Here is a 57671-nt window from a genome sequence, read left to right as displayed (position 1 = left end):
ATAGGTTCATTAAAGCTTAGAAACCAATCCGTTATACCAAAAAAAGAAAAGGGAATTTCTATCATAAAGTGGCCTCCTTACTAGGATAGAAAAGAGGGATATCTTTAAAATTAAAAATAAGCTTAAACAATACATTAGGGAAAATATGTATTTCGGTATTATAGAGCGTGACAGATTGATTAAAAAATTCACGTCTATCTGCAATACACTCTTCTAATTCTTTCGCTTGTGTCTGTAATAAGCGTAAATTTTTCCCACTGATAAGTTCAGGATATTTTTCAGCAATAATGAGTGATTTTTTTATTTGAGGTAATAACTGATTAGCTAAATCAACTTTTTGGTCTAATACCTCTGCGCATAAATAGAGATCTCTATTTTCAGCTAACTTTTTAAATAAGGTTTTCTCATGATCCATCGCTTTTTGTGTTATTGCTATCAGCATTGGGATCAGATCAACTTGTTTTTTTAATAAAACATCAATATTTGCAAAGGCTTTATAGCAATTATTTTTTAGCATCACCATATTGTTATAAATCATCACTAATTGGCGTATTAAAAAATAAACCAAGGCGAGAATAAAAATGATGAAAATAAGCCATTCCATATAATCAATTACCAAAATGAAGAGGTGTTATTAAAATAAAGTGTTAGGATGCCGTCTTGATATTCCATTGGTATTGCTAGAATGGAAAAGATAACAAAAAGAGCAATAATAACGATGATAGTCGCGTTACGACGAAAAGGACGCGCTTTGTTCCAACGAACAACATAATCTTGTGGTGATAAACCTAATAGATAGTGAGGAGCACTGTGTGTGATCACAACTTTATCATTAATCGTTTCTGCACTACCTATTAATAAATAAGTAGCATCAGCTTCTAATATATACTCCTTAAAACGTTTATTGTTATATTCCAAATCTTGATGAGGCTCGATACCAAGATGTACTAACGGTTTATCAGCTGCGAGAACTTGAATTGAACCACTATCATCTGTCATCGTGAAATTATTGATCTTTTTTTCATAGAGTGTTTGGTGATAGCTTTTCTTGCCTTCTTTATTTGTGGATACGTTATATTCATAATAGATGTAGCCATAACACTCTTTTTTACCTAAGCGACTTATTAGTTTTTCACCCGCAGTTATTTTGCCTTCAATTTCAACAAGTCCAATGGCTAAAGAGCGGATTTTTGATGTTGCTAGAATTTTTTGAAAGCGTAAAAAACGTTTTTCAGGTGTTCTTTTGACGATTTGGTAAACAAACATTAAAACGAAACTTAAAAAGAACAATCTTTGGTCAATAAACAAACTGAAGCTTAAACTTAATAATAAGAGGCTAATAAATACGGTGTTGATAAGTGCCGAAAATTTAGAGGATCCTTCATTTTGTAATTGGTGGTAATTTTTTATCGCTTTTTCACCAATATTAGCAATATGGTTTGAAATACCGTATGCAAATAACAAAATAACAGCGAATGCAATACAGGAGATAAGATTAACAACAGAGTTTTCACCACTAGGATAAACGTCAGTTTCTCGTGAGAAAAAAAGGTAATTCCCTGCAGCAAAGGCGATCCCTAAAAAGGGAACAATACTCAAATTGTTCTTCTTTTTTTTCGAGCGTTTACTACGTAAAAAATAGATTAATACGCCCACAGTACAGCCGATAAAAAAATAAATTAACACTGCAATTTATCCTTAATGCGGTTATTTAACTTACTGTTACTTAAAATGAATCCCTTCAAATTTCATCTCTTCTTTTGGTATTTCTAGTAATTGCATACGTTCAAAGCGAAAAAGGCCGGCGATTAAGCTATCAGGAAACATCTCTATTGTGGTGTTGTAGTGAGTTGTTGCATCATTAAATCCTTCACGACGTTGAGCAATTTTATTTTCTACATCGCTAACACCTGTTTGAAGTAGTGCTAATTGTTCACCTGAAATTAATGTTGGATAATTTTCAGCAAGGGCAATCATACCCCGTAAAGCGGTATTCATTTCGTTTGATGCGCTGATTTTTTCATTAATATTCTGTGCTTTAAAATAGCGTTGTCTTGCGTCACTTAATGCAATAAATACACTTTTTTCGTGTTCCATTGCTTTTTCAGCTATCGTCATCAATTGAGGAATTTGGTCAGCTCTTTGTTTTAAAATAACGTCAATATTCGCAAATTGATTGCTTACTTGATTGCGCGCCGCAATAAGTCGATTGTAAGTTGAAATTCCCCAACCGATAAATAGAACGATAAGAACAAGTAAAATAATAGCCATTATTGTCATTGTGATCCCTTCCTTTAAATATTTAATAAATTAAATAATGATAGTTAAATTAAAAAGTGATTATGATTTTTTAATAAAATTGTGAGAATAAGTTAAAGAAAGATGGAAAAATATACAATCAGAAAGGGCGCAAAGATCCTACCCTTTTAAAAAAAGGTAGGATACTCGTTACACTTCAAGCTGAACTTTGAATTATTTAGCTTGTTTTTGTAAGAACTTAACGCCTAAATCAGGGAAGTCTGTAAAGACACCTTCAGCACCGGCTTGGTTATAAATAATGTCATATAGTTGATCACCATCTTTTGCATATTTAGGCAGTTTATCAATACGAACAGTAAATGGATGAATGGTGAGTTTGTTAGCGTGAGCATCAGCCGCCATACCAGTTAATGTGATTTTTTCTGGCGTCGAGTTCTCTTCGACTAACATGTGGTAATCAGGACCAATTCCATCAGCATAAGTGGCAATCTCTTTCATTGCACCTGGCTTAAACATCCACTCATAGCTGTAGTTTTTCCATGTACCGTCAGGCTGTTTCTCATAGGTCTCATTCCAGTCGGTATAAGCAATTAACTGAACGAGTTTTAAATCCATGCCCATTTTTGGCATCAATTCTGTTTTGATGCGTTTTAGGTCGTTAGCATCGAATGATTGTAGATAAACATTGTCGGTTTTTTTCGTATAACCGTACTGTTTAAGCACTTCCAGTACTTTGGTGGTAATGTCTTTGCCTTCTTGTTCATGGAACCAAGGTGCTTTAATTTCAGGGTAAATACCAATATCTTGGCCTGTTGATTTGTTTAGGCCTTGGATAAATTCAATTTCCTCTTGGAAAGTATGTACACGAAAATCCGATTTACCCATAGGGAAACGGTTTGGGTAACTTTGGACTTTTTTACCGTCAACAATGTCAAAACCTTCAGTAAATTTCAGCCCTTTAATTTCCTCAAGCGTAAAGTCGATAGCGTAGTAACGGCCATCTTTTCTTGCTCTATCAGGATAACGATCAGCCACATCTGTTACACGATCAAGATAGTGGTCATGTAAAACAACTAATTCGTTGTCTTTGGTCATCACTAAGTCTTGCTCAAGATAATCTGCGCCTTGGGCATAAGCTAATGCTTTGGCAGGAAGCGTATGTTCAGGCAAATAACCACTTGCACCACGGTGGGCGATAACGACCTTATCACTCGCCGCTTGTGCGATTGCACTTAAAGATAGAGTTAAAAGAACGCCTGCAACTAACGGTTTTATTCTAAAAGATGTACTCATAAAGCTGCTCCATTTTAATTCTACGTACAATAAAGTTATGTACAGTTGGCAATAAAAAAGCCACATCAAAACAGTTGATGTGGCTTGGTTTTTAGAGATGAGATTTAACTAATTTCATAAATAATCAGTTAACGATTATTCGTACTTCTGAAGCATTTCACGTTTGTGTTTGGTTTCAGTAACCATCACGATAAGTAATAATACAACAGACAGTGCACTACCGCCGATCATGACCATAAAGCCACCATCCCAGCCGAAGTAGTCAACGGTGTAACCCACGATAGCACTTGCCGCAACAGAACCACCTAAGTAACCGAATAGACCGGTAAAGCCTGCTGCTGTACCTGCTGCTTTTTTCGGTGCAAGCTCAAGAGCATGCAGACCAATCAACATAACAGGGCCGTAGATTAAGAAACCGATGATTAACATACACGCCATATCAACATTTGGGTTACCCGCTGGGTTCATCCAGAATACGATAGTTGCGATAGTAACTAAGGTCATGAAGAACACACCTGTTGCACCACGGTTACCTCGGAACACTTTATCCGACATCCAACCACACAGTAGTGTGCCCGGAATACCAGCGTATTCGTATAAGAAGTAAGCCCATGATGATTTATCCATTGCGAAGTCTTTTACTTCACGCAGATAAGTTGGTGACCAGTCCAGCACGCCGTAACGCAGTAAGTAAACGAACACGTTTGCAATTGCAATCATCCACAGAAGTTTGTTAGGGAACACATACTTCATAAAGATTTCTTTTGCAGTCAGTTCTTGTTCGTCAGTTTCTTTATAATCAGGTGGATAGTCGTTTTTGTATTCTTCAATTGGTGGAAGTCCACAAGATTGTGGGGTATCACGCATTAATGCAAACGCAATCATAGCCACTAAGATTGCTGCAAATGCTGGCATATATAACGCTGCTTTCCAGTCGTTAAACCACGCCATACCTAATAAGAACAGTAATGGAGGTAAGCCACCACCGACGTTATGCGCACAGTTCCAAATCGAAACGATACCGCCACGTTCTTTCTGTGACCACCAGTGCACCATAGTACGTCCACAAGGAGGCCAACCCATACCTTGGAACCAACCACAAAGGAACAACAGAACGAACATGACCATAATGCTCGAAGTTGCCCATGGTACAAAGCCCATAAATAGCATCACTGCGGATGCTAAAATAAGACCTGCAGGTAAGAAATAACGCGGGTTAGCTCGGTCAGAGAATGAGCCCATGATAAACTTAGAGAAACCGTAAGCAATCGAGATCCCGGATAAAGCAAAACCTAGGTCACCTTTAGAGAAACCTTCTTCTACAAGATAAGGCATTGCTAACGCAAAGTTTTTTCTTACTAAATAATAAGCAGCGTAACCAAAGAAAATCCCCATAAAGATCTGCCAACGCAGACGACGATAGACGGGATCTATCTGCTCTTTTGGCAAACGCGCTTTATGTGGCGCAGGTCTAAATAGACTTAACATATTAGCCTCCGATGGCTTTTATTTTAATATGTTGATATTAAATAATGACAAAACGAACAACGAAGTTATCAAGAAATTTTCTTTAACGAACTTAATAGTAAACTTATACAATCAAATTTACTGTGAAGTATTACTCAGTTGTCGAATAATTTTTCAAGATGTGCAATTTTGAGTGATATGTTAACTTTATCAAATACTTTTTGTTAAATAATTTGTGATTAGTATCACATATGTGGTTTTAATTTTTCACGCGTGAGCGTTTCTCTTTCGTTTTTGCTCATTATCAAACATTAACCACATTTTTTGTGTATCTTATACACTATAATTAACGCTAAAGAATAAATAAGCGTTTGCTGAATGTAATGTGAGAGGGCATCTCTATGATGAGCGGTTCACCAGTGACAGAAACTGATGTCATTATTATTGGCGGGGGAGCAACCGGTGCGGGCATGGCAAGAGACTGTGCACGCCGTGGATTACGTTGCGTCCTGCTGGAAAGACATGATATTGCAACCGGTGCAACCGGTCGAAATCATGGATTGTTACACAGTGGTGCGCGTTATGCAGTAACAGACCCAGAGTCAGCGCGTGAGTGTATTGAAGAAAACATGATTTTAAAACGGGTCGCTCGTCACTGTGTTGAAAAAACGGATGGCCTTTTTATTACCCTTCCTGACGATTCTTTAGAGTTTCAACAGACCTTTATTCAATCTTGCCAAGCAGCAGGTATTGATGCTCAAGCGATTTCACCCGAAGAAGCTATTCGCTTAGAGCCTTCTGTTAACCCGAATTTAATCGGTGCAGTTAAAGTACCAGATGGTACTGTCGATCCTTTCCGTTTAACCGCTGCAAATATGTTAGATGCTCGTGAACATGGTGCACAAGTCCTGACTTATCATGAGGTTGTTGGGCTTATTCGTGAAGGTGACCGTGTTAAAGGTGTCAAAGTTTACGATCATCAAGCGAAAAAACTGTATGAAATTCGCGCACAAATTGTGGCGAATGCGGGGGGGATTTGGGGACAAAAAATTGCTGAATACGGTGAATTAAAAGTTCGAATGTTCCCAGCAAAAGGGGCATTACTGATTTTGGGTCATCGCATTAACAATATGGTGATCAACCGTTGTCGTAAACCTGCAGATGCCGATATTTTAGTGCCTGGCGATACAATTTCATTAATTGGTACAACTTCAACACGTGTACCTTACGATGAAATCGACAATATGTATGTCACTCCTGAAGAAGTCGATATTCTTATTCGTGAAGGGTCAATGTTGGCGCCAAAACTGGCTCAAACTCGAATTCTACGTGCTTATGCTGGTGTACGTCCTTTAGTGGCAAGTGATGATGATCCATCTGGTCGTAATGTGAGCCGTGGTATTGTGTTACTCGATCATGCTCAACGTGATGGATTAGAAGGCTTTATTACCATTACTGGCGGTAAATTAATGACTTACCGTTTAATGGCCGAATGGGCAACAGATAAAATCTGTGAGAAATTAAATGTCTCTGCTAAATGTACCACTGCAGAAGAGGCATTACCTGGCTCCCGTCAATCCGCAGAGCAAGCATTACGTAGTGTTGTTTCATTACCTGCACCAATCCGTGGTTCTGCGGTTTATCGCCACGGTGATTTAGCCAATAAATTATTGAGTAATGAGCGTAGCGATAAGAGCTTAGTCTGTGAATGTGAAGCCGTTACCGCAGGAGAAGTTCGTTATGCTGTTAACTCTTTAACTGTCAATAACTTACTTGATTTACGTCGCCGTACTCGCGTGGGCATGGGAACATGCCAAGGTGAGCTTTGTGCTTGCCGTGCTGCAGGTTTATTAAACCGTTTACAAGTCACGACTCCTCACGAGTCAGAGCAACAGCTTGCCCATTTCTTAAATGAGCGTTGGAAAGGTATTCGACCAATTGCTTGGGGTAATGCGTTACGTGAGAGTGAATTCACCAGTTGGGTTTACCAAGGTTTATGTGGTTTAGATGCTGATATGATTGAAAAAGCAACTTCAGCGGAGGCAGATAATGAAATTTGACGTCATCATTATAGGTAGCGGACTTGCAGGTTTAACCGCAGGTATTCGTCTTGCTGAAGCAGGTAAGTCTTGCGCAATTATTAGTAATGGTCAAAGCGCACTACATTTTTCATCAGGTTCGCTAGATCTATTAACTCATCTTCCTGATGGTTCATTAGTGACCCAACCTAAAAAAGCGTTGGCTGCATTGGCTGAGCTTGCTCCGAAACATCCTTATAGCCGCATGGGTGAATCGCAAGTTTCAACCTTAATTGAACAGGCTCAAGCATTATTATCAACGACTAAAGATCTTGAATATCAAGGTAATGGTGATGAAAACCATTATCGTATTACACCAGTTGGGCGCTCACGTATGAGTTGGATGAGTCCAAAACGTGTACCAACTCATGGAATTGACCAAGCGTTGCCATGGAAAAAGTTAGCTGTTGTTGGAATTGAAGGCTTTTTAGATTTTCAGCCACAATTTGCAAGCAATACGTTGAATGAGCAAGATGTTGAAGCGATTCCTTATCATATCCACTTACCGTTATTAGATAGATTGCGTGATAATCCAAGTGAATTTAGAGCAGTCAATATTGCGCGCTATTTAGATAAGCCTGAAAACACTAAAGCGTTAGCAGAAGAGCTGAAAAAGCATATCGATAATAGTGTTGAAGCGATTATTTTACCTGCATGTATTGGTTTGGATGCTGAAGAGCCAGTGACGTTACTTGAACAACTGGTAGGTAAACCTATCTGTTTATTACCGACATTGCCACCATCACTATTAGGCATTCGTTTACATCAAGCATTAAAACTGCGCTTCCAAAAAGCGGGCGGTTTAATTATGCCGGGCGATCGTGCAGAACAAGTTGATTTAATTGGTAATAAAGTTACAGGTGTTCATACTCGAAACCACACTGATATTCCTATTCGTAGTGAACATGTTGTATTGGCAACGGGCAGTTTCTTCAATAATGGATTAATTGCGGAGTTTGACCGTGTCTATGAACCTTTGATGGAACTTGATTTGCTAGAGACATTACCACGCAATGAGTGGACACAAGTGAATGTCTTTGCAAAACAGCCTTATATGCGATTTGGTGTGGATACAGATAACCAATTAAGACCGATGAAATATGGTGAAGTCTTAGAGAATGTTTACGCTGTAGGTGCTGTATTAGGTGGGTTTGACCCTCTTAATGAAGGTTGTGGCGCAGGTGTTTCAATGATCAGCGCACTTTATGCAGCACAACAAATTTTACAGCACAATAAATCAGAACAGACCACATCTGCGGTTGTGGAGGCAGCACAATGAGTTTACATGATAACAGCTTTGAAGCGTGCATTAAGTGTACTGTTTGTACGACTTATTGCCCAGTTGCAAAAGTAAATCCACTTTATCCTGGTCCTAAACAAGCCGGCCCTGATGGTGAGCGTTTACGCCTGAAAGATCCAATGCTTTATGATGAAGCATTGAAATATTGCACTAACTGTAAGCGTTGTGAAGTTGCTTGTCCGTCAGATGTGAAGATTGGTGACATCATTTCACGTGCGAAATTGAACTACAATACAAAAACGCCAAAACTTCGTGATGCTATTTTAAGTCATACGGATTTAATGGGAACATTATCAACGCCAATGGCGCCGATAGTCAATACGATCACAGGGCTAAAACCTGTACGTAAGATCTTAGATAAAGCACTTAAAATTGACCATCGTCGCGAATTACCAAAATACTCTTTTGGTACATTTAGAACATGGATGAAAAAACAGGTTGAAGAGCAGGCGCGTTTTAAAGATCAAGTTGCTTTCTTCCATGGTTGTTACGCTAACTATAACCACCCCCAATTAGGGAAAGATTTAGTTAAGGTATTCAACAAAATGGAGATTGGTGTTCAGTTATTAAAACGCGAAAAATGCTGTGGTGTTGCATTAATTGCGAATGGCTTTGTTAAACAAGCCAAAAAACAAGCTGCTGTAAACCTTGAATCGCTAACAGAAAAAATTGTTGAAAACAATATTCCTGTTGTTGCAACATCATCAACCTGTACCTTCACTATTCGTGATGAGTATGAACATATCCTTGATATTGATACTTCAAAAGTACGTGAAAATATCGAATTAGCGACACGTTATATTTATCGTTTATTAGAAGACGGGCGTGAATTACCACTGAAACACACCCCACTAAAAGTGGTGTATCACACACCTTGTCATATGGAAAAAATGGGATGGACAGCATATTCCATTGATTTAATTAAACGTATCCCTGGTGTTGAGGTTATTGTTTTAGATTCTCAATGCTGTGGTATTGCTGGAACTTACGGTTTTAAATCTGAAAACTACGATGTTGCTCAAGGCATTGGTGCGGGCTTATTCCGCCAAATTGAAGAGAGTGGCTGTGATTTAGTGATCACGGATTGCGAAACCTGTAAATGGCAAATTGAGATGTCAACAACGAAAAAATGTGAACACCCCATTAGTTTATTGGCAAGAGCATTATAAGTATTGCCTATTAGATAATAAAAAAGTAATTGATTACTAAGATAACAAGCAGCTAGGGAGTAAAAGAGGATCTTTTATTCCCTTTTTTTATTCTTAAAAAACACGTAACTATAAGAAAATAAGGAAATTAAATAACCTGATATTGAGGAGTACAGGTTATTTAAATACTTTCATTTTTAATGAGAAATATAGGTGTTTTGATAAAGCCAAATATTTTGGACTTTTTTAAGTGTGATATTTTGCCCATTAGTTAGCGATAATGCCTGTTTTCCTGCCTCATTAATAATGGGGATATCTAATGCATTTGCTAATACAGTTGTGTTAGATAGTGGATTCCCATGACTTAATAAAATCCCCTTAATTTTATAAGGATCAAGTGTGATTAATGTTGATGGATGAAGTTGTTTTGTCACTAGAATAGCATTTGGATAAGGAGGTGGCGGTATTGGTGGTGCTGACGTCAAATAGCGTAGTAATCGAGATAAAATATCATCTAAATCACTTTCACCAGCACGCATATTATCATCATCCATTTGTGCGTAAGTATCTATTAAATCAATGAATGTTTGCTGTAAGGCAAATTCAGCATTACAGTGATATTTGTTTATCATACTGCATACAGTCAGTTGTAATTCGGTATTTTCTAATAAGAAGTGGTGACTAGAAAAAATATGGGCATATTGTTCACCAATTTTGTTATGCGTTTCTTCAGTTAACCAGTCTATATCTTTTTTGGATCGCTCAATTGCTTTCACGAGACGTTTTTGCTCTTCAAGTAATAAATTGGAGGATATTTTTTTACGGGGGATCACGAAACGATGATAAGGGTATAACCAAACAGGTGCGGTGATCGTTTTGACGGGTCCGTAATTTGTGTTTTTAGGGAGAATATTAAAATTAAGGGGATTTTCGCCTAATTGCAGTTTTTTAATTGTAATGGTTTTATGCGCCGCTTTTTCTGCCTCTTCAAGTGAATCTCCTCGCGCAATACTATTGGCAGCAGCCAAGGTGCCTTCAACAATTGGCGCCGAACTTAATATGACGTTAGTGGCAATGCTATGCTCAAGATCAGCAATGGCGAGAGCGGCATTTTTTGCTGAATGATAAGTATCAAGCAAAACCAGTACACCTTGTTTGCTATAACACTTTTCAATTGTGGAAAGTATAGTTTTTGGTGACACTTCATTAGCAAGATCAGAAGGTGTTTGATAGTTGCTCGCAATGGCAATTTTTACTTGGTGATTTACAGTCTGATTAACGAGCTCTTTAATACCATTGGCGAGTGTAAGGCTCTTTGAAACTAATACGATACTGACCATAAAGCCCTCTTTTTTTGTAAATATAAACAGGGAGATAAACACTCCCTGTTTACTCAGGCTTTAATAAAGCCATTCTCGTCCTAATTGGTCGGCAGTTAAAATTGCGGCATAAACTTTATCGGAATCGATATCAAATGGCATGTTGTAAATTGTCTCACCTTCAGCACAGCTTAATTCAGCAACTGCCATGATTTTTTCATTTAATTCATCACCTGTTGCATTGATACCCAGTTCTTCTAAAGTGACAGGTAATCCGACTAAAATACAGAAATCAAGGAACTCCTCTAATTCTTCTAATGGACTGTTTTCTAAAACTAATTGAACTAATGTACCAAAGGCAACTTTTTCACCATGATACATGTTGTGACACTCTTCTAATGCTGTAAATCCATTATGAATGGCATGGGCTGCCGCAAGACCCGCACTTTCAAAACCGATACCACTTAAGAAGGTATTAGCTTCAATAATATTTTCTACCGCAGTTGTACAAACACCACGGCTTACGGCGAGTTTTGCTTTATAACCATCTTCTAAAAGGGTGTTATAGCAAAGTTCAGCCAAAGCAAGCGCTGCTAGTGTTGATTTACCCCCTGCCATAGTCTGTTTTTGAGCCTGACTACAGGCTCTTGCTTCGAAGTAGGTTGCTAAAGCATCCCCCATTCCAGCCACTAATAAACGCGCTGGCGCAGAAGCGATGATATTTGTGTCCATCACGACCACGTCAGGGTTTGTTGGATAGAAAAGGTAACTATCAAATGCCCCTAATTCTGTATAAATCACAGAAAGTGCGCTTGTGGGGGCATCAGTAGAAGCAATGGTAGGGGAAATAACGACAGGAAGCTGGCATTTATAAGCAACCGCTTTGGCAGTATCTAATGTTTTCCCACCACCAACGCCAACGATCACAAGAGAGGCTTGTTCTTTTACAAGTTCAGATAGTCGATTGATTTCGTTATGTGTGCATTCACCATTAAACAGTTCAAAGTGCCCATTCACTTCATATTGAGACATACTGTCTTTGACGGTACTTCCGACGAGATCCATAACAAATTTATCAGCAATAATCAGTGCCCTATCGCCAAAAGGTTTTGCGTATTTACCAATATGGTATAGCGCATCTGGCCCTTGAATATATTTAGCGGGGGATTGAATAACTTTTAACATAATAGACTCCTACTATTCGCAAAAGAGAGTAAAAAATCCTTATGGTGGGGCTTGTCTTCCCAATTGACATTGAATTTTATGGAGATGAACTTAAACACATTAACAGTCTAATAGATGAATAAAATATTTCATTGCAAATAATTAATCATTTTTATATTAGCATGCAAAAAACATCCTAATACTGATATTTAAGTAATATTTTGTGAGTTATTTAACTAATCATGCTAATTAATTACGATACGAAATATTTATGTAAAATAATTAATTATTTCAATCAGAATAAAACTTCATAAAATTGACTTATGAAGCTTTATTATTTGAATTATGACATTAATATCATTATTTTTTTGCGAGGCGAGACAGATTATGAGCGAATATCAGCATAATCTTGTTTTTTATTTTCTTGGGCGAAAAAGTAACGCAAAATAAAATTCAATAAAACACCATAAGCAGGTAAGAAAAACAGCATACAAATGGTTAATTTAAACACATAGTCAACTAATGCAATTTCAATCCAATTCTCTGCCATAAATGCGTCAGTACTACGATAAAAAGCAATAAAGAAGAAGGCTAGAGTGTCGAGTAAATTACCAAAGAACATTGCTGCACTGGGTGCTACCCACCATTTTTGTTGTTGTCTTAAACGATTAAAGACAGATACATCCATGATTTGACCTAACACATAAGCCATAAAGCTTGCTGTCGCAATTCTTGCTACCATGATATTAAAATCAGCTAATGAGGCAACCCCTTGCCAACTTCCTTGGAAAAAGAGCGTTGAGATCAGGTAAGAAATTGCTAATGCAGGTAACATAACAGCGGTAATAATGCGTCTGGCAAGTGGTGCGCCATAAATACGAACCGTTAAATCTGTTGCTAGAAAAATAAACGGAAAAGTAAAGGCGCCCCAAGTGGTATGGAAACCAAAAATGGAGATAGGTAACTGCACAAGATAATTACTAGATGTAATTATTAGAATGTGGAACAAAGAAAGCCATAATAGCGCCACCGCTTTTTGGCGGGGAGTAAACGTATACATAAATTGTACCTTTTTTAGTGATTGGGGTGAGGGAACCCAATAAAACAGTGATTTTTCTCTTAAATGAGAGGATGCGCATAATACGCCTGTTGCGCAACAAAAGCAAAAATTAGGAAGAAATACCGTTGTGCTTAATGTGCCGTGATGTGAACACGAAAGCGCGATATAATGACACAATCTGTCAGTGCAATAAGAATGGTTAATAGAATGAATGCTCAATTTGATGATGCAACTAAGACATTAGATACGCTAGGACTACGTTGCCCTGAGCCTGTGATGTTAGTACGTAAAACGATAAGAAATATGGCATTGGGTGAGACATTATTAGTGATAGCTGATGATCCTGCTACAGTGCGTGATATTCCTGGCTTTTGCCGTTTTATGGAACATGATTTATTAAATCAAGAGACGCAATCTGCACCTTATCGTTATCTTATTCGTAAAAAAGAGAGCAATTTGTAATTTATGCTGTAAATATTGTTCATCTTCGCGCTAAAAAACCCAAACTCCAGATTAACTGAGGTTTGGGTTTTGTTATTTTAACGTGCTTACTCTTTATTTGAGGCGTTAATTTTTACTCTTAACAGCCTTACCGCATTGGCAGTAACCAGTGCTGTTGCGCCGGAATCAGCAAGAACCGCAACCCAAAGCCCAGTGATACCTAATAAGCTTGTTACTAAGAATATTGCTTTTAAGCCCAATGCTATCGTAATGTTTTCACGGATAATTTTACGTGTCGCACGAGATAATTTAATAATTTCAGGTAAGCCGGTTAAACGGTTATGTGTTAATGCTGCATCAGCTGTTTCAAGTGCAACGTCAGTACCGCTTCCCATCGCGACACCAATGGTGGCAGCCTTCATTGCTGGCGCATCATTGATACCATCGCCTACCATCATTGTGTTATGCGTTTTGCTGATTTCCATTACTGAAGTCACTTTATCTTCAGGCAGTAATCCTGCTCGGAAATCCATACCTAGTTTTTTCGCAATAGCCGCAGCTGCTCTTGGATTATCACCCGTTAGCATAACGGCATTGATGTTCATCTCTTTCAATAATTTCATTGATTCAACAGCATCACCGCGTAAGGTATCTTGCATAGCAATAACACCAATAAGCTGACTCTCTTTTAATACGACAACCACGGTTTTACCTTCATCTTCAAGGCGTGCAACTTCTTGTTGCCAATGAGAAGAGAGCGATGTGGCTTCTGATAATTGAGAAGGTGCACTGACTAGAATATGTTGGCTATTTAAATAACCTTCAATGCCTTTACCCGCTAGCGCTTTACGATCTTCCGCTTCAACAACAAGCACGCCTTCATCTTGTGCTTTATTGATAATGGCTTTTGCTAATGGGTGATGAGAGCCAATTTCTACGGATGAAGCAAAAGTCAGTACTTCTTTTTCATTAAAACCGCTTTCAGCTACGACATCAGTAACTTGAGGTTTTCCTTCAGTTAATGTACCCGTTTTATCTAATGCGATAGTATTAACAGTGCCTAATTGCTCTAATGCCGCTCCGCCTTTGATCAGCGCTCCACGTTTAGTGGCTGCTGCTAATGCTGAAGTGATTGCCGCGGGTGTTGAGATCACCAAAGCACAAGGACAACCAATCAGTAATAGGGTTAAACCGCGATAAATCCATGTTTCCCACGGCTGTGAAAACAACAGGGGTGGAACAATGATAACTAGCGCAGAGAACAGCATAATTGCAGGTGTATAGTAACGGCTAAAGCGGTCAATAAAGCGCTCTATAGGGGCTCTACGCTCTTCAGCTTCTTCAATCAATTGCAAAATACGGTCGATAGCATTTTGCCCTTGTTCAGAGACTACCTTCATTTGCACCGATCTATCTACAGATAAACAACCTGCTGCTACTTTTTCGCCTTGTAGACGCTCTACAGGTACGGATTCACCCGTTAATGCACTTTCATCAAAGCTTGCAAATGCACTAACTAATTCCGCATCTGTTGGCAAACGTGAACCTGGGGCAATTTCAATAATGTCGCCTGGACGTAATTGTGCAACAGGGACGGTTTGTTTTTTGCCGTCTTTGATTAATGTTGCTTCTTCTGGCACTAGTGCCATTAATGCACTTACACCACGACGAGCACGACCTGCGGCGTAAGACTCCAGCATTTCGCCAATCATAAACAGCAAAATAACCATTGCTGCTTCTTCGGTAGCATTAATAAATAGTGCACCAATTGCGGCAACACTCATCAATGTTTCTATGGCGAAAGGGGTACCACTACGAATAAGTTGTAAGGACTTTTTCGCAATGGGGAATAGACCAATCAACGTTGTTGCAATAAAGGCAGTACGACCTGCTTGAGGATCAATAAACTCTACGCCCCAGCTAATCGCCATTAAAAGTGCCAAGACAATAACAAATGAGCTCTCTTTTAAAAGACTCTGCTTTGTGACTTTTTTAGATTGAGGTGATGAGAGATCAAACAGTTCAAAACCAGCACTGTTAATTGCCGCAATCACATCAGCGCGTAGATCACTATCAGCATCAACGACCAATCTTTCGGTGGCAAAAAGCACTTTTGCTTGTTTTACGCCTGTGACTTTGAGCGCTGCTGTTTCGATCTTTTGAGCACAACTCGGGCAATCCATTCCTTGCACTTTCCAACTAAAGCGTTGCTGTGCTACTTTTTCTGGCTCAACGTTAGAAACAGCAGCGTTGATATCACAGCTTTCATGAGCATGTTCGTGGGAGTGTCCGTGGTGATGCTCATCCTCGCATTCAGGATCACTTTTATCTATTTTGGTGTGGGAATGTCCGCTTTTAGTATGTGAGTGCGTACTATTCTCTGTATGACCTGAACAACATTGAGAGCTTGAGCAGCAAGCATCGGTATGTTTATTGTGTTGATGAGCATGTTTAGTCATAACTGGCTCTCCTCGTTTAACAAAGTAAAGTCTAAATTCATTTATCTGATAAGTACTTTACAGCTTGGAGTAGAGTCCAGAGTCAAGATACCAAAGGGACATTCATTGGCAAAAAGTGCGAATTAGGTTAAAAAATTAACCCCTTATTCTATTTTGTAAAAACAAGGGGCTGATGGATACTAAAGGAATAACGCTCTAACGATGAAGAAATGCCCAATAAAATAACAGGCGCTGACAAGTCCTTTAGAAGCTGAAAATGAGAAGCGGAAGCGGTTGATTAGCCATATTGAGTAAGCGATTACTAACAATAATGAACCAATCATCACTGATAAGTTGTAATCATTGCTTAAGTAGAAGAATCTTTCGCCCGCAACCCAAAACATAGCAAAGGCGGCTAATAAAGTTAGAGAGGCAGGGATAGCTAATTTATCAAGCTTAGCCCAAACAATGACTAGAATGATAATGAAAGCAATAATAACGAATCCAAGTAAAGGAAGATAGAATGAGAGTTGGAGTGGCAGTAAAAAACTCACCATATAAAGTATGTAGCTTAAGAAAATCAAGGCAATGGATGGTAGTAAATACTTACCATCAAATATTCTTAAGATATCAGAAAGTAGTGTCGCTAATAATGCACCTACGATAAGGTAGCTATTAATATTGTGTTCGGGAACTTGCCATGCCCAAAGTAATAAAAGAAGTAGTGTGATAGGACGGAATAACCATCGTTGCCAATTAGGGCCTCGATATGCGGCATCGATATAAAGCCATCCGGAGAATAATACGGCGAGAAACGGCCAACTCATAATATCTTCCTTATATTCAGAACTGTTTTATTATTGATAGCAGAAAGTTTAATTTAAGAATAGCGGTTAATGACGAAACTGACGTACTTATTAAAATAATATCAGCACACAGTGTTGGGTCCATGTAACGATAGGAATTAGTGTAATGAATAAAGCGGCTATTTTAGGAATTGCAGTACTGATCATTATTATCGCATCAGCGACTTATCGTTTTTTTGAACAACGCAAACAGCGAATAAGTGATGATAATGCACCTGTAAAACTTTATATTGTTGAAGTGATTGATAAAAAAGAAATAGCGGCGAATGAACGACGTTCAAGAGAAAATGATGTCACTGGCCCAGAAATAACACATTATTATCAAGTCACCTTTCGTTTAACCACTGATGATCGTAAAGATTTGGTCTTGAATATTGATAAATCATCTTATCAAAATATCGAACCTGAAATGAAAGGGCGTTTATTTATGCAAGGCAGTCGTTTTGTACAGTTTGAAACAGATGTGCCAATCGATGAGCAAAATAATAAATAAGCGAAAGCGGTTATAAGATTGGCAACCTCTGGGGTAGGTGGGTAACCCCAGATAATTGCGAAGATATATGAAGATTACAGCTATTGTTTCGTTTTATTTTTCTGTTTTTCTTCGTATTCTTTTCGTAATTCTTTTTGTATTTTTAAAAGCTCAAAGATCCCAAAGAAAAAAATGCGAAATTGTAATGCCGTTGACGGTTTTTGATCTTTAGGTTGCCCTGCTTTATACATGACAATTTGTAATCCATGCATAATCACCATGAAAATTAATGCAATATCCATAAAGTATTTTAGAGGCTTAGGAAATGGAGAAATAATATTTAAAAGCAGAAAGCCCCAAACGCCGACCATTAAAAATCGGCCAAAAAAGATTAACATAACAACTCCATAAAAAATTAAGCAGATAAACTGCGAATATAAAGACGATACGCAACTTGTCCTGCGATCTTCTCTCTATGCAATGTCCAATGGATTGGCAGTGTATAAGTCTGTGCTTTAACTTCTTCCTCAATATAAATATAGCAATCTTGCGCTAACCAGCCGTTATTTTCTAATAATTGGACAGTGTCAGACAACATGCCTTTATGAAAAGGAGGATCTAAGAAAACGACATTATAAGGCGTGCCTTGCTTTGCGAGAAAGGATAATGCGCTGTCTTGAATAACCTGTCCATTATCAGCATTAAGTAAGGCTAAATTTGCACTAATTTGTTGAGCAACAGGACGTTCATATTCAATAAAGGTCGTTTCACGAGCATAGCGAGAAAGGGCTTCAATTCCTAAACCACCGCTTCCAGCAAAACAGTCGAGGCAACGGGCATCTTGGATAACAGGCATTAGCCAATTAAAGAGCGTTTCTTTCACTCTATCTGTTGTTGGTCGTAATCCTTGGCTATCAAGAACAGGAAGTTTACGACCACGCCATTTACCCCCAATTATTCTAATTTGTCCCATTGGGGCTTTTTGTGGTTTTTTGGCCATATTATTTTGATTTATATCGTTTAAACGTGATTTCTGGAGTGTTTTTTTGAATAAGGGATCAGTGTCTCTTGATATCTTGATGACTTCCCTTGATTTAATACGGAATAATTTACCATAAAATTCGTATAAAAGATGCGTTTATCCATGATCAAATGATAGACTTCATTATTATTTTCAATATCGTCAATGTAATCGCGCCATGATTTAGTGCGAGGAGTTTAGTAGCTAATGGCAAAAGAAAAAAAAGGTTTTTTCTCGTGGCTCGGTTTTGGGCGTAACAAAGAAGAAAATATTGAGCAAGAGAAAGAGCATCAACGCTTAGAAGAAGAGCGTTTAGAACAAGAACGTTTGGCAAAAGATGCCCAAGAAGAAGCTGCTTGCCAAGCACAGTTAGAAGCGGAACAAGAGCGCTTAGAAGCGCAACGTCAAGAAGCAGCACGTTTAGAGCAGGAACGTCTGGCACAAGAAGCTGAAGCTCAACGCCTTGCGCAAGAAGAGGCCCAGCGCCAAGCGGAACTTAAAGCAGAGCAGGAACGTTTAGAGCAGGAACGCGCAGAGCAGGAACGTCTGGCACAAGAAGCTGAAGCCCAACGCCTTGCGCAAGAAGAAGCCCAGCGCCAAGCGGAACTTAAAGCAGAGCAGGAACGTTTAGAAGCGCAACGCGCAGAGCAGGAACGTCTGGCACAAGAAGCTGAAGCCCAACGCCTTGCGCAAGAAGAAGCCCAGCGCCAAGCGGAACTTAAAGCAGAGCAGGAACGTTTAGAAGCGCAACGCGCAGAGCAGGAACGTCTGGCACAAGAAGCTGAAGCTCAACGCCTTGCGCAAGAAGAGGCCCAGCGCCAAGCGGAACTTAAAGCAGAGCAAGCACGTTTAGAAGCGCAACGCGCAGAGCAGGAACGTCTGGTACAAGAAGCTGAAGTCCAACGCCTTGCGCAAGAAGAAGCCCAGCGCCAAGCGGAACTTAAAGCAGAGCAGGAACGTTTAGAAGCGCAACGCGCAGAGCAGGAACGTCTGGCACAAGAAGCTGAAGCTCAACGCCTTGCGCAAGAAGAAGCCCAGCGCCAAGCGGAACTTAAAGCAGAGCAGGAACGTTTAGAAGCGCAACGCGCAGAGCAGGAACGTCTGGCACAAGAAGCCGAAGCTCAACGCCTTGCGCAAGAAGAGGAAAACGAACGTCTCGCTATTGCGCAAGCAGAAGCTGAAGATATTGAAGCTTTACGTGAAGAAGTGCTAGCAGATAAAGTTGTTGAACAAGAAAAACCTAAGAGAGAAGGTTTCTTTAGTCGACTGAAAAAAGGTTTACTGAAAACTCGCCAGAATTTAGGTTCAGGATTTATTGGCCTATTTCGTGGTAAGAAAATTGATGATGAGCTTTTTGAAGAGTTAGAAGAGCAACTCTTAATTGCTGATGTGGGAATGGAAACCACGACTAAAATCATCACCAGCCTGACCAAACACGCAACACATAAAGATCTTAAAGATGCTGAAGCCCTTTACGGCAAATTACGTGAAGAGATGGGCGAGATCTTAACGAAAGTTGATAAGCCATTAAATATTGAAGGTAAAAAACCTTTTGTTATTTTGATGGTCGGAGTTAATGGTGTGGGTAAAACAACTACAATCGGAAAATTAGCGCGACAATACCAAGCTGAGGGTAAATCGGTCATGTTAGCGGCAGGTGATACCTTCCGTGCTGCTGCTGTTGAGCAGTTACAAGTTTGGGGAGAGCGCAATAATATTCCTGTTGTCGCACAACATACAGGCGCTGATCCTGCATCTGTGATTTTTGATGCAATTCAATCAGCACAGGCAAAAGGTGTCGATGTTCTTATTGCTGATACCGCAGGACGATTGCAGAATAAATCCCATTTAATGGAAGAGCTGAAAAAAATCGTTCGTGTTATGAAGAAATTAGACGAAGAAGCGCCACATGAAGTGATGCTGACGTTAGATGCAAGTACCGGACAAAATGCAGTGAGCCAGGCTAAACTCTTTAATGAAACAGTTGGGCTAACTGGATTAACATTGACTAAACTCGATGGTACAGCAAAAGGGGGCGTTATCTTCTCCATTGCTGATCAGTTTAGTATTCCTATCCGTTATATCGGGGTAGGTGAAGGAATTGAAGATCTACGTCCGTTTAAGGCCGACGATTTTATTGAGGCTCTGTTTGCCCGCGAGGAGTAGTTTTAATGATCCGCTTCGAACACGTCAGCAAGGCTTATTTAGGTGGAAGACAAGCATTGCAGGGAGTTGATTTTCATCTTCGCCCTGGTGAAATGGCTTTTTTAACAGGTCACTCTGGTGCCGGTAAAAGTACATTGCTTAAATTAATTTGTGGAATAGAACGACCCAGTGATGGTGCTATTTGGTTTGCTGGCCATGATATCAGTAGACTAAAAAATAGTGAGATCCCTTTTCTGCGTCGTCAAATTGGGATGATCTTTCAAGATCACCACTTATTGATGGACAGAACGGTTTATGACAACGTTTCTCTTCCCCTGATTATTGCTGGCGCAAGTGAAGAAGATATTCGGCGCAGAGTTTCAGCTGCTTTAGATAAAGTAGGGCTTTTGGATAAAGCCAAAAATTATCCTATTCAACTCTCTGGTGGTGAACAACAACGTGTCGGTATTGCGCGCGCGGTTGTGAATAAACCGACTGTTTTACTCGCAGATGAACCAACAGGTAACCTTGATGGTGAGCTTTCAGAAGGCATTATGCGTCTTTTTGAAGAGTTCAATCGTGTTGGCGTAACCGTGTTAATGGCGACACACGATATGTCGCTGATAGAACGCAGAAATTATCGCATTCTTACATTAGGGCAAGGCAGAATGGTGGGAGGACAAAATGGCTAAAGCAAAAAGTTCCCGTAAATCAAAGCCAACGCCAAGTGCAAAAACCAAGGCGCTAAAAGGGGGAAGACGCGAACAGTGGCGTTATGCATGGCGTAACACGATGGCAGATTTTTTACGTCAGCCGCTCTCCTCTTTTTTAACGGTAATGGTTGTTGCTATTTCTCTCACCTTGCCTAGCATCTTTTATATTGTGTGGAAGAATGTTTCAACTGCGGCAGAACAATGGTATCCAACACCGCAGTTAACCGTTTATCTTGATAAATCTCTTGATGATTCATTAGCTGAAGCCACAATCAAGAAGATAGAAGCTTTAGATAAAGTTGAGAATGTTAACTATCTTTCACGACAAGATTCACTAGTGGAATTTCGTTCTTGGTCTGGTTTTAGTAGTGCGTTAGATATGTTAGAAGAGAATCCATTACCTGCGGTTGCGATTGTGACACCAGTTACGGAGCCTAGTGATAAACAATTGATGGTGAATTTGCGTGATACAGTAGCGAAAATACCCGGTGTTGATGAAGTAAGAATGGATGATAGCTGGTTTACTCGGCTTTCAACGTTAACTTCATTAGTTGGGCAAATTGCTTTGGTCATTGGTACATTGATGGTTGTTGCCCTGTTGCTGGTAATTGGTAACAGTGTGCGCCTCAATATTTTCAGTCGACGCGATACCATTAATGTGATGAAGCTAATTGGTGCAACCGACGGTTTTATTATGCGTCCTTTCCTTAATTGGGGATTGATCCTTGGTTTTATTGGTGCCGTATTCGCCCTAATTTTTTCAGCTTTACTGGTGTGGAAACTCTCAGATGTGGTGACTCAAGCGGCGACCGTGTTTGGAACGTCATTTTCCATCTCAGGATTAGGCTTTGATGAATCTATCATTCTTATTCTTGTTGCTATGATAATTGGCTGGCTGGCTGCATGGTTGACGACAATGCAACATTTGCGTCAATTCACACCCGAATAATATTTTATCATCTTTTTCCCTTTTTATTACGGCAGGTTGCATTATTATCGCAACCTTGCCATGTTATCACACCACTATCTTTGGCATAATAATGTTCTACACTTAATCTATACTAATTAAATTCTGTTTTTAATAGATGAATTTGTGGTTTGCTTGGTAAAGTACAAAGATATGTAAACATAGATGCGATATGAACCTTTAGTCTTTATGCTGGTCAAATTACGTTGTAAAACATAATATCTACCTCCGACTATGACCTGTTAAGTGCTATTATAAGGTTCTTCCTACTCGCCATACAGTATTAATATTAATTATCTATTTGATTTTCATGAGGATTTGAATGACAAAAGAAATGCAATCCTTAGCATTGGTTCCGCAAGGCAGCATTGAAGCGTATATACGTGCAGCCAATTCCTATCCGATGTTAACGGCAGAGGAAGAAAAGGAGCTCGCTGAACGGCTGCATTACGAGGGTGATTTGGATGCAGCAAGAACGCTTATCCTTTCACATCTGCGCTTCGTTATTCATGTTGCTCGCAGCTATTCTGGCTATGGCCTACCCCAAGCCGATCTTATCCAAGAAGGTAATATTGGTCTGATGAAAGCGGTTCGCCGTTTTAACCCAGAAGTGGGTGTTCGACTAGTCTCTTTTGCCGTACATTGGATCAAAGCAGAAATTCATGAATATGTGCTACGTAACTGGCGTATCGTGAAAGTCGCGACCACTAAATCTCAACGTAAACTGTTTTTTAATCTGCGAAAAAATAAAAAGCGTTTAGGTTGGTTTAATCAAGATGAAGTGGAATTAGTCGCAAGAGAATTGGGTGTGTCAGAAAGTGATGTCCGAGAAATGGAATCACGAATGTCAGCACAAGATATGGCATTTGATATGACTGCTGATGATAGTGATGATTCACATCCTATTGCTCCAGTACTTTTCTTAGAAGATAAGTCTTCAGACTTTGCCGACGGCATTGAGGAAGATAACTGGGATAATCATGCAGCAGATAAACTGACGTCAGCAATTGAAACTCTTGATGAACGTAGCCAAGATATTATTCGTGCCCGCTGGCTAGATGATGATAACAAATCGACATTGCAAGATTTGGCGACAAAATATGGTGTATCTGCTGAGCGTGTTCGCCAATTAGAAAAAAATGCGATGAAGAAATTGCGTTTAGCGATTGAAGATTAATCACATTTCAGACCATGTACACGCTCTCATAAAGTAGAGTATGTTATAAAAGCGATATGAAAATATCGCTTTTTTATTGCCCGGAGAATATAACGTGAAAATAGTTATCGCCCCTGATTCATTTAAAGAAAGCTTAAGTGCGAAAGAAGTTGCAACAGCGATAAAACAGGGGTTTTCACGCTATTTGCCAGATGCGCAATACTATTGCATTCCTATGGCTGATGGAGGAGAAGGTACAGTCACTTCATTGATTGATGCAACTCAAGGGCGATTAATTACTACACCAGTTTGCTCACCTTTAGGTAAACAAGTGACAGCAACGTGGGGTATCTTAGGCGATAACACCACTGCCGTGATTGAAATGGCACAAGCGTCTGGTCTTCATCTTATTCCAGCCTCTCAACGTGATCCCAATTTAACGACCAGCTATGGTACGGGTGAATTAATTAATGCCGCACTTGAGATGGGTGTTAAAAAAATCATTTTAGGATTAGGGGGAAGTGCCACCAATGACGCTGGTGCTGGCATGATGCAAGCACTTGGTCTTGGTCTTAAAGATAAATTAGGCTCCTCTTTGCCTTTTGGTGGGCAGGCATTAACACTGCTCCATTCTATTGATATCACAACGCTTAACCCTAAACTGAAGCAAGTCGAGATAGAAATTGCTTGTGATGTAACAAATCCGTTGTGTGGAGAAAAAGGGGCATCAGCTATTTTTGGTCCTCAAAAAGGCGCGACCAAAGATGATATTGCGCAACTTGATAAAGCCTTACGTCATTTTGGTACCTATCTTGAGAAAATGACGCAACGCAATCTTATTAATATTGCAGGAAGTGGTGCCGCGGGCGGGTTGGCGCTACCGTTACTTGCCTTTACGCAAGCAACGCTTTCGCCGGGAGTTGAACTGGTTGCTAAAGCGGTTGAACTAGAAAAATATTTTATTGATGCTGATTTAGTTATCACTGGAGAAGGCCGAATGGATAGCCAATCGGCGCAAGGTAAAACACCGACAGGCGTTGCTAAATTGGCAAAAAAATACCACCTTCCTGTTATTGCGTTGGTCGGTGGTTATTTACCTGACTATGATGTGGTTCATCAGCAGGGTATTGATGCCGTTTTCTCTATTGTACCGGGCGTTTCTACACTGGATGATGCACTTCATAATGCGCAAAAGAATCTTAGTGAAACGGCTTACAACGTGGCTAGACTTTATACTACTTGTCAAATATTGAGAACATAGAGATCAGATTGTGGCGATGGGCTAAATTGATGGTGTACTAAAAAAGCGTGTGCAACATCATATCCATTTTCTTCTGCGGATAAGCTTATTGCCTGCCAATGGCAAATATCAGGATAGGCAGATAAACATTGTGTCAGTAAATAATGCCCAACACCGCGACGACGAGTTACTTCTCTGACCATAAAATCAGTAATAACCGCTTTTTTATCTGATAATTTAACCCAGCAAGCCGCTAATAATCGCTCATTAAATCTCGCCACAAAGAGTACATTCTCGTTGTTTATCTCATTTGTTAGAGCTGATTGATAACGTGGATCTTGCCAAATTTTGCCTAAATCAATACGGTCTTGTTCAGAGAGCTGTGCCAGTTTTTCAATGGTTAATTTCATTAGATATCCTGTTAGTTTGCAGTTTGTTTTTTTTCTTTTAATGAAGACATTAAGGTCTTAATGGTGAAACACAATGCCAAACTCGTTAAGATCACACAAGAATAAAAGACATGCTCATAGTTATTGTCAGTCACAAAATAGACCGAAATTATAGGGCCAGCCGCCATTCCACAATAACGAATAAAGTTATAAATCCCCATTGCAGTTGCCCTCATTGAGCCAAACTGACTTGCTAATAATGTAGTGTGCGTTGGCATGGTTAAGCCTAAAGAAAGCCCGTATAACACAGTTAAGCCAAGCATGACAGGTAATGAGATTTGCCAAAAGAGTGCAAATAACGTCAACATAGTCAGGTTGATACAAGAGGTAATAATCACACCATATTCAGCGCTAAATAGATGGCAAATTCTACGGTAAAGATAGCTACCTAAGACAAGTGCTATCGACATAGGCATATATAATCCACCTATTTCAGTGCTGTTAAGTTGATAGAGATGAAAGGCAATTAAGGGTAAGAAAACCAGTAGACAAAAATAGTTATAAAACACCATAAAACTCATGACAAATACAGATTTACCCTCAGGTGCTATAAGCACTTGTTGCATCGCTGATAAGCTTTTAAAGGTTTCCTTTTGTTCCGGACGTGTTTCAGGTAAATAAAAGAGATGTGTGATCAGTAATAGGATACCGATAACAGCCAAGAAAATAAAAATACCTTGATATTGATAATGTTGTGCTAAATATCCACCTAATAAAGGGCCACAAGCTGGTGCTAGTGCTAATAGCATTTGATACGATCCCATTGCTTTTGCGCGATCGTTTCCTTGGTAAAGATCGCCAAGAATAGTTGCTGCAACTACGGGAATGGCTGCAATACCGATAGCTTGGATCACACGCCAAAAAATCAATAAGCCAATAGAGTCAGACCAAACACAACCCAATGCACCCACAATAGAAATGGCTAATCCACTGAGTAAAATTGGCTTTCTTCCCCATTTATCAATCAATGAACCATAAAATAGTTGCATAACAGCCATAGCAAAAGTAAATGCAGATACCGTCAGATTAACCAGTGATAACGTGGTATTAAATTGCTGCTGTATCAAGGGAAGTACAGGGGTATAAATATTTTGTGCTAAAGAGCCTAATAGTGCGCTAAAGCAAATGAGATAAAACAAACTGCGGATTGATAATTTCATGATATAGTCTCTCTTTATCTATTTTGTTTCCATGGAAACAAAATAGATAATAGCGACATTTTGATTGTTGTAAATACTTTTGGTACTATTTTTTAAAATATTTTTTCCAAGGAAACAAAATGACAAAAGAGAATGTAACAACACAAGACTTGTTAAAAGGGTTAAGTGATTTCTTGCATCTTAAAGATGAACATGTCAATGAGGAGCATAAAAAAGTATTAGAAGAGAAGGGGTTAGAGAATTATTCACTCACAGAATTGCATGTTATTCATTGTATTGGTGAGGAGAGCATGAGAAATCTAACGACTATCAGTGAATATATGACAATGACTCGAGGAGCGGTCTCAAAAATTTGTAGTCGATTACAAAAAAAAGGTGCGATTGAAAAAATAAAATTGGCAGACAATCAAAAAGAGATCTTTTTTATTTTAACCGATCAAGGAGAGCAGCTTTTTCATGCACATGGGGTACTACATCAACAATCTCAAGCAAAATGGTCTGCATTGTTTGAACAATATGATCAGCAGGAAAGGCAAGCAATTAAACGTTTTTTTGCCGATGTTGTGGATCGTTTTCGTCATTCATAACCGATAAGCCTGAAAAGAAAACCCCCATATCATGAGATATAGGGGCAAGGTCATTATTTTTTATCTGCAGCGATGCGATTACGGATATTATCAGCACGCTCTTTTGATGGTGGGTGAGAATCAAACATACTTGAATCACCACCCCCTAATTTAGCGAGCTTCTCAAAGCCTGTAACCAACCCTGCTGTATTAACGCCACGTTTTGTTAGCAGATCATAAGAGAAATTATCTGCTTCAGTTTCTTGATGTTGTGAGAATTGAGCATTAATTAATTTCTGACCCATTTCAGCTAATTGTGAGCTGCTTAATTGTGCTGCAACGCCACCCGCTGATGCTGCTGCCGTACGTGCAGCAACTGTTGCGTGAGCAACTTGAATTGCTTTACGGGTATGGCCTAAAGCAACATGACCCATTTCATGACCTAAAACGCCTTCAACTTCGTTATCTGTCATCATGTCCATTAAACCACTATAAACACGAACACAACCGTTAGCCATAGCCCATGCGTTCACATCTTTAGTCATGTATACTTTGTAATTTACCGGAGTGCCATTAACTTCATTACCTAACGCTTTAGCGATATTATTCAAACGTTTGGTGTAAGTGCTATTGGCTGGAGCGACTTTATTTTGGGCATCCATTTCTTTACATGCATCATTTGTTAGTGCTTTGATATCATCATCGCTTAATGTTGCAGCTTGGAAAAGTTGGGTTCCTGATTTAGTCAGCATATCGGTATTGAGGTTTTGACAACCTGAGAGTAGTGCTGCTGATACCATCACTGTAGCAAGTAATTTAATTTTCATTTTTTAATTAAGTCCTTTTCTGCTTGGCAGTTTATATAAGTGCAGATCAAATTCGAGCAGAAGAATAACAGTGCTTATCTATTGGCGCAATATAGGTATTTTATGAAAAAATATATCTCCATATATGTTTTTTTCTTTCCTCAGTAAAAATGTATTATTATTTCTTTCCTTAACATGAGGAAAAAACGGATTAATAAATTTAACTTGTTTAAAATTAAGATAATTAATTGGTAGGTTAAGTTTAAAAAGATAAGTTTTGTTGGTTAAATATTATATAAAACATTTAATTATACTTATTTTAAGTGTAAGTAATGTTATTTTTTATTTATTTGGAACAATATCAAAAGAACGCGGTATTTAGTACGGATTTTTATTTGTTTAATTCTGACAAAGTTTATATTTTTGATATTTATTGCTTTGTTTTAAATAAATAGCGATGCTCAACACATCGCTATTCAGATTAAACTGAAAATGAAAAAAACGATATCAATATCTTATGAAACCATTAATTCACTGATGATCATAAAAGGGCGATTAATACGTTTTCCTGTTTGCTCATCAAAGAAATGTAGGTTTTCCGGATGAATAGTAAGACCTATTTTGTGACCAATATTCACACCATGATCGTTCGGCGCGCGAATAACAACAGGTTGTTTTTGTTTATCACAGGTTGTGGCATAAATTAAAACATCAGCACCTAATGCTTCAATAAATTCAACATCAACATGGAACATAGGATGCTGGTGGCTAATGAGTAAATGCTCAGGGCGTAAACCTAATTTAATCGCTTGATAAGGAAGGTGCTGAGATGAAACAGCAATGTGCCCATCAGCGACTTCAATTACACCATGATTAATGGAAGTTTCTAAAATATTCATTGCAGGAGAACCCATAAAGGTAGCCACAAACACGGAAGCCGGGCTTTCATAAATATCTAACGGTGTGCCTACTTGTTCTATATTTCCTTGATTTAGCACCACCAACTTATCGGCTAATGTCATGGCTTCAACTTGATCGTGTGTAACGTAGATCGACGTTGTGGAGAGTTTTCGTTGTAGCTTTTTTATCTCAAGGCGCATTTGTACACGTAATTTTGCATCAAGGTTAGAGAGTGGCTCATCAAATAAAAAGACTTTAGGTTTACGGACAATGGCTCTGCCCATTGCCACACGTTGTCGTTGCCCACCTGATAGCTCTTTAGGTTTTCTATCAAGTAAGTGGCTGATTTCCAGCATTTGAGCTGCATTTGTGACAAGTTCTTCAATCTTTGCTTTTGGTGTTTTTCGATTACGCAAACCATATGCCATGTTGTTATAAACCGACATATGGGGATAAAGAGCGTAGTTTTGAAAAACCATGGCGATATCACGCTCACTGGGTTCGTGTTCATTAACACGCAAATTATCAATAAGTAAATCACCTTGTGTAATGGTTTCTAATCCCGCAATCATTCGCAGTAATGTCGATTTACCACAACCGCTAGGGCCGACTAATACCACCATTTCGCCTTGCTCAATAGAAAGATTTAATTTTGAAATGGCTTGATGACCATTTGGGTAACGCTTTTCTAAATCAGTGAGAGTGACGGTTGTCATGTTATTTCTCCGTATCAATAAAGCCTTTTACAAAGGCTCTTTGCATCAGAATGACGATAAAGACAGGAGGCAACATCGCAATTAATGTGGTTGCCATAATTTTATTCCATTCAATAACACCATCGGAAACCGCAACCATCTGTTTAATACCCATCACAATAGTGTAATAGTGGGTATCTGTCGTGATAAGCATTGGCCAAAGATATTGGTTCCAGCCATAAATAAATGTGATAACAAACAAGGCGGCTATATTGGTACGTGAAAGAGGAAGTAAGATGGTGAAAAAGAATCTTATCGGGCCTGCGCCATCAATTTTGGCTGCTTCAATAAGCTCCGGGGTAATAGTAAGAAAGAATTGTCGAAATAAAAAAGTAGCGGTAGCGCTGGCAATTAATGGAATGGTTAATCCTGCATAAGAGTTCAGCATATTAAGGTTAGTAACAACCTCAAATGTCGGCATAATACGAACTTCAACGGGCAGCATTAATGTAAAAAAGATGGTCCAAAAGGCAAGCATACGGCCTGGAAAGCGAAAGAATACAACCGCATAGGCTGATAAAATTGAAATGATTAATTTTCCGATAGTGATAACTATCGCCATGATTAATGAATTCAACAACATACTGTTAATTGAGATCGCACTATTTTGTGTTGTACCCACTTGTGACAATAGGGTTTTAAAAATAGTGAAACCTTCAGTGCCGAACCAAAGCGGCGATCCTGTGGCAAATTCGGTATTTTGATGTGTTGTAGCAACAAGCGCTATCCATACAGGAAATGCGACAGAAAGAATGCCAACAATGAGGATCAAGTGGCAAAAAGCGTGAAATAAAGGTCTGCGTTCAACCATCAGTAAGCCACCTTTTTCTCAACATAACGAAATTGAATAATGGTTAATATCGCGACGATAAACATTAAAATAACGGATTGTGCAGCAGAGGAGCCTAAATCTAATCCCACAAAACCATCGTTATAGACCTTATAAACCAGCGTTGATGTACTACTGCCTGGGCCACCTTGTGTCATGGCATGGATAATCGCGAATGTATCAAAAAAGGCATAAGCAAAATTCACGACCAGTAAGAAAAAAGTGGTCGGTGAAATAAGCGGAAAGCTTATTGTTATAAAGCGTTTAATAGGTCCACTGCCATCAATAGCGGCTGCTTCTAATAGTGATTTAGGTACAGATTGCAAGGCTGCGAGGAAAAACAGAAAGTTATAACTCACTTGTTTCCATGTCGCCGTTAGAATCACCATCCACATAGCATGATGGGTATTCAGTACCGGATCCCAATTAATGCCTATCTGTTTTAATAATTGGCTTAATACACCAATCGTAGGATCAAGCATAAATAACCAAAGAAAACCCGCGATAACTGGCGCAATGGCATAGGGTGAAATTAAGATTGTGCGATAAAACAGTTTGCCTCGTAAAATTTGCTCGGCAATGCCGGCCAAAACAAGTGCAGATAACATAGAGAGAAAGACAACACTGGTGCTAAAAATCAATGTGGTGATTAAACTGTCAAAATAGTAACTATTGCTAAATAAACGCTGAAAGTTTTCGAGACCAACAAACTCGCTACTCAGGCCAAACGCATCTTCTAATTGAAATGACTGAAAGAAAGCTTGCCCAGCAGGCCAAATAAAAAAGATAAGTGTGATAGCCAGTTGAGGAAAAATCAGCGCTAGAGGTAACCATTTTTGTTTAAAATAAATGGATTGAGAAGCCATACAGTATCCAGTAAATCGATAAAAACAGAAGGCGAGCACTTGGCTCGCCTAATATAAATGATTATTATTGAGTACGTTCAAAGCGGCGTAATTGCTCATTTCCACGTGTGACAGCATTATCCAATGCAGCTTGAGCACTCTGTTTTCCTGACCATACTTTTTCTAACTCTTCATCAACAATTTCGCGTGTTTGTAAGAAATTACCAAAGCGTAATCCTTTAGAGTTTGCAGTCGGTTCTGAGGTTGTCATTTGTAATATTGCGGTGTCAGCCCCTGGATTTTGCTGATAAAAGCCTTGTTGTTGCGTCAATGCGTAAGCGGCTTTAGTAACAGGAAGATAACCGGTAGCTTGGTGCCAATCAGCTTGTACTTCAGGGCTTGAAAGATAAGTGAAGAATTTCGCCACACCGTTATATTCCGCATCTGGACGCCCTGACATAACCCATAAAGACGCACCACCAATAATGGTGTTAGCGGGTTTTTGTACCAGCGTATCGTCATAAGGTAATTGGCTAACACCAATATCAATGCCTTTCATATTCTCTTTAATACCAGCAAAACCGGCGGATGATTCCATCACCATGGCGCACTCTTGAGTATAAAATAGAGGCATTGAATCGGATTGGCGCCCACCATATTTGAAAATACCTGATTTAGACCAATCTGCCATTTGTTGAATATGAGCCACGAAAGGGGCCTTATTAAATAGAAACGTCGTATCTAAGCCATCAAAACCATTATTGTTTGTCGCAATAGGTAAATTATTACGTGCCCCAAAGTTTTCTATTTGAGTCCATGATTGCCATGTGGTGGTAAATCCACATTTCACTCCAGAATCGAGCAGTTTCTGAGATACAGCTTCCATCTCTTTCCATGTTTTAGGCGGTTGCTCTATACCTGCTTTTTTAAATAGAACCTTGTTGTAATAAAGCACGGGGGTTGAGCTATTAAAGGGCAGTGACATCATTTTGCCATCGCTGGTGGTGTAATAGCCCGTCACGGTAGAGAGATAACTATTAGGATCAAAAGGCTCGTTAGTTTTTTCCATTAATTGATAAACCGGAAAAACGGCTTTTTTAGCGCCCATCATGCTGGCTGTACCGACTTCAAAGACTTGCACAATAGCAGGTTGGTTTTTAGCACGAAACGAGGCTACTGCACTGGTCATCGTTTCAGCATAAGTGCCTTTATAAACAGGCTTTATCTCATATTCAGATTGGCTTGCATTAAAATCAGAGGCGATTTGATTAACTTTCTGACCGAGCGCACCTCCCATTGCATGCCACCATTCAATTTGTGTTTTTGCGTGTGTAGGAGAAGTAAATAACGCCATTGCAACAGCAAGACCTGTTATTGATTTTATCGACATGCAGAATTTCCTTTTTAATCGAAAGTTAAAGGTGCAATCTAATCTGCGAATTACCCTAAATGTTGTTTATGACAAAGGGGTGACAATTAAATGAAGATATATTGATGGTATGACTGTCAAATTGCTGTCATAAATGGTTGTCATGATGTCGGCACAAATGAAAAGGAGAGAGAAATGAAGATAGCTGCTCACCGAGGTTTTTCTGGAAAAGCCCCTGAAAATACATTGGCTGCGTTTAAAATGGCAATTGATTTCGGGTGCGAATGGATTGAAACGGATGTGCAATTAACCGCGGATCATGTTCCTGTGCTTATTCATGATAAAACAGTTAATCGTTGCACAAATGGGCAAGGTGCTGTGCGTTTTCATACCTTAGATGATTTGCATCGTCTTGATGCGGGAAGTTGGTTTAGCTCACTCTATCAAGGTGAGAAAATTCCTTCTTTAAGACAAGGATTGCAGCTAATTAAGCGTTCAGGAACAAAGCTTAATATTGAGTTGAAGACATGGCCTGATGATGATGTTGAGCGTTTATGTTTAGCGGTTTCTGATATGATAAAAAGTGCAGATATTCCGAATGAGCAAATTTTATTTTCTTCTTTTGATACGCATGCACTTACTGTTATGAAACGATTCCTGCCTTTTATTCGCAGAGGCCAATTATGGGATGAGATCCCTGATAATGCGTTAGAAACACTAAAAGCGATTGATGGTTTTAGTGTGCATTGTAATTACAAGTATCTTACACAAGAACAAGCACAGTTGTTAAAACAGGCAGGCTATGAAATTTATTGTTATACCCCGAATAATCCTGAAGAAGTGAAAGATTTTGAGCAATGGGGTGTTGATATGCTAATTACCGATATGCCTGATGTTTATCAACCGGATATTTATGATGTAGCAAAATGAAAAAGAACTAACCATTCCGCTTATTGTATTGAATAAGGTGTTATCGATATGTTTGATGACGCCTTTCCTCCTTTTCCTTTCGTATTTTAAGAGAAACGTTGAGTAATAGATGTTTTATTTACATTCTCTGCTATCATCCTGCGCAATTAATGAATAGATATTGTTCAACACGATAATGTTTATCTCATTAAAAATAAAAATGGGGAAAATGGTTAGCGATATGGCGACCTTATTAACCCAACCTCTAAGAGTAGAGGTGAGTTATTTCTACTTTAATTGCCAATAATATCATTGAGAGTGAAACATGAAAGAACTCGTTGTTGTTGCCATTGGAGGCAACAGTATTATTAAAGACAATGCAAGCCAGTCTATCGCTCATCAAGAACAAGCAGTACAAGAGGTTGCAGCCCATATTAGTGACATGGTGGCTGAAGGGTATAATATTGTTTTAACTCATGGTAACGGGCCACAAGTAGGGCTTGATTTACGCCGTGCGGAAGTTGCACATGTACAAGAAGGTTTACCATTAACACCATTAGCCAACTGTGTCGCAGATACACAAGGGGGTATTGGTTATTTAATACAACAAGCGTTGACCAATAAGCTTCGTGTTCAACACAATAAACAAGCAATTACCCTTATTACACAAGTTGAAGTAGATAAAAACGATCCCAACTTTGTTTCCCCAACAAAACCTATTGGTGCATTTTTCTCTGAACAAGAGATGGCACAATTAAAGCAAGAAAACCCTCAATGGCATTTTGTTGAAGACGCTGGTCGTGGTTATCGTCGAGTTGTTGCCTCTCCTGTTCCACAGCATGTAATTGAATCTAATGCAATTAAATCATTGTCAGAATGTGGCTATGTTGTTATTGCTGTCGGAGGCGGTGGCATTCCGGTCATTAAAAATGAGCAAGGTAATTACCAAAGTGTTGATGCCGTTATTGATAAAGATCTGTCATCAACGTTACTGGCAAAAGAATTACATGCAGATATTCTGATTATTACAACAGGGGTTGAAAAAGTCTGTATTCATTTCGGCAAGCCAGAACAAAAAGCGTTAGGTGAAACCTCTGTGACAGAAATGACACAATATATGCATGAGGGGCATTTTCCTCCAGGCAGTATGCTTCCTAAAATCGAAGCGAGTTTGTCATTTTTAGCTGCGGGTGGAAAAAGAGTGATTATCACAACGCCAGAAAAACTGGCTTCAGCCTTAAAAGGTGAAACAGGAACACATATCGTTGCTTAATCATCTTCATAAGTAGTGTTCGATTATTATCATTGTTCAGCGCCTTATTTGTAAAAAGTAAGGCGCTTATTTTATGTGTATATTTTTATGATGATTAAATAGAATGATTGGCGGGATAGGCTTTTGCGTAATGGCGAGGGTTTAATCGTGCAAATAATCCTATCGTAATAATCACTAAAATGGCATGAAATGCCCATGCATAAGTAAAGCTTCCATCAGGTTGGCGTAATAGCACAGCAACTAATGGGCCAAAAGCGGCAATAATAAAGCCACCACCTTGCATTAAGGCTGACAGAGCACCCGCTTGCGCTGGATCTGGAATATGATCAAGCGCGACAATCATCATCATGGAAAAACATCCTCCTAAGCCACAGCCTAAGAAAATACTCCAAAGATAAGGCGCACTCATGGGGATTGTCATGATTGCGGCAAAACCGATAAATTGGCTTATTAATGTTATTGTAAGCCAAAAACGCCTGTCGTGATTTTTAGCCGCTAAGAAAGGAATAATCAACGCGGCAGAAGCTTGAAAAAGGGAAAGGATAGCGACTAGAGAGCCACTTTGGGCGCTTGGCATTCCTAACGATTGATAGAAAGGTGCTAGCCATGTTACCACTGAAGCATATCCTGCATTAACACAACCAAACCCTAAGATAAGTAACCCTGTTCTAGGACGCCAGATTAAGGTATTGAGTGATATTTTATTGGCAGAGGTGGCGCTATTTTTAATAGAAAAAAGAATAGCAACAAATGCAAAACCAGCAGGAAGCGCAAACCATGCTAAAGCATTTTGCCAATGACCATCAGGGGCGGTGAGAATAGGGGAAAGTTGAGCACCTAGTGCGCCTCCTCCCATTAACATGGCGGAATATAGCCCCATCATGATAGGCGTTCGGTTTCCAAACCATCCTTTAATAATGCCAGGAAATACCGCTTGAATATAAGCGACACTTAAACCGCAGAAGAGGGCGGTCAATAATAGCTGATTGCCATCAGAAACATAAGCTCGAGAAAATGAGCCAATAAGAAGCATCAACATTGCGACTAACAGTCCTTTACGTACTTGAATGTAAGACTGTAAGAAAGGAACGACTAATGCCCCTACTCCCATTAAAAGCATTGGTAATAGTGTGAGTAATGAGACTTGGCTATAACTCATTCCTGTTGAGGCAATAATATTGTCAATAACAGGGCCAGGGCCAGTTAAGAAGGGGCGTAAGTTTATCCCCACTAGAATAATAGTGAGGATAATCTGCCATGTTTTTTTTCGTGGTAAGGCAGTCATTGTCATTCCCTGATAAAAATAAATATTACCTACTTTATGGACAATGTTGATATAAACAGATGAGGGATTTTATATCAACATAAATATCATTAGGTATTTTAATTAATCATCACACTATTTAAGAGATGTATTTTAATTTCCACTGTTTAATCTGACTTTTGGGATTAATTAATACAAACTCATAATGTTCAAAATGAGAAAGTACCTTTTTAAATTCCAGAGTTGCTTTATCTAAATCCCACGATTTAGGGAAATAAAAGCCATCAAAAGAAATATTTTCTAATCTTGCAATAAATTGATGAATAAATTCATCAAATCCCCCATAAGTTAGTGCGATTTTACCAGTCCAATCAATATTAAAAGTATTATTGGATTGGCGTTGGAAAGTGATTTGATGATTTGTACATGCATCATGACCTAATAAGTAAATACTGAAAGCGGGGACTTCTGCTCTTTCTTCATCCTCATCGGTATCACTATCGATTTGAGGGGCAATATCAACATTAAATTGATGATTAATAAAGTTATCAAAATCAAACGGTGTATTTCCTGTACTGAGCAAAATACCTTGGTCGTCAGACCAATAAGTTGAGGAGAGTGTACAGCAGTGATAATTATCCCAAACGATTTGAGCTTGCCAGTGTGTAAGGCTGGTATATTCTTCCTCATCATCTAATTCATCTTCATCTATATCATCAAGATAATCCTCACCTTCACTTAAATAGTAACTGTTACTTCTAAGGTGCAGATCAAACCAAAGTTGACCGTGCTTATCTAATCGACCAGACCAGATAAACTCTTTGATTGCATGAGGTTTAGGATAAGCACTATCAATAAATGTAATGGTACGTACTGGTATGGTCATGGTTTATTTTCTTTTTAATATAGGTTTGTTTACTAGGGTAATAGATTGATAACTATCAGCATGATTATGATAAAAGTGATACTCACTCTAAAATACCATACATTACACGGTGTAATAGAACTCAAATAAGTGAGATAGTGATGTTAACGGCATTAAATCAGCAACTACCTATTCCTTCTGCAATACATGAAAATGGAAAAGAAGAGAAATGGCCATTAATTGATAACAAATATGCCTTTCCCAACGATTATATTGCGTTTATCACCCAATATGGATCAGGTCAGATAGCTGATTTTATAACGTTATTTAATCCCTTTAGCAAAAATGAGTACATTAATTTTTTTCAGCAAAAAGAGTGGATACTTGAAGATTTCGATTCATTAATCAATGAAGATCCTGATTACTATCCTTTTGTTCTATATCCAAAATGTAATGGGCTTTTACCCATTGGTGTTACTGATAATGGTGATACGCTTTTTTGGGTTGTTTTATCAGAAAATAGTGAGCTTTGGACAATGGCTATTATTCCATCTAGAGGATCAGAGATAGAATTTATTGCAGAAAATCTGACTGGATTTTTAGAGGGAGTATTATCAAAACGAATACGTTGCCAGTCATTTCCTGAGGGATTCCCATTAGAAAAATGATATTTAGCCCAGAAGTTTGATGAGTTATTTTCCTATGGGGAGTTGAGTCACAAAATAGGAAGTAGCAAGTCCTATAAAGATAGATATGCTAAAGCTAATCAGTGTACCTAACATGACATATTCTGTTAGCTTTTTATCTTGATCGTTTTGTAATTCACCAAATCTAAATATTGATTTAGCTGCTAATAGAAAGCCAATCGCTGTAAATTGATTTAAAAGAATAAAAGTTAAGATTAGAGTTCTTTCTAAATAACCAATTGATTTACCAGCTGAAATTAAAGTAGACCCCTCTTCTACAATAGGTGTCCATTTTTTCAGCAACATATAAATAAGAATGGAGACAGGTTTCCAAATAATGATATAGGAAAAAATAAATATCATATACTTGTAATTAATTTCTTTGAAACTTAACTTAACAAAAATCTGTGTATTTTCATTAATAAGAATTAACCATAAAAGTGTAATTATTAAGAAATGAAATACTTGATCGGTAATAAACCATTTTAGAGAATTATCAGTATAAGATTTTGCGAGATCGAATAAATAATGAGTGATAAATATAATAAGACTGTAAACCAAAATAGCATTGAAATTGACTTTTGCCATTAAGATCAGAACGATAAATGTGATCCCACCTTGTAGTAATGAATGAAAGTAAAGCTCTTTAGATTTGTAGTGAAGTGAATTCCGCGCTTCTATCCAGCTTTTAGGTTGCAAATAAAAATCAAAAATAATATGAGCAAGGTAAAGAGAAATAAGAAGCGTGAAATTGTACATATCAATAAGCCTTGTTAATTAAATAATTAAAGTATTGAATATATTCATCTATTAACTGATAGTGGCTAGCGTTTAATAATCTAGTAATATTACTTCTCGATTTTTTTAATTCATCAGCAATAGCATAGTGAGATTTATCTTCATTAACCATATATTTAAGTAAAACTTGCGCTTGTGCTCGAGTTATTTCTTTAAGTTGTATATCTAAGTATTTAGTCACTAAAGTAATGTTTTTTTGAAATTCTTTATCTGATGCGGATATTGTTAATATTTCACTTTTCATCTTATCTAATCCTTCACCCGATAAGATAAAGGCCTCACCCGTTGATGTTCTAATATCATTACGTAATGAATTAATTTGACCGATACCAATACTTTGACGAGCACAGATGTCTAGTTCGGACGTTTTCAATGCTAATTGAATGACAATAGCAACTTTAATGGCATCACAAGCGTGTAAGCAAACAAGTTGGAAGGAGTCACCGCGATATCTGTCATATTTAAGTGGTAGTTGTTCTGAGAGTAATTGAACCGTTTGCTCCAAGGTATAGAGCATAACATCATAGTTTTCAGGTGTGATGTTTCTAGAGTTTATGATATCACCTGTAATCACACTTACGATGTCTTTATTCATTAGCTTGCTCTTATCATTTTGTGAGAGAAATAGAATGAGTATAGTGATCTTTTATTCAGTTATTTAATTGAAATACCAAAGAGAATGTTACTATATTTGGTAACATGATCAAATGTTACCATATTTGGTAACTTAATAATTTATGTTATAGAGCAAGCGTGAAAAATAGGCAACAAAAAAGCCTTTTCTGGAAACCAGAAAAGGCTTTTTATAAAAATAGACCTAACTGACTAGGATCAGTTCATGCCGTATTTTTTCAGTTTCTTACGCAGTGTGCCGCGGTTAATGCCCATCATTTGCGCTGCACGCGTTTGGTTGCCACGGGTGTACTGCATTACCATGTCCAACAATGGCTGTTCAACTTCAGCCAATACTAGCTCATATAAGTCATTAACATCTTGACCGTTTAATTGAGCAAAATAGTTCTTCAGTGCTTGTTTAACTGAGTCACGTAAAGGTTTTTGGGTCACCTGATCTTGTGAATTTACGGTGGCAACTGTTAGTACGTCTGAATTTACGCGTTGTTCGAACATAGTTCTGTCAGCTCTTTTATTTATTTACGCAAAAAATTTTCGAAATATGCTTCCAACGCCTCCAGCTGTTCGCTGGCATCCTCTATGGCGTTGAAGGAGCGCCGAAACTGGTCATCAGGGGCATGTTCCTTGAGATACCAAGAGACATGCTTGCGTGCAATGCGAGTTCCTTTGCCTTGACCGTAAAAGTCGTGCAACTCACGCACATGCTTTTGCATTATTTGTTGTACCTCTGCAATCGGCAGAGGGGGCAACAGTTCACCTGTGTCCAGATAGTGCTGGATTTCCCGAAAGATCCAGGGTCTTCCCTGAGCAGCGCGACCGATCATTAAAGCATCGGCTCCAGTGTAGTCTAATACTGCTCTGGCTTTTAGCGGGTCTGTTATGTCTCCATTCGCAATAATGGGAATAGAAACATTCTGCTTAACTGTCCGAATGCTGTCGTATTCGGCTTCCCCTTTGAACAAACACTCGCGTGTACGTCCATGAATAGTAAGAGCCTGAATACCACAACGTTCAGCCAATTTGGCAATCTCTACACAGTTACGTTCATCAGGTGACCAGCCAGTACGGATCTTGAGAGTAACAGGTACATCTACCGCGTTAACCACTGCAGAGAGGATCTCTGCGACAAGGTCGGGATGACGAAGTAGTGCTGAACCCGCTAGCTTTTTATTCACCTTTTTTGCAGGGCAACCCATATTAATGTCGATAATTTGAGCGCCACTATCTGCGTTTATTTTCGCAGCTGCCGCCATATCAACGGGATCACTTCCTGCAATTTGTACGGAGCGGATCCCCAATTCATCACTATGTACCATTCGTAACCGAGACTTGTCAGTCTGCCAAACCTGAGGATTGGAAGAAAGCATTTCAGAAACTGTCATACCCGCACCCATATCATAGCAAAGCGACCGAAAAGGTCGGTCTGTAACGCCAGCCATGGGAGCCGCGATAAGGCAATTTTTTAACTGATACTGTCCGATTCGCATAGATGAAAAGAGGGCCAAACTGTGACTGCAAGGGCGCGTATATTACGCATTTTTTGCCAGATATGAAAGGACAAAGTTTAACCAAATTGCGAAAAAAAGTTACTTTTTTATACTTGATTTTTTATAAATTGATTATTTAATTAATAAAAACATAGTGTTATATGTTTTTAAAAAATTAAAATTTGATGATGTAGAATTGATAAACAAGTGGAACTAAGTGGAGTTTATCAGGCAAAAGTGTGATTAATGCCTGATAAACAATAATTAAGTAAAATTTTAACGTAATGAGATTATCTCATTTTGGTTAATATTTGTTCGGTGTTATTTTTTTACACCAGTAATACGGCACCACTCTTCTTTTTCGGCAACAGGATCTAAGTTAAATAGCCCTTCATAGGCAGCAGCTACACCTTCTGCTTGTGTCGCTAACACACCAGAAAGACCTAGATGTCCACCTTGACGAGGCAATGTACTGATAACAGGTGCAAGTTCACGCAATGGGCCGGCTAAAATATTCGCGACCACAACATCTGCAGTGAGGTTATCAGGCTGGTCTTTTGCAAGATATAATGTGAGGGCGTCAGAAACGCCATTACGTTGCGCGTTATCACGACTTGCTTGGATGGCTTGAGGATCAATATCAATACCAATTGCTTTAGCTGCACCTAATTTTAAGGCTGCAATGGCTAAAATTCCAGAACCACAACCGAAGTCGATAACCGTTTTACCCGCTAAATCTAAACCATCAAGCCACTGAAGGCATAATGAGGTAGTAGGGTGGGTACCTGTACCAAATGCCAGACCAGGGTCTAGCATGACGTTTACGGCGTTAGGATCGGGTACTTCACGCCAACTTGGGCAAATCCATAAACGCTCACCAAAACGCATCGGATGGAAGTTATCCATCCATTCACGTTCCCAATCTTTATCTTCGAGTTGTTCAATTTTGTGTAGGAAGCCCTGACCGAGTAATGGCGTGTTTTCTAACATCGCCACAACGATTTTCATGTCAGTTTCTGCATCATATAAACCGATAACGTCAGTATCACCCCAAAGACGAGTTTCACCCGGTAAAGGTTCAAAAATAGGCGTATCGTGACTATCTTGGAAAGTCACTGAAACGGCACCGCTTTCAACTAATTCATCACCAATAGCTTCTGCATTAGCGGCGGTTGCATTAAGTCTTAATTGTATCCAAGGCATAATTTGTCTCTTTAAAAACGAATTCACTGTAATGATGCTGATTGAGGCAGAGTATGCGCTCCAAATCGATTAGCCACAAGAAACGCGGCTAAGCTTAATAACAGTGATGGAATAATAGGATGGAATCCGGCTATTTGGATATTAAATGTTGCTAAGGTGGCATAGAGCGTGGCACCTGTGATCATGCCGGCAATAGCACCATAACGGTTAGCTTTCTCCCAATAAAGCCCAAGGACTAGAGGCCATAAGAAAACGGCTTGTAGGCCACCAAAAGCGAGTAAGTTAAGCCAAATAATCATTGATGGTGGGTTCCATGCGGCAAACAGCAGTAGTACACCTAAAATCAAGGTTGAAAGGCTCGATAAACGAGAGATTCGTTTTTCATTAGTGATCGCATGCGGAGCGATATTGAGATAGAGATCTTTGACCAACGTTGCTGACGATTGTAACAGTTGCGCATTTATCGTCGACATAATGGCAGCCATAGGTGCAGCAAGGAAAATACCAGCTGCAATTGGCGGTAATACCGCAACCATTAATGTTGGAATAACCTGATCTGGAACAGTCAGATCAGGAATGATTGCCCGACCTAATGCACCAGCAAAGTGCATACCAAACATTAATAATGACATCACGATTGTGCCAATAATGATCCCTTTATGCATGGCTTTACTGTCTTTGTAAGAGATACAACGTACCGCAGTATGTGGTAAGCCAATAACACCAAAACAGACCAGTACCCAGAATGATGCCATAAACGGGCCACTTAAAATCCCATCAGCCCCTTGAGGGGAGGTTAATGCAGGATCGATGGTATTGAGTTTTTGTATCGCAATATCTAATCCACCTGCTTTATAGATAATGGCAAACAGGAGAATAAATGTACCAAGCAGCATGACAAGGCCTTGTAAGGCATCGTTTAATACGCTAGCCCTAAATCCACCAATTGCGGTGTACAGCGCAATCGAGACCCCAAAAATAAGTAAGCCAAACTCATAAGGGATACCAGCTGCGGTTTCTAATAAACGTGCACCACCGATAAATTGCACTGTCATGGCACCGATAAAAGCGACTAACAGGCTTAAACTGGCAAACCAGACGAGAAAACGGCTTTTATAGCGCGCATAGAGCATGTCGTTTAAGGTAACGGCATTATAACGACGCGCTAAAATAGCAAATTTTTTCCCTAAGACCCCCAGAGAAAGCCAAATTGCAGGTAGTTGGATCATCGAAAGCAATACCCAACCAATACCATATTTATAGGCAGCACCCGGCCCACCGATAAAGGAGCTTGCACTAACATAAGTTGCAGTGATAGTCATGGCTAGCACGAAGCCACCCATTGAACGGTTACCCAAAAAATACTCGTTAAGAAACTCGCCTTTCTCGCGTTTGCGATAAGCATAAGCCGACAGCAGAAAGACCAGCAGAAGGTAGCCAATCAGTGGCACTATGACCTCAGTTTGCATCGTCATGCTCATCTCCTAACGGCATATCTTTGAAAAAATAGCGTACCATCAGATAGCACAGCAGAAAAAACAAAACAGGTAGGAATAAGCATGAAAGCTCAAACCAAAGCGGTAAACCAGTAATGCCTTGTGTGTTATCTGGTAAATAGGCGGTAATTAACCAACCCAACAAATATATAAAAGTTAAAATCAGGGCCCAAAGGGCTTCTTTGTGGGCCTGAACAAAACGTTTGTCCATCTGTTCTCCCAATCTTAATAGGGTTAAAAATGAATGGGAGGATTGTACGGGAAAGTGAGTATTGATTCAGTGAAAATTAATCACAAAGTTATAGGCTAGATTTGAGATGTGTTTATCTTATTGTTTTTAAACGCAAATAGGAATAAACGAGGTGCGGGTTTTTAATCAAAAGACGGATCATAGGCAATAAAAAAGGCATAGTGATTAAACTATGCCTTTTCTGGTTAAGTGAAGAAAATTACTTCTCAGCTAAACCTAAACGTTTTTCAAGGTAGTGAATATTTGTACCACCTTTTTGGAAATTCTCATCATTCATAATGAACTGGTGCAGTTCAATATTGGTTTTAATACCATCAATGATAAGTTCCGCCAACGCATTTTTCATACGAGAGATCGCGATTTCACGTGTTTCACCATAAGTGATCAATTTACCAATCATTGAATCATAATGAGGTGGAACAGTATAACCTGCGTAAATATGCGATTCCCAACGTACGCCAAATCCACCTGGTGAGTGGAAGCGGGTAATCGTACCTGGGCTTGGCATGAAGGTTTTTGGATCTTCTGCGTTGATACGACACTCAATTGCATGACCATGAACGTTAATTTGATCTTGCGTTACTGATAAAGGTAAGCCAGATGCAATGCGTAACTGTTCTTTGATTAAGTCGATGCCTGTGATCATCTCTGTTACTGGATGTTCAACCTGAATACGGGTGTTCATCTCAATAAAGTAGAATTCACCATTTTCATACAGGAATTCGAATGTACCTGCACCACGATAGCCGATTTCAATACATGCGTTCGCACAGCGTTCGCCGATATTTTTACGGATTTCTGGGGTAATACCCGGTGCTGGTGCCTCTTCAACCACTTTTTGGTGACGACGTTGCATGGAGCAATCACGTTCAGCCAAATAGATTGCATTACCTTGACCATCAGCCATAACTTGAATTTCAACATGGCGTGGATTTTCAAGGTATTTTTCCATGTATACCATGTCGTTGCTAAATGCCGCTTTTGCTTCCGCTCGCGTCATTGTGATGGATTGTTCCAGCTCTTTTTCAGAACGAACAACACGCATACCGCGTCCACCACCGCCACCAGAAGCTTTGATGATAACTGGGTAGCCAATACGTTTAGCAATTTCAATATTTTTTGCAGTGTCGTTACCTAAAGGACCGTCTGATCCTGGTACACAAGGAACACCTGCTTTTTTCATCGCTTCAATAGCAGAAACTTTATCACCCATTAGGCGGATGGTTTCAGCTTTGGGGCCGACAAAAATAAAGCCTGAGCGTTCAACTTGCTCTGCGAAATCAGCATTTTCAGACAGGAAACCGTATCCTGGATGAATGGCTTGTGCGCCACTGATCTCAGCCGCTGCAATAATTGCAGGGATATTTAGGTAACTTTTTGCTGAAGCAGCGGGACCAATACAGATAGTCTCGTCTGCCAGCAGAACGTGTTTTAAATCACGGTCTGCTGTGGAGTGAACGGCAACTGCTTTGATCCCAAGCTCTTTACATGCTCTTAGGATACGCAGTGCTATCTCACCACGGTTGGCAATGAGGATTTTTTCTAGCATGGACCTGCCTCGTTATTCGATAACAAAGAGTGGAGCGTCAAACTCAACGTTGTCGCCATCTTGGCAAAGGATAGATTTAACAACACCCGCTTTGTCAGATTCAATCTGGTTCATCATTTTCATTGCTTCAACGATGCACAGAGTATCGCCTACATTGACTTGCTGACCGACTTCAACAAATTTCTTAGCTTCAGGGCTTGGTGAGCGATAGAACGTTCCGACCATTGGTGAACGAACAACATGACCGCTGATTTCTTGCGTTGGTGTAGCCGCTGGTGTTTCTGGCGCTACGGGCGCAACTGCATTTGCTAATGCAGGTTGAGGAGCCGCTGGTGCCGCAAAATATTGCTGAGGAGCCATTTGACCCTGAATACCAGAGTTACGACTAATACGTACTGACTCTTCACCTTCAGAGATTTCCAGTTCAGAAATGCCAGACTCTTCGACTAGCTCGATCAGTTTTTTAATTTTACGAATATCCATGAGTTGATTCCGTACTCTTTTTGATGTTTTTTATTAAGACAAACGGCTGACCGCTGCCTGTAAAGCAAACCGATAACCTTCTGCACCTAATCCACAGATTACGCCTGTTGCGATATCAGAGAGATATGAATGGTGGCGGAAAGGTTCCCGACTGTAGACATTGGACAGGTGAATTTCAATAAATGGAATATTCACCCCTAATAATGCATCACGCAGTGCAACACTGGTATGCGTGAAAGCTGCAGGGTTGATTAATATATAATCGACATTACCCCGAGCTGCATGAATTTTATTTATCAGCTCAAATTCAGCGTTAGACTGAAAATGACTGAGTTTCACATTTAATGCCTGAGCATCTGCTGACAAACTTTGAACGATATCATCCAGAGTTAAGTGTCCGTAGGTTTCCGGCTCTCTTGTTCCAAGCAGGTTTAGATTCGGACCATTCAGGAGCAAAATATGAAAATTTTCCGACATTATGCTTCTATCTCCGTCAATTCGTCAACGAAATGACAAAATAACCTGTGCTTTTCGTTTTGTCATCTTTTATTGTATCCAATGCTACGATACATATCACAAAGTCCGACATTATAGACATTTCACAGAAGATAACAGCAAAATACTGGTCTAATCAGGGAATGAAGGGTTTATTTTGATGAAAAGTTAAAAGTTTTTACAATATTGTAAACGTGAGAAAGCAAAATAAATAGGTGACTAAAAAATAATCATAACATCACGTTATTTATTGATGTCACTGGAAATCTGAGCTTCTTTGATGCTAGTCATCAATATATGTCATAAATGTGATTCAGATCACAATTTAACATCAGTTCGACACACAAAAGCGCTTATTCTGGCACTAATTAATGCGAATTAATGCCAAAAATAAGCAGACAAAAACGGGAGAATTAGAGTTTTACTAAGGTGCGGCCTGTCACTTGATTATCCATAATCATCTGAGCATAACGTGGAACTTCATCAAGTGTAATCTCTGTCATTGCTTGTTGATAGAACGTTTCTGGTAGTAATTTTAATAAACGTTGCCAAACTTGAGCGCGTTTTTCTGCTGGGAAATAAACAGAATCAACACCTTGTAAACGAACATTACGTAAAATAAAAGGCATGACGGTTGTTGGCAAAGAAAAACCACTCGCTAATCCACAAGCTGCCACTGTGCCGTTATAGTTTGTCTGTGACAAAATATTAGCAAGAATTTGCCCACCTACGGTATCAATTGCACCCGCCCAGCGTTGTTTATCTAAAGCTTTGCCCGCGGATTCAAACTCTTCGCGAGTGATAATATTTTTGGCACCAAGTTTGCGTAAATAGTCATGGTTGCTGGCTCTGCCACTTAATGCAGTAACTTGATAGCCTAATGCTGTTAGCAAACTAATGGCAGTACTTCCTACACCACCACTGGCTCCAGTGACTAAAATATCACCGCTTTCAGGTGTGATACCGCCTTGTTCTAAGGCCATCACACAAAGCATGGCAGTAAAACCCGCAGTTCCAATGATCATGGCATTTTTTAAAGAGAGTCCTTCTGGTACGACGGTTAACCAATCACCTTTTACACCAGCCTTTTGTGCAAGACCTCCCCAGTGATTTTCACCTACTCCCCAGCCAGTTAATAAGACATGTTGACCAATGTGGAAACGAGGATCTTCGGTGTGATGAACAATACCTGAAAAATCGATACCTGGTATCATTGGGAATTGACGCAGAATTTTTCCTTTTCCGGTGATAGCAAGCCCATCTTTATAGTTAAGCGTTGAGTAATGAATATCGACAATAACTTCATGAATAAGCAGCGTTTTTTCATCAATGCTTTGTATGCTGGCACTGAGTTTTTTGTCATTTTGTTCTACTAATAATGCTTTCATTTTGACCCCTCACCGATTTCTATTTGTGTCATGATAGGTGATTTTTTAGATTTCGTCGTGATTGTGGACAATATCTATTGTAATAATGAGACAAATAATCCTTTTTTAGTGTATAAACGGGGAGTTCTACGTTTGTTGAAGCAGAGATTATTCTGAGTTTTATATCTTGGTAATTAGATAACATCGTTAATGGGTTACGATTGGATAAAAATTAGCATTTCTCTTTATTGTTCGAAACAAAGATAATGTGTTGCCTTAAAAGTATTCGAGGTGGGTACTTTGGTTGTTATCTCAGTCAACTTTGCCGATGAAACACCATTTAATATCAATAGAGTGATTGAGCTTATATAAATGAATAAATTTTATTTGAACTTGCAACGAGACTTTTGAGTCACAGTTTGGCAACGAAGTGAGATTTTTCTTTATTGATATGAACGTTGTTTGTATTGTTACATAAGTTAAATATGAACGGCGTAGGATCGAAATTATGCGTTAATCGTTCTAATTAGCCCCTTTTTATGCAGTTTTTTTCTGCTCCAATTGGGAAAAGTAACGTAGAATATTGTGCCTTTATGATTATTTACGTGTCCACTTTAATTTAAGTAGTGAATCGCGCCTTGTCGCTGCTTATTGTGGTTGATAGAGTAGACGGATTTTTCCGTCCCGGCTTGCAGGATTATCCTTTCGTATGTTTAAAAAATTTCGTGGCATGTTTTCCAACGATTTGTCTATTGACTTGGGTACCGCCAATACCCTTATTTATGTCAAAGGGCAGGGTATTGTTCTCGATGAACCCTCCGTTGTCGCTATTCGTCAAGATCGCGCTGGCACATCAAAAAGTGTTGCAGCTGTAGGGCATGAAGCGAAACAGATGTTAGGGCGTACACCCGGGAATATCGCTGCTATCCGTCCAATGAAAGACGGTGTGATTGCTGATTTTTATGTAACCGAAAAAATGCTTCAGCACTTCATAAAACAGGTTCATAACAATAGCTTTATGCGTCCAAGTCCTCGCGTATTAGTTTGTGTACCAGTAGGAGCCACTCAAGTAGAGCGCAGAGCTATTCGTGAATCTGCATTAAGTGCGGGGGCGCGTGAAGTGTTCTTAATTGAAGAACCTATGTCTGCGGCAATCGGTGCTGGTTTACCTGTTTCTGAAGCAACAGGTTCAATGGTTGTGGATATCGGTGGTGGTACAACAGAAGTTGCCGTAATTTCATTAAACGGTGTTGTTTACTCTTCTTCTGTTCGTATTGGTGGTGACCGTTTTGATGAAGCGATCATTAACTATGTGCGTCGTAACTACGGTTCACTGATTGGTGAAGCAACCGCAGAACGTATCAAACACGATATCGGTTCAGCTTATCCTTCTGACGAAGTCAATGAGATTGAAGTTCGTGGCCGTAACCTTGCAGAAGGTGTACCTCGTAGCTTTACATTAAACTCCAATGAAATCCTTGAAGCATTACAGGAGCCATTAACAGGTATCGTAAGTGCGGTCATGGTTGCATTAGAGCAATGTCCGCCAGAATTAGCCTCTGATATTTCAGAGCGCGGCATGGTGTTAACAGGCGGTGGTGCATTATTACGTAACTTAGACCGTTTATTAATGGAAGAAACAGGTATTCCTGTGATTGTTGCTGAAGATCCACTGACTTGTGTTGCTCGTGGTGGTGGTAAAGCATTAGAAATGATCGATATGCACGGTGGCGATCTGTTTAGCGAAGATTGAGACTAATTCTAACAAGGGAGAATGGATTCCCCCTTGGTGAGAATATTAACGCCTGTTCTTTTACTTCTCCGTGTGAGTGATCTTAGAGTTTATGAAGCCAATTTTTAGTCGGGGTCCTTCCCTGCAACTAAGATTAATAATCGCCGTGGTTGTCGCTATCTCTTTATTGATTGCTGATAACCGTATTGGTGCATTTTCTAAAGTCCGCCAGTATCTTGATACTGCTGTTAGTCCCTTCTATTTTCTTGCAAATGGCCCGCGTCGTTTCCTTGATCAAATTTCAGAAACATTTGCCACACGTGAGCGTTTACAATTTGAGAATCAAGCGTTAAGAAAAGAGTTATTAGTTCGTAGCGGAGAAAGCCAATTACTAGAGCAATTTAAGCAAGAGAACGCCCGTTTACGAGAATTACTTGGTTCACCACTGCGCCAAAATGAACAAATGACAGTAACACAAGTACTGTCTGGTAATAGTACGCCGTATCGAGACCAAGTGGTTATTGATAAAGGAACCAACAATGGCGTCTATGAAGGGCAACCTGTTATTAGTGATAAAGGTGTTGTAGGACAAGTCATTGCCGTAAGTGAGCTTACGAGTCGTGTGTTATTAATATGTGACACTTCTCATGCATTACCTGTACAAGTTTTGCGTAACGATATTCGTGTTATAGCTTCTGGTGCGGGCTGTGCCGATGATTTATTGTTAGAAGCATTACCTGCCAATATTGATATCCGTGTAGGCGATGTTTTAGTGACATCAGGATTGGGGGGGCGTTTCCCTGAAGGATATCCTGTTGGTGTGGTATCTTCAGTTAAAGTAGATAATCAGCGAGCTTATTCCGTGATCAATGTTCGACCTTCAGCAGAGCTACAACGTTTACGCTATTTGCTTTTGTTATGGAATACATCAGATAAAACGGGAGAGCCTCCTCTGCCTTCAGAGGTTTATCACGCGGCGAATGAGCGTTTAATGCAACTGATGCCTCAAGTTTTACCTAATTATGAACAAGCAGGGCCTCCGCTTCCTCGTTCTATGTCTCAAGAGCCATTAGGCAATACAGCTGAAGAAACTAACGGAACTGTGACGCCAGCGACAAATACGCCAGCCAATACCAATAATACAAGAAGTAGGTAGACACGATGAATCCATATCAAAGTCGTGGGCGTTGGGTTGTTTGGCTCTCTTTTCTTGTCGCATTAGTTTTACAAATTATGCCGTGGCCAGAACAGTTGGAAGTTTATCGACCTATTTGGCCCATGTTATTTCTTATTTATTGGGTAACAGCTATTCCTCACCGTGTTAGTGTCGGAACCGCATTTGTTTTGGGGATGATTATAGATTTAGTCCAAGGAACTACCTTGGGGGTCAATGCATTGGCCTATACTTTAGTGAGTTATGTCATCGCCTTTAAATATCAGCTTTTTTGTAATCTAGCGTTATGGCAACAAGCCTTAGTGGTGATGTTAAGTATTGTCGTTGTCGATCTTGCTGTATTTTGGGCGGAATTTTTACTTTCACCAGTGACTTTTCACCCTCAAGTATTCTGGAATAGTCCAGTCAGTGGTATTCTTTGGCCATGGCTTTATTTTTTGCTTCGCAAAATCCGTCACCAGTTTTTAGTTCACTAATTTATTGGATCATGGCGGTCTCTTTTGCGTTACCGTCATGAGGACATTATTTGTGACCACGCTTTACCTTGCTTCCAGCTCACCAAGAAGACGTGAACTTCTCGCGTTATTAGATGTTGAATTTAGTATTATCACGCCAGCAATTGATGAAATTTGGCAACAAGGTGAAAAACCAGAAGAGTATGTTCTTCGTTTGGCAAAAGAAAAATCACAAGAAGGTGTAAGACAAGCACCTTATGATTATCCCGTTTTGGGCTCTGATACTATTGTGGTTCATGATGGTCATATTCTTGAGAAACCTCGGGATAAATCCCATGCTGCGCAAATCCTACGTTCATTATCAGGCGCAACACATCAAGTGATGACAGCAATTGCTATCTCTAATAGAACACATACCTTGAGTCAATTAGTCGTCACACATGTCACTTTTAGAGAGATGACAGAGAGTGAAATTAGCGCGTATATTGAGTCAGGGGAGCCAATGGATAAAGCTGGCGCTTACGGTATTCAAGGAAAAGGAGGCCGTTTTGTTCAACGGATTGAGGGAAGTTATCATGCTGTTGTCGGATTACCTCTTGTTGAAACCGAAGCCTTGATAACTCAATTTTCGTCTCTAGCTAATGAGAAGGATATTTCATGACAGCAGAGTTATTAGTGAATGTGACGCCATCTGAAACTCGAGTTGCTTATATTCGTGGAGGCATACTTCAAGAAATTCATGTCGAAAGAGAAGCGAAACGAGGTATCGTCGGAAACATCTACAAAGGTCGGGTAAGTCGCGTATTACCCGGGATGCAAGCTGCATTTATTGACATCGGGCTGGATAAAGCCGCTTTTCTACATGCTTCTGATATTATGCCTCACACTGAATGTATCGCAGGTGAAGAGCAGAAAAAGTTTAATGTTCGTGATATTGCGCAACTGGTGCATCAAGGACAAGACTTAATTGTACAAGTGGTTAAAGATCCTTTAGGAACAAAAGGCGCTCGCCTGACCACTGATATTACATTGCCTTCTCGCTATTTAGTCTTTATGCCTGGTGCATCTCATGTCGGTGTTTCTCAACGAATTGATAGCGAAGAAGAGCGCGAGCGTTTAAAGCAACTCGTTGAAGAGTATTGCGATGAAAATGGGGGTTTTATTATTCGTACAGCCGCCGAAGGTGTTGGCGAGCATGAAATTAAGCAAGATGCCGCTTTTCTTAAACGCTTGTGGAATAAAATTATTGAGCGTAAGAAAAGAAATAAAACCCGCATTCAAATTTATGGTGAATTAGCTTTAGCGCAGCGTATTTTACGAGATTTTGCTGGCTCTGAATTAGATAGCATACGTGTTGATTCTAAATTAACTTATAATCAACTACAGGAATTTATTGGTGAATACATTCCTGAATTAACCGCTAAACTTGAATTGCACCAAGGGAATCAGCCTATTTTCGATCTCTATGGCGTTGAAAATGAAATTCAACGGGCTTTAGAGCGTAAAGTTGAATTAAAGTCAGGCGGTTACCTCATTATCGATCAAACAGAAGCAATGACGACGATTGATATTAATACGGGAGCTTTTGTTGGTCATCGAAATTTAGAAGAAACCATTTTCAATACTAATATTGAAGCAAGCCAAGCTATTGCTCGTCAATTACGGTTACGTAATTTAGGCGGTATCATTATTATTGACTTTATTGATATGAATAATGATGAACATAAACGCAGAGTATTGGCGTCACTAGAACAAGCGCTAAGTAAAGATAGAGTGAAAACAACGATTAATGGTTTTTCTCAACTTGGCTTAGTGGAAATGACGCGTAAAAGAACGCGGGAAAGCCTCGAACATGTTCTTTGTGATGATTGCCCAACTTGCCAAGGGCGAGGTACGGTAAAATCAGTTGAAACGGTTTGTTATGAAATCTTGCGTGAAATAGTACGTGTACATAAAACAATTGATGCAGATCGTTTCTTAGTTTATGCCTCTTCAGCAGTTGCAGAAGCCTTAAAAGGCGATGAGTCGCATGCATTAGCTGAGGTTGAAATTTTTGTTGGTAAACAAGTGAAAGTGCAAACTGAGCTACTTTATAGTCAGGAGCAATTTGATGTGGTGATGATGTAATGGATTCGCCTTCCTAATGAATATGATGGCAGAAAGGAGACAAAAATGAAGCGGCTGCCTAAATACCTGTTAGTGATAACAGTTTTTTGCCTCATCGTTTTTGCCTTGGTGTTAAGCGGGTTTCGCTATTTTCTACCTCGTTTAGATAATTATCGCCCTGAAATAGAAACGTATTTAACAAAACAACTTAATAGCCCTGTTTCAATAACGAAAATTAATGGGGAATGGCAGAATTTTGGCCCTGATATTCAAGTAAAAGGGCTTAATATTAAGAATAAAGATGTCAACGTTAGCGCAGAAAAAGTGACTTTTTCTTTTGATGTGTGGCGTTCATTATTGACCCTCCGTCCCCATTTTCGTGAGCTGACCTTTGATCAATTAGATGTCAATTACCAACGTCCTATTTTTACTGGGCAAAGTGGCGATATTACACTAACTGCACCTGATGATATTTCTTCGCTTTTTCTTGAACAATTCGATCACTTTAAGCTAGTCAAAAGCCGTTTTATTTTTCTAACCCCTTCAGGTGATACCAGTACATTACATATTCCTGAGTTGATGTGGCTGAATCAAAAAAAACGCCACCGTGCTCAAGGTGAAGTCACCCTTGATACACCGATTAATCACTATGGTGGTTTAAAAGTTCGCCTCGACCTCTATACCACGAATGAAGGCTTAATTGATAATGGTAAGGTGTTTCTTACCGCTGATGATATTGATATTTCACCTTGGCTTAGCCAATGGGTAAAAAATAATAGTGGATTAGGTGAAGCCAAAGCCAGTTTGTCTAATTGGATTGAAATTACTCAAGGGCGTATTACTGGCAGTCAGTTGCAAATTCATCAAGGTGAAATGGACTGGCGTAGTGAAGGCACTTCACATGTATTAAATGTTGAAGACTTAATATTACGTATGAGAAGGCAAGAAAATGGTTGGCTTGCGGATGTTCCTTATACTCGAAAAATTACCATGGATGGTGAAGAGTGGCCTGATGGTTATTTAGCGGTTCTTTATCAACCAAAAGAAAAACAGCATGATGAAGCATGGCGTATTCGTGCCAAGAACATTGAGTTAGATAGGTTATATGCTGTATTGCCACTGTTCTCTTTTTTAACACCGGATTTTGTTCGTCAATGGCAGTATCGCCAATTTTCTGGTGTGGTTAATGATTTTGCCTTAGATCTCACACCGGAAAACTTTGAGCAAAGTGCAATTAATCTTTCTTGGAAAAATGTGAGTTGGAAACGTTGGCAAGAGATCCCATCAGTGCAACATTTCAGCGGACAATTAAAAGGGAGCATGCAAAGTGGTGAACTTAACTTTGCCCTAGCGGACAGTGAAATAGACACCGGTAAATTGTTTAAAGCCCCCCTGAATATTGAAAAAGGGAAAGGTACGATTTATTGGACTCATTCTGGAGATGACTTATCTCTTTGGAGTGAAGGATTAGATATCCAAGCCACATCAGCGTGGGTAGCGGGTGATTTTCGTTATGAGAAACAAGGTGAGGATCAGCGGCTTTCTATACTCTCAGGCGTAAGAGTGACCAATGCAGGAGATGCATGGCGTTATCTGCCAGAAGAGTATGTTGGTAAAGCGTTAACACAATATCTCTCGGATGCAATTATTGCGGGTAATATCGACAATGGAACCTTTATTTTCCATGGTGATCCTGCCGATTTTCCTTTTGATAACCACAAAGGGTGGTTCCAAGTTTATGCCCCTGTTAAACAGGCTACGTTTAAATTTGATAGTGAATGGCCCGCATTATTTGATCTCGATATTAATCTAGATTTTAAAAATGATGGGCTATGGATGTCTTCTGCTCAAGCGAAAGTGGGTAAAGCAACAGCGACAAATTTAAGTGCAGTCATTGAAAGTTATCGACAAGAAAAGATTTTAATTAATGCGGATATTCAAGCCACAGGCGACGAGCTGAAAGAGTATTTTTTAGATTCTCAAATGGCGAGTATTGGTCATACGCTTGAAGAACTGAATGTGGCAGGAAAAATTAATGGTACATTGAAACTTGATATCCCATTTGATGGCGGTGAGGTTGTGGCTTCTGGTGATATTAATTTAAAAGATAATGATGTCACTTTGAATTTTATGGATACTACGTTAAGAGGTGTGAGTGGACAGTTTAGTTACCATAATGACAAACTTGAGAGCGATATATTAACGGCTAATTGGTTTGGGCAGCCTCTCGCTTTCTCATTTACCAGTCACAATGATACAGATAATTATCAGGTCGATGTCGGCTTAAAAGGCCAATGGGATATTCAAAAAATCCAAGGATTACCTAGCGATATTCAACAGAAATTTAGTGGTGTATTTCCATGGAATGGCAACGTTAATGTTAAGATCCCCGAAAAAGGTGATGTTGATTATCAAGTTGATTTAACCGGAAATATCAATGCATTAAGTAGCAAGTTAACAGCACCTGAAACACAAGATTTAAAAAATTCACCGCCTATTGTTATTTCTGCAAGCGGTAATAGTGAAATGTTAACTGTGAATGCAAATGCTGAAAAACAGTGGAAACTTAATAGCCAATGGGGATTAGGTAAACAGCTTCGTTTATTGCAGGGTAACCTCGTTTCTTCTAGCCTTAAATTACCAGAGTTAAGTTCACAACAACGCTTAACCATAGCGCTTAAAGGATTAGAGGGTGATAAATGGTTGCCAACATTAACCGCATTTTCATCATTAACTCCTTCTGACAATGCAATAAGTTTCCCTGATAATGTGCATATCAGTTTGCCTGATTTAAATTTTGCAGGGCAAAAATGGAATAATCCTCAAACTGAAATTATGCGCGTTAAAGAAGGTGTAAAATTTGCATTTTCAGGAAGTGAACTACGAGGTGATGTATTTATTCCTGAAGTATCAATACCTTGGAAAATAAATATTAATTATCTTTATTTTAATGGTACTTCTATAGTTCAAGAAGAGAAGCCATTAAAAATGGCTAATGTTTCTGATCCCAATATCTCGAAGTTTTCAGTGAAAGATATTCCTTCTATTGATTTTGAATGTCAGGAGTGTTGGGTTAATGGTCTGCTTTTAGGAAAAATTGAAGGTTCGTTAAAACAAAATCAGGGAACTTTATTTTTAACTGACGGTAAATTAGAAAATAGCAGCGGCGAATTGTCGGTTAATGGAGTGTGGTCTGAAGATAAGAAGGGCAATAATACAACAAAATTAATAGGAAAATTAAAAGCCGGAGAAATTGACGAAATGGCGGCCTATTTTGGTTACATTATCCCGATTATTCAGTCCCCACTTGCTGCTGAGTTCTCATTACAATGGCGTAATACACCGTGGAACTTTGAATTGGCCACTTTGCAAGGCGATATTAAATCAACGTTGGGTAAAGGACGCATAGAAAAAGTCAATGTAGGACAAGCGGGTAAATTACTACGATTGGTGAGTTTTGATGCACTTTTACGCAAATTACAGTTTGATTTTAGAGATACTTTCAGTGAGCATTTTGAATATGATTCGATTAAAAGTGAAATTACGATTAATCAAGGTATTATGAATGCAGAGAGTGTACGTGTTGATGGTGTTATTGCTGATATAGCGATAAGTGGGAAAGTGGATTTACTTAAACGAAGCATGGATCTACAAGTTGTTGTCACCCCTGAGATTTCAGCTACAGTCGGTGTTGCCACGGCTTTCGCAATAAACCCAATTGCAGGCGCCGCAGTGTTTGCGGCATCAAAGGTTCTGGGGCCACTTTGGAGTAAGATTTCAGTTATCCGTTATCATGTGACCGGAACTATGGAACAACCCAAAATTGACGAAGTACTGCGTCAGCTTAAGGAGAATCAGGCGTTATGAAAAAAGTTAATGTCGCACTTTTGCAACTTTGTAGCGGAAAAAACACAAAAAATAATCTGGCGCAAATCGAACAACAGATTAAGCAATTACCCGATTCAGTGAAGCTGGTATTAACACCTGAAAATGCGTTACTTTTTTCAAACTCTAAAGATTACCATAAACACGCTGAAATTCAGGGTGATGGGCCGTTACAAAATGCGATTGCAAAAATGGCTCAGCGTTACAAAGTGTGGATCTTAGTCGGTTCTATGCCTTTAGTTAGTCGAGATGCTCCAGATCAAATTACCAGCAGTAGTTTGGTGTTTGATGATGAGGGGGTTATTCGTGCTCGTTATGACAAAATTCATATGTTTGATGTCAGTATTGATGACGAGCAAGGCGAATATAACGAATCTTCTATTTATCAACGTGGTGAGCGCCTAACAGTCGTTGATACTCCCGTTGGGAAATTAGGTTTAACAATCTGTTATGACTTACGCTTCCCTGGTATTTTCCAAGCATTAAGAGAAAAAGGAGCAGAGATAATCTCTGTACCAGCAGCATTTACCCGTTTAACAGGGAAAGCGCACTGGGAGCCTTTATTACGCGCTCGCGCGATTGAGAATCAGTGTATTATCTTAGCGCCTGCACAAGTGGGTACACATGATACGCGCCGGACTTGGGGCCATACCATGGCGATTGATGGTTGGGGTAAAGTGTTGAAGAAGAACCCTGATGCGGTCAGTGCGTTAACGCTCAATGTTGGTGTTGATAGTTTACACGGTATGCGTGAACAGATCCGGGTTGTGAAACATAACCGTTTTCGCCCGAAACTGACCCACTTAATCAAAAAAGTTAAGGATAAAGAAGAATTATGAGTTTAGCTGTTGTCAGCGAAAGTCTGTTGGAAGCAAACAAACTTAGTTTAGATGATTTAGCATCAACACTAGAGCAGCTTGCACAGCGTCAAATTGATTATGGTGATCTTTATTTTCAGTCAAGTTATCACGAGGCTTGGATACTTGATGATCAGATTATTAAAGATGGCTCTTACAATATTGATCAAGGTGTTGGCGTTAGAGCAATTTACGGTGAAAAAACCGGTTTTGCTTATGCCGATCAACTCACGCTTAATGCACTTAATCAAAGTGCGCATGCTGCGCGAAGCATTGTTCAGGCTAAGGGTAATGGTCGTATCCATACTTTAGGTGCTATTCAACATTCTCCGCTGTACAGCTTAAACGATCCTCTGCAAAGCCTCTCTCGTGAAGAGAAAATTGCGTTACTGCATGAGGTAGATAAAGTCGCTCGCGCTGAAGATAAACGCGTTAAACAAGTGAATGCGTCATTAACGGGTGTTTATGAACATGTGCT

General features: G+C 39.3%; 55 protein-coding genes (2 of these 55 running past the window's edge). 22 read left to right on the top strand and 33 right to left on the bottom strand.

What is annotated here, in order from left to right; translation table 11 throughout:
- From DK861_RS04950 to glpT, 6 genes are all read right to left on the bottom strand, one after another.
- On the bottom strand, positions 1–65 hold the beginning of the coding sequence (locus DK861_RS04950) for a hypothetical protein (RefSeq protein ID WP_109399392.1). Its footprint begins 349 nt before the window's first position; only the first 65 of its 414 coding nucleotides appear in the window; the start codon lies at positions 63–65; its stop codon lies off the left edge, out of view.
- Complete coding sequence (locus DK861_RS04945; protein WP_109399391.1) at positions 62–604, bottom strand: LemA family protein; 543 nt, start codon at positions 602–604, stop codon at positions 62–64. Before DK861_RS04945 ends, DK861_RS04950 begins: the two co-directional genes overlap by 4 nt.
- Positions 605–612: 8 nt before the next feature.
- On the bottom strand, positions 613–1686 hold the full coding sequence (locus DK861_RS04940; RefSeq protein WP_202609012.1) for a hypothetical protein: 1074 nt from the start codon (positions 1684–1686) through the stop codon (positions 613–615).
- A gap of 36 nt (positions 1687–1722) precedes the next feature.
- Positions 1723–2280, bottom strand: coding sequence for a LemA family protein (locus DK861_RS04935; protein ID WP_006535428.1), 558 nt, complete (start codon positions 2278–2280; stop codon positions 1723–1725).
- Between the two features lie 192 nt (positions 2281–2472).
- A complete protein-coding gene (glpQ, locus tag DK861_RS04930) occupies positions 2473–3552 on the bottom strand; it encodes a glycerophosphodiester phosphodiesterase (protein WP_109399390.1) in 1080 nt (359 codons plus the stop codon).
- 135 nt (positions 3553–3687) lie between these two features.
- On the bottom strand, positions 3688–5040 hold the full coding sequence (gene glpT, locus DK861_RS04925; protein WP_072063819.1) for a glycerol-3-phosphate transporter: 1353 nt from the start codon (positions 5038–5040) through the stop codon (positions 3688–3690).
- Between the two features lie 380 nt (positions 5041–5420).
- Here glpT and glpA point away from each other — a divergent pair, with 380 nt between their 5' ends.
- From glpA to glpC, 3 genes are read left to right on the top strand one after another with little or no spacing between them, the layout of a single operon-like run.
- The gene (gene glpA / locus DK861_RS04920; RefSeq protein ID WP_006535425.1) at positions 5421–7079 is read left to right on the top strand and encodes an anaerobic glycerol-3-phosphate dehydrogenase subunit A; all 1659 of its coding nucleotides are present in this window, start codon (positions 5421–5423) and stop codon (positions 7077–7079) included.
- A complete protein-coding gene (gene glpB / locus DK861_RS04915) occupies positions 7069–8376 on the top strand; it encodes a glycerol-3-phosphate dehydrogenase subunit GlpB (protein ID WP_109399389.1) in 1308 nt (435 codons plus the stop codon). Before glpA ends, glpB begins: the two co-directional genes overlap by 11 nt.
- Positions 8373–9566 carry an anaerobic glycerol-3-phosphate dehydrogenase subunit GlpC gene (glpC, locus tag DK861_RS04910; protein ID WP_109399388.1) on the top strand — a complete coding sequence of 398 codons (1194 nt, stop codon included), beginning with the start codon at positions 8373–8375 and terminating at the stop codon, positions 9564–9566. The genes glpB and glpC overlap by 4 nt, the downstream gene beginning before the upstream one ends.
- Before the next feature lie 176 nt (positions 9567–9742).
- Here the strand turns inward: glpC and DK861_RS04905 are convergent, their stop codons facing one another.
- From DK861_RS04905 to DK861_RS04895, 3 genes are all read right to left on the bottom strand, one after another.
- Positions 9743–10885 carry a phosphoenolpyruvate-utilizing N-terminal domain-containing protein gene (locus DK861_RS04905; protein WP_109399387.1) on the bottom strand — a complete coding sequence of 381 codons (1143 nt, stop codon included), beginning with the start codon at positions 10883–10885 and terminating at the stop codon, positions 9743–9745.
- Between the two features lie 60 nt (positions 10886–10945).
- Complete coding sequence (locus tag DK861_RS04900; protein ID WP_109399386.1) at positions 10946–12049, bottom strand: glycerol dehydrogenase; 1104 nt, start codon at positions 12047–12049, stop codon at positions 10946–10948.
- 364 nt (positions 12050–12413) lie between these two features.
- Entirely contained in the window at positions 12414–13088 is a 675-nt protein-coding gene (locus DK861_RS04895; protein ID WP_109399385.1) for a 7-cyano-7-deazaguanine/7-aminomethyl-7-deazaguanine transporter, read from the bottom strand.
- A 207-nt stretch (positions 13089–13295) separates the two neighbouring features.
- Between DK861_RS04895 and tusA the strand changes: the two genes are divergently transcribed.
- On the top strand, positions 13296–13550 hold the full coding sequence (gene tusA / locus DK861_RS04890; protein ID WP_036933135.1) for a sulfurtransferase TusA: 255 nt from the start codon (positions 13296–13298) through the stop codon (positions 13548–13550).
- 86 nt (positions 13551–13636) lie between these two features.
- Here the strand turns inward: tusA and DK861_RS04885 are convergent, their stop codons facing one another.
- Together DK861_RS04885 and DK861_RS04880 are read right to left on the bottom strand one after the other, a co-directional pair.
- On the bottom strand, positions 13637–15988 hold the full coding sequence (locus tag DK861_RS04885; protein WP_109399384.1) for a zinc/cadmium/mercury/lead-transporting ATPase: 2352 nt from the start codon (positions 15986–15988) through the stop codon (positions 13637–13639).
- A gap of 179 nt (positions 15989–16167) precedes the next feature.
- Positions 16168–16794 (bottom strand): lysoplasmalogenase family protein, encoded by a 627-nt coding sequence (locus DK861_RS04880; RefSeq protein WP_109397891.1) that lies wholly within the window; start codon positions 16792–16794, stop codon positions 16168–16170.
- A 145-nt stretch (positions 16795–16939) separates the two neighbouring features.
- Between DK861_RS04880 and DK861_RS04875 the strand changes: the two genes are divergently transcribed.
- Positions 16940–17326, top strand: a complete 387-nt coding sequence (locus DK861_RS04875) for a DUF2500 domain-containing protein (protein ID WP_204101245.1) — start codon at positions 16940–16942, stop codon at positions 17324–17326.
- Between the two features lie 80 nt (positions 17327–17406).
- Here DK861_RS04875 and DK861_RS04870 read toward each other — a convergent pair whose 3' ends face one another.
- Both DK861_RS04870 and rsmD read right to left on the bottom strand, forming a co-directional pair.
- The gene (locus tag DK861_RS04870) at positions 17407–17703 is read right to left on the bottom strand and encodes a DUF1145 family protein (protein ID WP_072063811.1); all 297 of its coding nucleotides are present in this window, start codon (positions 17701–17703) and stop codon (positions 17407–17409) included.
- Between the two features lie 17 nt (positions 17704–17720).
- Positions 17721–18305, bottom strand: coding sequence for a 16S rRNA (guanine(966)-N(2))-methyltransferase (gene rsmD, locus DK861_RS04865; RefSeq protein ID WP_109399382.1), 585 nt, complete (start codon positions 18303–18305; stop codon positions 17721–17723).
- Positions 18306–18533: 228 nt separating this feature from the next.
- Between rsmD and ftsY the strand changes: the two genes are divergently transcribed.
- From ftsY to DK861_RS04840, 5 genes are all read left to right on the top strand, one after another.
- Positions 18534–20492 carry a signal recognition particle-docking protein FtsY gene (gene ftsY, locus DK861_RS04860; RefSeq protein ID WP_109399381.1) on the top strand — a complete coding sequence of 653 codons (1959 nt, stop codon included), beginning with the start codon at positions 18534–18536 and terminating at the stop codon, positions 20490–20492.
- 5 nt (positions 20493–20497) lie between these two features.
- The gene (ftsE, locus tag DK861_RS04855) at positions 20498–21163 is read left to right on the top strand and encodes a cell division ATP-binding protein FtsE (protein WP_023583735.1); all 666 of its coding nucleotides are present in this window, start codon (positions 20498–20500) and stop codon (positions 21161–21163) included.
- Positions 21156–22133: a permease-like cell division protein FtsX gene (gene ftsX, locus DK861_RS04850; protein ID WP_109399380.1), complete on the top strand. Its 978-nt coding sequence runs from the start codon at positions 21156–21158 to the stop codon at positions 22131–22133. The genes ftsE and ftsX overlap by 8 nt, the downstream gene beginning before the upstream one ends.
- Before the next feature lie 340 nt (positions 22134–22473).
- Entirely contained in the window at positions 22474–23328 is an 855-nt protein-coding gene (rpoH, locus tag DK861_RS04845) for an RNA polymerase sigma factor RpoH (protein WP_072063808.1), read from the top strand.
- A 94-nt stretch (positions 23329–23422) separates the two neighbouring features.
- A complete protein-coding gene (locus DK861_RS04840) occupies positions 23423–24568 on the top strand; it encodes a glycerate kinase (protein WP_109399379.1) in 1146 nt (381 codons plus the stop codon).
- Here the strand turns inward: DK861_RS04840 and panM are convergent.
- Together panM and DK861_RS04830 are read right to left on the bottom strand one after the other, a co-directional pair.
- A complete protein-coding gene (gene panM, locus DK861_RS04835) occupies positions 24550–24957 on the bottom strand; it encodes an aspartate 1-decarboxylase autocleavage activator PanM (RefSeq protein ID WP_109399378.1) in 408 nt (135 codons plus the stop codon). The two genes, DK861_RS04840 and panM, sit on opposite strands and share 19 nt — an antisense overlap.
- Positions 24958–24968: 11 nt before the next feature.
- Entirely contained in the window at positions 24969–26156 is a 1188-nt protein-coding gene (locus DK861_RS04830) for an MFS transporter (protein WP_109399377.1), read from the bottom strand.
- Between the two features lie 119 nt (positions 26157–26275).
- Here DK861_RS04830 and DK861_RS04825 point away from each other — a divergent pair, with 119 nt between their 5' ends.
- Positions 26276–26743 carry a MarR family transcriptional regulator gene (locus tag DK861_RS04825; RefSeq protein ID WP_109399376.1) on the top strand — a complete coding sequence of 156 codons (468 nt, stop codon included), beginning with the start codon at positions 26276–26278 and terminating at the stop codon, positions 26741–26743.
- A 53-nt stretch (positions 26744–26796) separates the two neighbouring features.
- Here DK861_RS04825 and DK861_RS04820 read toward each other — a convergent pair whose 3' ends face one another.
- From DK861_RS04820 to ugpB, 5 genes are all read right to left on the bottom strand, one after another.
- Positions 26797–27549 (bottom strand): M48 family metalloprotease, encoded by a 753-nt coding sequence (locus tag DK861_RS04820; protein WP_006535402.1) that lies wholly within the window; start codon positions 27547–27549, stop codon positions 26797–26799.
- Between the two features lie 494 nt (positions 27550–28043).
- The gene (locus DK861_RS04815) at positions 28044–29144 is read right to left on the bottom strand and encodes a sn-glycerol-3-phosphate import ATP-binding protein UgpC (RefSeq protein WP_006535401.1); all 1101 of its coding nucleotides are present in this window, start codon (positions 29142–29144) and stop codon (positions 28044–28046) included.
- A gap of 1 nt (position 29145) precedes the next feature.
- Positions 29146–29994 (bottom strand): sn-glycerol-3-phosphate ABC transporter permease UgpE, encoded by an 849-nt coding sequence (gene ugpE, locus DK861_RS04810; protein WP_109399375.1) that lies wholly within the window; start codon positions 29992–29994, stop codon positions 29146–29148.
- Positions 29994–30878: a sn-glycerol-3-phosphate ABC transporter permease UgpA gene (ugpA, locus tag DK861_RS04805; RefSeq protein WP_006535398.1), complete on the bottom strand. Its 885-nt coding sequence runs from the start codon at positions 30876–30878 to the stop codon at positions 29994–29996. The genes ugpE and ugpA overlap by 1 nt, the downstream gene beginning before the upstream one ends.
- A 64-nt stretch (positions 30879–30942) precedes the next feature.
- Complete coding sequence (gene ugpB / locus DK861_RS04800; protein ID WP_109399374.1) at positions 30943–32247, bottom strand: sn-glycerol-3-phosphate ABC transporter substrate-binding protein UgpB; 1305 nt, start codon at positions 32245–32247, stop codon at positions 30943–30945.
- A gap of 174 nt (positions 32248–32421) precedes the next feature.
- Between ugpB and DK861_RS04795 the strand changes: the two genes are divergently transcribed.
- Both DK861_RS04795 and DK861_RS04790 read left to right on the top strand, forming a co-directional pair.
- Positions 32422–33156 (top strand): glycerophosphodiester phosphodiesterase family protein, encoded by a 735-nt coding sequence (locus DK861_RS04795; protein ID WP_109399373.1) that lies wholly within the window; start codon positions 32422–32424, stop codon positions 33154–33156.
- A 304-nt stretch (positions 33157–33460) separates the two neighbouring features.
- Positions 33461–34408 carry a carbamate kinase family protein gene (locus DK861_RS04790; RefSeq protein WP_109399372.1) on the top strand — a complete coding sequence of 316 codons (948 nt, stop codon included), beginning with the start codon at positions 33461–33463 and terminating at the stop codon, positions 34406–34408.
- Between the two features lie 94 nt (positions 34409–34502).
- Here DK861_RS04790 and DK861_RS04785 read toward each other — a convergent pair whose 3' ends face one another.
- Both DK861_RS04785 and DK861_RS04780 read right to left on the bottom strand, forming a co-directional pair.
- Complete coding sequence (locus DK861_RS04785) at positions 34503–35693, bottom strand: cyanate transporter (RefSeq protein WP_109399371.1); 1191 nt, start codon at positions 35691–35693, stop codon at positions 34503–34505.
- Positions 35694–35811: 118 nt separating this feature from the next.
- The gene (locus DK861_RS04780) at positions 35812–36558 is read right to left on the bottom strand and encodes a hypothetical protein (RefSeq protein WP_109399370.1); all 747 of its coding nucleotides are present in this window, start codon (positions 36556–36558) and stop codon (positions 35812–35814) included.
- Between the two features lie 140 nt (positions 36559–36698).
- Here DK861_RS04780 and DK861_RS04775 point away from each other — a divergent pair, with 140 nt between their 5' ends.
- On the top strand, positions 36699–37205 hold the full coding sequence (locus tag DK861_RS04775; RefSeq protein WP_202611782.1) for an SMI1/KNR4 family protein: 507 nt from the start codon (positions 36699–36701) through the stop codon (positions 37203–37205).
- Between the two features lie 24 nt (positions 37206–37229).
- On the opposite strand, the gene DK861_RS04770 is transcribed toward DK861_RS04775, so the two are convergent.
- The 11 genes from DK861_RS04770 to DK861_RS04720 all read right to left on the bottom strand — a co-directional run bounded on the left by DK861_RS04770 (position 37230) and on the right by DK861_RS04720 (position 47005).
- Entirely contained in the window at positions 37230–37982 is a 753-nt protein-coding gene (locus tag DK861_RS04770; RefSeq protein ID WP_109399369.1) for a DUF3307 domain-containing protein, read from the bottom strand.
- 1 nt (position 37983) lies between these two features.
- Positions 37984–38616 carry a hypothetical protein gene (locus tag DK861_RS04765; protein ID WP_109399368.1) on the bottom strand — a complete coding sequence of 211 codons (633 nt, stop codon included), beginning with the start codon at positions 38614–38616 and terminating at the stop codon, positions 37984–37986.
- 236 nt (positions 38617–38852) lie between these two features.
- The gene (gene fis / locus DK861_RS04760) at positions 38853–39149 is read right to left on the bottom strand and encodes a DNA-binding transcriptional regulator Fis (protein ID WP_004245342.1); all 297 of its coding nucleotides are present in this window, start codon (positions 39147–39149) and stop codon (positions 38853–38855) included.
- Positions 39150–39169: 20 nt separating this feature from the next.
- Positions 39170–40141 (bottom strand): tRNA dihydrouridine synthase DusB, encoded by a 972-nt coding sequence (dusB, locus tag DK861_RS04755; RefSeq protein WP_072063792.1) that lies wholly within the window; start codon positions 40139–40141, stop codon positions 39170–39172.
- 321 nt (positions 40142–40462) lie between these two features.
- Entirely contained in the window at positions 40463–41344 is an 882-nt protein-coding gene (gene prmA / locus DK861_RS04750; protein WP_006535384.1) for a 50S ribosomal protein L11 methyltransferase, read from the bottom strand.
- A 23-nt stretch (positions 41345–41367) separates the two neighbouring features.
- Positions 41368–42813: a sodium/pantothenate symporter gene (panF, locus tag DK861_RS04745; protein WP_109399421.1), complete on the bottom strand. Its 1446-nt coding sequence runs from the start codon at positions 42811–42813 to the stop codon at positions 41368–41370.
- Positions 42803–43051: a YhdT family protein gene (locus DK861_RS04740; RefSeq protein WP_072063791.1), complete on the bottom strand. Its 249-nt coding sequence runs from the start codon at positions 43049–43051 to the stop codon at positions 42803–42805. Before DK861_RS04740 ends, panF begins: the two co-directional genes overlap by 11 nt.
- Positions 43052–43289: 238 nt before the next feature.
- The gene (gene accC, locus DK861_RS04735; RefSeq protein ID WP_006535380.1) at positions 43290–44639 is read right to left on the bottom strand and encodes an acetyl-CoA carboxylase biotin carboxylase subunit; all 1350 of its coding nucleotides are present in this window, start codon (positions 44637–44639) and stop codon (positions 43290–43292) included.
- 12 nt (positions 44640–44651) lie between these two features.
- Positions 44652–45122, bottom strand: coding sequence for an acetyl-CoA carboxylase biotin carboxyl carrier protein (gene accB, locus DK861_RS04730; protein WP_072063790.1), 471 nt, complete (start codon positions 45120–45122; stop codon positions 44652–44654).
- A 33-nt stretch (positions 45123–45155) separates the two neighbouring features.
- The gene (aroQ, locus tag DK861_RS04725; protein WP_006535378.1) at positions 45156–45599 is read right to left on the bottom strand and encodes a type II 3-dehydroquinate dehydratase; all 444 of its coding nucleotides are present in this window, start codon (positions 45597–45599) and stop codon (positions 45156–45158) included.
- Positions 45600–46030: 431 nt separating this feature from the next.
- Positions 46031–47005 (bottom strand): MDR family oxidoreductase, encoded by a 975-nt coding sequence (locus tag DK861_RS04720; protein WP_109399367.1) that lies wholly within the window; start codon positions 47003–47005, stop codon positions 46031–46033.
- 688 nt (positions 47006–47693) lie between these two features.
- Between DK861_RS04720 and mreB the strand changes: the two genes are divergently transcribed.
- From mreB to tldD, 8 genes are all read left to right on the top strand, one after another.
- Positions 47694–48737, top strand: coding sequence for a rod shape-determining protein MreB (gene mreB / locus DK861_RS04715; protein WP_023582893.1), 1044 nt, complete (start codon positions 47694–47696; stop codon positions 48735–48737).
- A gap of 91 nt (positions 48738–48828) precedes the next feature.
- Positions 48829–49872: a rod shape-determining protein MreC gene (gene mreC, locus DK861_RS04710; protein WP_109399366.1), complete on the top strand. Its 1044-nt coding sequence runs from the start codon at positions 48829–48831 to the stop codon at positions 49870–49872.
- Positions 49873–49877: 5 nt separating this feature from the next.
- Positions 49878–50366: a rod shape-determining protein MreD gene (gene mreD, locus DK861_RS04705; protein WP_006535374.1), complete on the top strand. Its 489-nt coding sequence runs from the start codon at positions 49878–49880 to the stop codon at positions 50364–50366.
- Positions 50367–50418: 52 nt separating this feature from the next.
- A complete protein-coding gene (locus DK861_RS04700; RefSeq protein WP_072063788.1) occupies positions 50419–51006 on the top strand; it encodes a Maf family protein in 588 nt (195 codons plus the stop codon).
- Positions 51003–52472 carry a ribonuclease G gene (gene rng, locus DK861_RS04695; RefSeq protein ID WP_072063787.1) on the top strand — a complete coding sequence of 490 codons (1470 nt, stop codon included), beginning with the start codon at positions 51003–51005 and terminating at the stop codon, positions 52470–52472. The genes DK861_RS04700 and rng overlap by 4 nt, the downstream gene beginning before the upstream one ends.
- Positions 52473–52517: 45 nt before the next feature.
- On the top strand, positions 52518–56318 hold the full coding sequence (yhdP, locus tag DK861_RS04690) for an AsmA2 domain-containing protein YhdP (RefSeq protein WP_109399365.1): 3801 nt from the start codon (positions 52518–52520) through the stop codon (positions 56316–56318).
- Positions 56315–57175 carry a deaminated glutathione amidase gene (gene nit1 / locus DK861_RS04685; protein ID WP_109399364.1) on the top strand — a complete coding sequence of 287 codons (861 nt, stop codon included), beginning with the start codon at positions 56315–56317 and terminating at the stop codon, positions 57173–57175. Before yhdP ends, nit1 begins: the two co-directional genes overlap by 4 nt.
- On the top strand, positions 57172–57671 hold the 5' portion of the coding sequence (tldD, locus tag DK861_RS04680; RefSeq protein ID WP_109399363.1) for a metalloprotease TldD. Its footprint extends 946 nt past the window's final position; only the first 500 of its 1446 coding nucleotides appear in the window; it begins with the start codon at positions 57172–57174; its stop codon lies beyond the right edge, outside the window. Before nit1 ends, tldD begins: the two co-directional genes overlap by 4 nt.

It is taken from the genome of Proteus sp. TJ1640 (assembly GCF_003144445.1).
GTDB classification, from domain to species: domain Bacteria; phylum Pseudomonadota; class Gammaproteobacteria; order Enterobacterales; family Enterobacteriaceae; genus Proteus; species Proteus penneri.
The sequence above is the reverse complement of the archived record's forward strand: the minus strand, read 5'-3'. Positions and strand labels throughout refer to the sequence as shown.

Coding starts and splice junctions, on each gene's coding strand:
- DK861_RS04945 (WP_109399391.1), bottom strand. CDS start 604: ATGGAATGGCTTATTTTCATCATTTTTATTCTCGCCTTGGTTTATTTT.
- DK861_RS04935 (WP_006535428.1), bottom strand. CDS start 2,280: ATGACAATAATGGCTATTATTTTACTTGTTCTTATCGTTCTATTTATC.
- glpQ (WP_109399390.1), bottom strand. CDS start 3,552: ATGAGTACATCTTTTAGAATAAAACCGTTAGTTGCAGGCGTTCTTTTA.
- glpT (WP_072063819.1), bottom strand. CDS start 5,040: ATGTTAAGTCTATTTAGACCTGCGCCACATAAAGCGCGTTTGCCAAAA.
- glpA (WP_006535425.1), top strand. CDS start 5,421: ATGATGAGCGGTTCACCAGTGACAGAAACTGATGTCATTATTATTGGC.
- glpB (WP_109399389.1), top strand. CDS start 7,069: ATGAAATTTGACGTCATCATTATAGGTAGCGGACTTGCAGGTTTAACC.
- glpC (WP_109399388.1), top strand. CDS start 8,373: ATGAGTTTACATGATAACAGCTTTGAAGCGTGCATTAAGTGTACTGTT.
- DK861_RS04905 (WP_109399387.1), bottom strand. CDS start 10,885: ATGGTCAGTATCGTATTAGTTTCAAAGAGCCTTACACTCGCCAATGGT.
- DK861_RS04900 (WP_109399386.1), bottom strand. CDS start 12,049: ATGTTAAAAGTTATTCAATCCCCCGCTAAATATATTCAAGGGCCAGAT.
- DK861_RS04895 (WP_109399385.1), bottom strand. CDS start 13,088: ATGTATACGTTTACTCCCCGCCAAAAAGCGGTGGCGCTATTATGGCTT.
- tusA (WP_036933135.1), top strand. CDS start 13,296: ATGAATGCTCAATTTGATGATGCAACTAAGACATTAGATACGCTAGGA.
- DK861_RS04885 (WP_109399384.1), bottom strand. CDS start 15,988: ATGACTAAACATGCTCATCAACACAATAAACATACCGATGCTTGCTGC.
- DK861_RS04880 (WP_109397891.1), bottom strand. CDS start 16,794: ATGAGTTGGCCGTTTCTCGCCGTATTATTCTCCGGATGGCTTTATATC.
- DK861_RS04875 (WP_204101245.1), top strand. CDS start 16,940: ATGAATAAAGCGGCTATTTTAGGAATTGCAGTACTGATCATTATTATC.
- DK861_RS04870 (WP_072063811.1), bottom strand. CDS start 17,703: ATGTTAATCTTTTTTGGCCGATTTTTAATGGTCGGCGTTTGGGGCTTT.
- rsmD (WP_109399382.1), bottom strand. CDS start 18,305: ATGGCCAAAAAACCACAAAAAGCCCCAATGGGACAAATTAGAATAATT.
- ftsY (WP_109399381.1), top strand. CDS start 18,534: ATGGCAAAAGAAAAAAAAGGTTTTTTCTCGTGGCTCGGTTTTGGGCGT.
- ftsE (WP_023583735.1), top strand. CDS start 20,498: ATGATCCGCTTCGAACACGTCAGCAAGGCTTATTTAGGTGGAAGACAA.
- ftsX (WP_109399380.1), top strand. CDS start 21,156: ATGGCTAAAGCAAAAAGTTCCCGTAAATCAAAGCCAACGCCAAGTGCA.
- rpoH (WP_072063808.1), top strand. CDS start 22,474: ATGACAAAAGAAATGCAATCCTTAGCATTGGTTCCGCAAGGCAGCATT.
- panM (WP_109399378.1), bottom strand. CDS start 24,957: ATGAAATTAACCATTGAAAAACTGGCACAGCTCTCTGAACAAGACCGT.
- DK861_RS04830 (WP_109399377.1), bottom strand. CDS start 26,156: ATGAAATTATCAATCCGCAGTTTGTTTTATCTCATTTGCTTTAGCGCA.
- DK861_RS04825 (WP_109399376.1), top strand. CDS start 26,276: ATGACAAAAGAGAATGTAACAACACAAGACTTGTTAAAAGGGTTAAGT.
- DK861_RS04820 (WP_006535402.1), bottom strand. CDS start 27,549: ATGAAAATTAAATTACTTGCTACAGTGATGGTATCAGCAGCACTACTC.
- DK861_RS04815 (WP_006535401.1), bottom strand. CDS start 29,144: ATGACAACCGTCACTCTCACTGATTTAGAAAAGCGTTACCCAAATGGT.
- ugpE (WP_109399375.1), bottom strand. CDS start 29,994: ATGGTTGAACGCAGACCTTTATTTCACGCTTTTTGCCACTTGATCCTC.
- ugpA (WP_006535398.1), bottom strand. CDS start 30,878: ATGGCTTCTCAATCCATTTATTTTAAACAAAAATGGTTACCTCTAGCG.
- ugpB (WP_109399374.1), bottom strand. CDS start 32,247: ATGTCGATAAAATCAATAACAGGTCTTGCTGTTGCAATGGCGTTATTT.
- DK861_RS04795 (WP_109399373.1), top strand. CDS start 32,422: ATGAAGATAGCTGCTCACCGAGGTTTTTCTGGAAAAGCCCCTGAAAAT.
- DK861_RS04790 (WP_109399372.1), top strand. CDS start 33,461: ATGAAAGAACTCGTTGTTGTTGCCATTGGAGGCAACAGTATTATTAAA.
- DK861_RS04785 (WP_109399371.1), bottom strand. CDS start 35,693: ATGACTGCCTTACCACGAAAAAAAACATGGCAGATTATCCTCACTATT.
- DK861_RS04780 (WP_109399370.1), bottom strand. CDS start 36,558: ATGACCATACCAGTACGTACCATTACATTTATTGATAGTGCTTATCCT.
- DK861_RS04775 (WP_202611782.1), top strand. CDS start 36,699: ATGTTAACGGCATTAAATCAGCAACTACCTATTCCTTCTGCAATACAT.
- DK861_RS04770 (WP_109399369.1), bottom strand. CDS start 37,982: ATGTACAATTTCACGCTTCTTATTTCTCTTTACCTTGCTCATATTATT.
- DK861_RS04765 (WP_109399368.1), bottom strand. CDS start 38,616: ATGAATAAAGACATCGTAAGTGTGATTACAGGTGATATCATAAACTCT.
- fis (WP_004245342.1), bottom strand. CDS start 39,149: ATGTTCGAACAACGCGTAAATTCAGACGTACTAACAGTTGCCACCGTA.
- dusB (WP_072063792.1), bottom strand. CDS start 40,141: ATGCGAATCGGACAGTATCAGTTAAAAAATTGCCTTATCGCGGCTCCC.
- prmA (WP_006535384.1), bottom strand. CDS start 41,344: ATGCCTTGGATACAATTAAGACTTAATGCAACCGCCGCTAATGCAGAA.
- panF (WP_109399421.1), bottom strand. CDS start 42,813: ATGCAAACTGAGGTCATAGTGCCACTGATTGGCTACCTTCTGCTGGTC.
- DK861_RS04740 (WP_072063791.1), bottom strand. CDS start 43,051: ATGGACAAACGTTTTGTTCAGGCCCACAAAGAAGCCCTTTGGGCCCTG.
- accC (WP_006535380.1), bottom strand. CDS start 44,639: ATGCTAGAAAAAATCCTCATTGCCAACCGTGGTGAGATAGCACTGCGT.
- accB (WP_072063790.1), bottom strand. CDS start 45,122: ATGGATATTCGTAAAATTAAAAAACTGATCGAGCTAGTCGAAGAGTCT.
- aroQ (WP_006535378.1), bottom strand. CDS start 45,599: ATGTCGGAAAATTTTCATATTTTGCTCCTGAATGGTCCGAATCTAAAC.
- DK861_RS04720 (WP_109399367.1), bottom strand. CDS start 47,005: ATGAAAGCATTATTAGTAGAACAAAATGACAAAAAACTCAGTGCCAGC.
- mreB (WP_023582893.1), top strand. CDS start 47,694: ATGTTTAAAAAATTTCGTGGCATGTTTTCCAACGATTTGTCTATTGAC.
- mreC (WP_109399366.1), top strand. CDS start 48,829: ATGAAGCCAATTTTTAGTCGGGGTCCTTCCCTGCAACTAAGATTAATA.
- mreD (WP_006535374.1), top strand. CDS start 49,878: ATGAATCCATATCAAAGTCGTGGGCGTTGGGTTGTTTGGCTCTCTTTT.
- rng (WP_072063787.1), top strand. CDS start 51,003: ATGACAGCAGAGTTATTAGTGAATGTGACGCCATCTGAAACTCGAGTT.
- yhdP (WP_109399365.1), top strand. CDS start 52,518: ATGAAGCGGCTGCCTAAATACCTGTTAGTGATAACAGTTTTTTGCCTC.
- nit1 (WP_109399364.1), top strand. CDS start 56,315: ATGAAAAAAGTTAATGTCGCACTTTTGCAACTTTGTAGCGGAAAAAAC.